The sequence below is a fragment of the Bacillus luti genome, from assembly GCF_001884105.1.
In the GTDB taxonomy this organism is placed as follows: domain Bacteria; phylum Bacillota; class Bacilli; order Bacillales; family Bacillaceae_G; genus Bacillus_A; species Bacillus_A luti.
Genome location: NZ_MACI01000014.1, coordinates 1 through 57,671 on the forward strand (window position 1 = coordinate 1; position 57,671 = coordinate 57,671).

A 57,671-nucleotide genomic window follows, 5' to 3' on the forward strand; every position below is an offset into this window, starting at 1 on the left:
TTTGTCTTGTTTGTCTTGTTTGTCTTGTTTGTCTTGTTTGTCTTGTTTGTCTTGTTTGTCTTGTTTGTCTTGCTTGTCTTGTTTGTCCTGTTTGTCTTGTTTGTCTTGTTTGTCTTGCTTGTCCTGTGTGTCTAGTTCATGCGAGTCTGCATTTAATTCAGAATCCTCTTCCTGTTTATAACTTTTATTTTGAAACTGTATTCTATAAATCTTCATTCTATTCTTTTTTCTATGCTTTGGCATGGGAATCCCCTTTCAAAATACTTTATTTTATTCTATTCTATGTAATTTAATAGAGTTTGACTGGACAATAGTTAGACGAGTATCTTGAATAGGTATTTGTTTTTGATTTGATTCGAAATATTATATTTTTCGTTATTATATTTTCATGTTTTAAAAAAAAATAGTGTTTTTTTGTTTTAAATACAACTAGACAACTAAACACTAATCTATTTTCATACAGTTATGTGTTAAAAGCGTGTTGTTTTATAACACACTGTGTGTTTTTCGAGGGACACACTAATTGAAAGCGTTAACACACAAAGAAAAAGCTCAAAAAAGTGTTGATTTTAGCGGTTTTGAAAAGTTGGCACGCTACTTGCATTAATAAATAGCGTAAAGAAAAATAAATAACATAAATTTTTTATACTACACAAGGGGGATTTTCAAATGAATATTTTATTATGTTGCTCAGCAGGGATGTCTACAAGTTTACTAGTTACAAAAATGGAAGCGGCTGCAAAAGCTCGCGGTCTAGAAGGAAAGATTTGGGCTGTATCTGGGGATGCAGTAAAAAACAATATCGATCAAGCAGATGTATTATTACTAGGACCACAAGTTCGTTACATGCTTTCTTCAATGAAAACGCTTGCTGATGAGAAAAACATTGGAATCGATGTTATTAATCCAATGCACTACGGCATGATGAATGGAGAAGCAGTTTTAGATCACGCATTAACACTTAAAAAATAATTAGGGGGGAAGCGAAATGCAAAAGTTTATTGCATTTATGGAGAAGTATTTAGTTCCAGTCGCAGGTAGAATTGGGTCGCAGCGTCACTTAGTTGCGATCCGTGATGGATTTATCGCAGTTATGCCTCTTATCTTAGTTGGATCATTTGCAATACTTGTTAATAACTTACCAGTGGATGCATTCCAAAAACTTATGAAAGGTGCATTCGGGGACGTTTGGAAAGATATCGGCGGTGGTATGTGGGCAGGTTCCTTCGCTATACTGGCCCTCATAGTTGCAGTAGGGATAAGTTATAATTTAGCGAAATCTTACGGCGTTGACGCGTTGTCAGCAGCAATTATTACATTCGGTGCCTTAATTATTATTTCTCCGACAACGCCAAAAGAAGGCGGTATTGATTTAGCATGGACAGGATCACAAGGTTTATTCGTTTCTATCATTGTAGCTCTTCTTGTAACAGAGGTATTTAGGTTCTTTGTTCAAAGGGATATTACAATTAAAATGCCAGATGGTGTTCCACCAGCAGTAATGAAATCATTCGCAGCGTTAGTTCCAGCATTCGTTATTTTAATCGTAACAGCAAGTATTCAATTAGCAGTGAAATTAGCAGGAACAAGTATTCATAAAATCGTATTTGAAACAATTCAAGTACCATTACAAGGTTTAGCAGGTACATTACCAAGTGCAATTATTGTAGCGTTACTTATTCACGTATTATGGTTCTTCGGATTACATGGTCCTAATATCGTTGGTGGTATTATTGACCCGATTTATTTACCAGCATTAGAAAAAAATATTAAATTATTTAACGATGGTATGTCTGCATATGACGTACCGCATATTTTCACAAAACCTTTCTTTGATGTATATGTATATATCGGTGGATCAGGTGCAACATTAGCATTCCTAGTAGCGGTAATGCTTGTTGCAAAAAGTGCACAGCTTCGTGGTGTAGGCCGTGTATCTATCGGTCCTGGTTTCTTTAACATTAACGAACCAGTTATTTTCGGTACACCAATTGTATTAAACCCAGCGTTAATCATTCCATTCGTACTTACACCAGTTGTATTAGTAATTACTTCTTATACAGCAATTTCTTTAGGATGGGTGCCAAAAACAGTTGCTTTAGTTCCATGGACAATGCCACCAATCTTTAGTGGGTATCTTGTAGCAGGCGGAAGCATCGCTGGTGCAGCATTACAAGTAGTAAACTTTGCGATTGCAGTAGTAATTTACTATCCATTCGTATTAATGTGTGACCGTACGTATGTACAAGCTGCAAAAGCTGAAACAAAAGGAAGCGACAATTCAGTATCACTTTAAAAAGTATTATTCTGACGAGTTTTTATAGCTCGTCAGAACAATTACCTTTATATCATGTTCAAAAAGATGAAATACATCTATAAGAACACCAAACTATCATTAATAAATTAATACTTTAATAGAGATGTTCAAACTGAAGGGGTATTTAAATCGGTTGAACCATAATAGAGAGGGCGGTAATTATGATGACTACAGCAGAACAAATTCCATTCCAATTGATTTTAAATAGTGGTAATGCACGAAGCTTTGCAATGGAGGCACTTCAATTTGCCAAACAGGGGAAAATGGCAGAGGCTGATGAAGCGATGGTAAAGGCGAAAGAAGCGATTAATGAAGCGCATCATTTCCAAACAGAGCTCATACAATCAGAAGCAAGAGGAGAAAAAACAGAGATTAGTGTTCTTTTAATTCACGCACAAGATCATTTAATGAATGCGATTACAGTAAAAGAATTAGCAGCAGAATTTATTGACCTTTATAAAAAGTTAGAAGCGAAAGGGGAATAAAGCATGACTGGAATTAAAATTGCTACAATCGGCGGTGGATCTAGTTATACACCAGAGTTAATTGAAGGATTTATTAAACGTTATGATGAGCTTCCTGTTCGTGAAATTTGGTTAGTAGATATTGAGGCAGGAAAAGAAAAGTTAGAAATCGTTGGTAACTTAGCGAAACGTATGGTGAAAAAATCAGGTTTACCAATTGAGGTACATTTAACGCTTGATCGCCGAGAGGCATTGAAGGATGCTGACTTCGTAACAACGCAGCTTCGCGTTGGTTTATTAGAAGCACGTGCAAAAGATGAAGCAATTCCGTTAAAATATGATGTAATCGGTCAGGAAACGAATGGTCCTGGTGGTTTATTCAAAGCACTGAGAACGATTCCTGTTATTTTAGATATTTGTAAGGATATGGAGGAGCTTTGTCCGAATGCATGGTTAATTAACTTTGCGAACCCAGCAGGTATGGTAACAGAAGCGGTTCTTCGTTATACAAATATTCAAAGAGTAGTTGGTCTATGTAACGTTCCAATTGGAATTCGCATGGGTCTTGCAAGATTACTGGAAGTAGATGCAAGTCGTGTCCACGTTGATTTTGCAGGTTTAAATCACATGGTATACGGATTAGACGTATATTTAGATGGCGTAAGTGTAATGGATCGTGTGTTAGAGCTTGTAACAGATCCGGAAAAGCAAATTACGATGGAAAATATTGCAGCGCTTAACTGGGAGCCAGACTTTATTCGCGGCCTTCGTGCAATTCCATGCCCATACCACCGTTACTACTACAAAACACGTGAAATGTTAGAAGAAGAGAAAGAAGCTTCGGTTGAAAAAGGTACACGTGCAGAAGTAGTAAAACAATTAGAAGATGATTTATTCGAGTTATATAAAGACCCGAACTTAGATATTAAACCACCACAATTAGAAAAACGTGGAGGCGCTTATTATAGTGATGCAGCATGTAGCTTAATTACATCTATTTACAATAATAAAGGTGATATCCAGCCTGTTAATACACGAAACAACGGAACAATTGCAAGCTTACCACATGATTCTGCTGTTGAAGTGAACTGTATTATTACGAAAGAAGGTCCAAAACCAATTGCGGTCGGAGATCTTCCAGTACCAGTTCGCGGTTTAGTACAACAAATTAAATCATTTGAGCGCACAACAATTGAAGCTGCTGTTACAGGTGATTATCATAAGGCGCTGCTTGCTATGACAATTAATCCACTTGTACCATCAGATAAAGTTGCAAAACAAATTTTAGATGAAATGTTGGAAGCACATAAAGAATATCTTCCACAATTCTTCAAAAAGGTAGAGAAGTAAAAAGCGGCGCTATTTAGCCCGCTTTTTTTCTTATATTAGTAGGAGGGATTTAAGTGATTCAATTAATCGTAAATGCAGATGATTTCGGGCTTACAGAAGGTACAAATTACGGCATTATTGATGGACATATAAATGGACTTGTAAATTCAACGACGATGATGATGAATATGCCAGGGACAGAGCATGCGGTACACTTAGCGAAAGAGTATAAAACGCTGGGAGTAGGCGTACACCTCGTATTAACGGCAGGAGAACCACTTTTAAAGAATGTACCATCACTTGTAGGGGCAGATGGAGCGTTTCATAAACAAAGTGTCGTAAGGGAAGGGAATATAAATCCAGAAGAAGTTGAAAGAGAATGGACTGCCCAAATTGAGAAGTTTTTATCTTACGGATTAATACCGACTCATTTAGATAGTCATCATCATGTGCATGGTTTACCAATCTTACACGATGTTCTTGAGAGATTAGCGGCTAAATATAATGTTCCGATTCGTCGTTGTGAGGAAGAGAGAGCGGTGCACCCATTTTCTGATGTGTTTTACAGTGATTTTTATGCGGATGGTGTGACGGAAGACTATTTTGAGAAGTTAGGAGCACGCGTACAAGACGGGCAATCGGTAGAAATTATGGTTCATCCAGCTTATATTGATCCAGAGCTTGTGAAACGTTCTTCTTACGTAATGGATCGAGTGAAGGAATTACGTATTTTAACAGAGAGTAAGTTACCTGAAGGAATAGAGCTTGTGAAGTTTTAATAGAAAACGACGGCTACATAATGCCGTCGTTTTTTTGTGCTTACACAATGGATAAAATATATCCGCCGAAGGCCCCGATTATAACGATAACCCAAGGTGGTGTTTTCCAAAAAGCTAGTAAGCAAAATAGAAGAGAAGCAAAGACAAAATCTACAGAATTCATAATTGTACTCGTCCAAATCGGATCGTAAAATGCTGCTAGTAAAATACCGACAACGGCTGCATTGACTCCAAGTAGTGCGCCTTGTATGTAAGATATTTTTCTCACACTGTCCCAAAATGGTAAAACACCGATAACAAGCAAGAAGGCAGGAAGAAAGATAGCGATTGTTGCGAGTATGGCCCCGGGTGTCCCGTTTAACACTGCCCCTATATAAGAGGCGAATGTAAATAGTGGTCCTGGTACTGCTTGTGTTAATCCGTATCCAGCTAGGAACTGCTCTTTCGTCATCATTCCATTTTGTACAAACTCACCTTCAAGAAGGGGTAGCACGACGTGTCCGCCTCCAAATACAAGTGCGCCAGAGCGATAGAAACTATCAAATAAAGCGATGTAATACGAGAACGGTCTTAACATTGGTAGCAGTAGTAATAGTCCGAAGAATAAGACGAGACAAGAAACTGCTATCTTTTTTGAAATAGGTACTTTTATATGTTGAGATTGGCTAATTGGTTGGTTGCGGTATAAAAACCAGCCGATAAAGCCAGATACTATAATGAGAATGACTTGTGTCCAGCTATTTGGCCATAGTAAGGCGATTGCGGCAGTAATAATAGCAATCGTCGCACGATTTCGGTCTGGCGTTAATTTTTGCGCCATTCCCCATATTGCATGAGCGACAATAGCGACTGCTACAAGTTTTAGTCCATGAATCCAGCCAGCACTTCCAAGATCGAACTGATTAAGGAATGAGGCGAAGAAAACTAAAACAAGCACAGACGGTAAAGTGAATCCAATCCATGAAATAATAGCTCCTAATAACCCACCTCTTAATAAACCAACTCCCATGCCGACTTGGCTACTGGCAGGTCCAGGAAGGAATTGACATAGTGCGACTAAATCACCATAGCTCTTTTCATCCATCCATTTTCGTTTTTGTACGTATTCGTGATGGAAATAACCAAGATGGGCGACAGGACCACCAAATGAAGTAAGTCCTAATTGAAATGAGACGAGAAAAATCTCTAATAATGTGTGAAAAGTGTATTTGTTGTTTTTCAAAGGAACCCCCTATAATGTTTTTCTATGTGCATTATACAAGAGGTAGTAAAGTAAAAGAAACGATTTCAATGTAAAGATTGTGTGAATCTTTACATTGAAATTAAAATTGAAAAAGTCATAAATGATTATGTATAAACCATAAAGTAGTAGAAGTAGTGCTGGGAAATTTATATAAGGAGAATGCCTTATGACAACACACTTTTTTGCGAGGTTAACAGGGAAGAGGGAAGTGCCTCCTGTAAATACAGAAGCTTTTGGGGTAGCAGAGTTTATTTTTAGTGATGATTTAACGAAATTGCATTACAGAGTCATACTAAAAAATATAGAGAAGGTCACATCGTGTCAAATTCATTTAGGAAAGTCCGCTCAAATAGGTCCTATTGTTTTATATTTGTACGGTCCGCTAGAACAGGGGATTAGTTTGAATGAGGGGAGTATTACCGGTGTAATAAATGCGGAGGATTTCGAAGGGCCTTTACAGGGGAAATCATTTGTTCACTTTCTTCAAGAAATCATTCAAGCAAATGTATATGTAAATGTTCATACGAAATCACATAAAAGAGGAGAAATAAGAGGACGGATTAGAAAAGTAAAGAAGTAAATGAAAAGGCTGTTCCAAATAGGAACAGCCTTTTCGAATTAGATAGGATGATGCTTATTGACGGTAAATTCATATATTTTGAAAATCACCTAGTTTAACTTTTCACAGGCTGATTTTTTATGAAGAAGTCCATGATATAAAATACTTCGTCATCGGGTATTTGTATTTCAAATGTATTTTCTATTGGTTGTAGTGCTTTTTTCACTTTCATATACATCCAGTACTCATCTTGTCGTCGTTTTTCTTTGTCAGGATGAGGGAGGAGACTTTCCCCTTTTTGAAGACGGTCAACCATACAGCTCATATGAAGAATTACACCCATTAAGCTATCTGGGGTTAGCTGTAAGGAAATTAATTCTTGAATTGTATTTAATGCGTAACGAATTGTTTTAATGAGTAATGCCCCGTCGTTACGTTGCATTTGTTGTTCAAGAATGTCAGCCATTTTTGCATATGTTTCTTCATACGTAATCAATTCTTGAATTGGCTGAATGGCTGTGTAGTTTACAATGTCTTGGAAATGATATGTTAAGCACGGTACTTGCACATCGAAATTCGTGACAATACAAATGATATTACGCTCTTTTTTTATGTTCTCAATCATTTTCGTTAAATCTTTTTCATGGACGATACTAATCGGAATAACTTCAATCAAGTCTTTATCAAATCGTAAATAGTTCTCTAACATTTTTTGAATTGCTAAAGCACTTCCTTCCCCAGTTAAACAAGCTGTTAAAATAACAGATTTCATTGGAGAGAGTGGCTTTTTCTTTTCTTCTTGTACGTTTAAGTAAAACGGTGTTAAATTTTTTACTGTTTCGTATAGTGCATCTAATGAATACCCGAGCTGAGCTTTCCGTGCCGCTTCTAATACGTGTGGTGTGCTTGTCATAGAAAGAATACGTACAGGAATTTTGAACTCAGTTTCTAATATGTCACCGATATAAGCGAGTGATCCCATATCTACGAGTAGGAGCAGCCCGTTTACATTTTGCAGTGTTTTCATATACACTTTGACACGCTCTAAGAAATCTTTCGGTGATTCATGTAACGGCATATCGATACCGGTTACGTCCTCAATACCGAGAAGTTCGTTTGCAACGTTTGCCATTTCTGTTGCGATGCCATTACCGTGTGCCAATATTAATACTTTTACTTCTGTTTGTGAGGCAGGAATTGGATCAACAACGAAGAACATTGTTAAGAAACCTGCTTCATCAATAGGCATTGTTATTTGTAATTCTTCCTCCAGTAGTTGGATACATTGCATAGCTACGGAAAAAGCTTCTTTATACTTCGTACGAATTTGATTTAATTGTGGGTGATGAATTTGTTTCCCGCCTTGTAAACGTTGTAGAGTTGTCTGTACATGTAAGCTTAAAGCGAGAAATACTTTTTCATCAAACGTCTTAGATAAATGTTTTTCAGCAAGTTCCGCGATTTTTTCACATACGGAAACGATATTACGATCCACAATTTTAAAAACATTTTCATGACTGGTTTTTTTGGACATTTGGTTAAAATATTGTACGAAAAAGCTTTGGATATCATTTTCTATTAGTAGTTCTAATTCTTCCTCTTCAATACCACGTGCTTGAAGTTCTTCATATTTATAATCAATATAATCGTAAATCGAAGAACGTTTTTCATCTTCTGTTTTATGGTTACTCCAGCCTTCATCACTTGTAAACACAAATGTTTCATTCGGTATTTGGTACAGATGGCGGCTCTTTCTTTCAATAAACAGTCCTTCTTTCATATACCAAGGTAAATCTGTACTTGAAACATAGACAGAGTCACGTTTCTTTGTTACGAAATCAGAATAGGCTTTCGCACAGGCAATTTGCACATCCGTTTTTAATTGACCGATGTTATTGGGACAATTGTAAAAGACGAAAGCACGCATTGCATTTGGACTAACATGAATTTCTTTTCTCAGGCGAATTGCTTCATTTGTGAAAAATAGTTGTAGCAAAGCAAAGCGCTCTTTGTGTGTACGCTCACGAAGTGGTGGAAGCGTGACAGTCATCGGTATACGTCTTGTAAATGTTTTTAATAAAAATGAATTTGGTTCTTCTGTCGTTGCTGTAATAATTAATACTTGTGCTTTCCGCTCGTTTTCTGTTTCTCCAAGGCGGCGGTATACCCCACGGTCAATAAAGGTGAAAAGCATTTCTTGTCCCTCTGGAGGGAGCCGATGTACTTCATCTAAGAAAAGAATCCCTTCATGTGCTTTTTCAATTAATCCTTTTTGATCACTTGCGCCCGTGTAAGCCCCTTTTTTAATCCCAAATAACTGTCCAAGTAGTAACTGTGGATTGTTCGCATAATCAGCACAGTTAAAGACGATAAAGGGTGCATTTTTTGGAAGCTGTTCAACTTCAATTGCATATTCGTGCATTAAAGAAGCGAACATAGATTTTCCGACCCCTGTTTCTCCTAGCAGTAAAGTATGCATCCCGTTTGGAGGATAGAGAATAGAAGCTTTCGCTTTTTCAATTGCGATTTTAAGGCTTGTATTTTCAATTGCAAATGTATCTAATGAAGTGATATCTTTTGAATGCGTTTCCAACGAAGTATTCGTTTCTATATAAAAACGAACAGGGCGCGTATTTGTTTTTAATAAACGTGTATCTTTTACAAGTTTGTTTAAGTCGCTACTTACATTGGCACGATCTAGTTGCAACAGGGTAGCGAGTTCTGATGCGGTTACACCTTCTGTATAATTTCCTTCTTGTATTGCGTTAAAAATGAGATCTATTCGTTTCATTTCTATTCACCTCGAAACTTCATCACTATTTAAAATTTTACACAAAAATGGGAAGGGTGGGAAGAGAAAAATAAAACAGCTTTAGCACATAAGCACTAAAGCTGTTACAATCTTGTGTCTTTCCAGAAATTTACTTCGAGATGAGAAGATGGATTATAGGGAAGAAGTTTGTATCCTTGTGACTGTAAATAATCAATTACTTTTGGAAGTATTTGTACAGTAACACTCGAATCGTGCATTAAAATAACTTCAACTTGTTCATCGCTCTGATTACGTACTCTTTCTAGTATGGCAGAAGGATTGTCATAGCTTTTCCAGTCATATGTATCAATAGTCCAATCCCACATTTTATACTCGGCTGATACAAGTGCGTCACGGTAATTCTTTTTTAAGTACGGCATACTACCGTAGGGGACACGAACGAGATGTGTATTTAACTTTGTAATTTGCTGGACAATGTTTTGTGTTTGCTCCATTTCTGTAATTAAAGTAGAGGGATCGCCAGTATAAAGGCGTTTTACATCGTGTGACATGCTATGAAGTCCGATATAATGTCCGTCTTTAATTAATCGCTGCATTGTCTTTTTGTAATGCGGTACCTTTCCTCCAATAACAAAGAAAGTTGCTTTTCCGTTCTTTTCTTTTAAAATGTTTAAAATTTGCGTAGTATATTTGTTTGGTCCGTCATCAAATGTTAAGTACGCGATTTTTTGTGTAGGAGAGGTAGTTTCAGTATTTGGATGAAGTTCAGCAGGAATAACCATAGTTGCTTCTGCATGAGATGACGCGTACATAGTAACCGTAAAAAATAAAATGATGCATAGAAATACTCGCTTGATCATAACATTCACCCTCAGTTTGACAATCAAGATGTAAAAAAGAAAATGTAATCCATTTCTTATTATGTATATCTTTCTCCAATAGAGGCACTCTCAAACAAACTATATTTTGGAAATATAAAATGAGGGATAAAAAAATAAAAAATAGCATCCTCTTCAAAGAAAGAGGATGCTATTTGAATATTTCATAATTGTAAAGGTTATACTACAATTAGTCTTCGCGTTTTTTCACTTTTTTATAGAAGGAAATAATTGGTTTGTAACGTTCGTGCACAAGACCGATTACTTCAGCAATAATTTCTGTAAAGAAGATTAAAACGAAAAGAAGAATAATGGATAACCATAATGTCGCACTACTGAAAATAATGGCATTTACACTAAAGAAAATACCGAATGCGTATATAATTAGTACCGTTTTACGATGAGAGAATCCCATTGCAAGCAAACGGTGATGTAAATGCGACTTATCTGGTGCTGAAATAGGCTTTTTATTTACGATACGGCGAATGATTGCAAATGTCGTATCAAATACAGGTACACCTAAAATGATAACTGGAACGATAAAACTGAATAACGTTACGCTTTTGTATAATCCAAGTAACGATATAACAGAAATACAGTATCCTAAAAATAATGCTCCTGTATCTCCCATGAAAATCTTTGCTGGATGGAAGTTGTAGAATAAAAATCCAATTGTACTTGCTAATGTAATTAGTGCTAGAGGCAAGATAATAGCTGTTCCAGTACCCCATGGGCTAGTGAAGGCCATATATGCTAGCGTTGCCAGTACGATAGATGAAATACCAGCAGATAATCCATCTAAGCCGTCAATTAAGTTGATTGCATTTGTAATACCTACAATCCAAAATACTGTAATTGGATAAGCAAGCCATCCAAGTTCAGTATCCCCGAGAATTGGAATATATAATACTTGCACTAATAATCCACTTTTTACAATCATAATGGCAACTAATAGTTGTCCACCGAATTTTACTTTTGCAGATAACTCGTACATATCATCTAAAATACCAATGATTACAATGATGATTGCACCTAACGTTATCGATAACATTCTTTGTTCATATAAGCCACCGACCACAAATCCTACAGCTACACCGATAAATATTGCTAACCCGCCAAGACGAGGCATAATTTTTTGGTGTACTTTACGTGCGTTTGGCTTATCTGTTGCTCCTATTTTAAAAGCTAATTTAATAACTAAAGGAGTAACGACGAGTACAGTGATGAAAGATGCCAAAATGGCATAAATCACTTGTGAGTCCATTAATACCCCACCCTTTTATAGTCTAACGTAATTTTTTTAATGTATTTATCTGAAAATTATGATGTTTATTTACAGGCTCATAACATATGGTATCACAAAAAGATTAGAATTCAATCTTTTTTTCTTTTTACGATAAATGGAAGCAGATAGAATATATGACAATTGTATACAGAATGTTGGATCATTTGGGAAGGTTGCTCGTATCAGGCTTCGGAATATGACATTTCCTATTTTTCTTAGGTGGTGAATACTTTTATTTCAGTATTATAAGTGTTGCACGTAGAAATGAGTAAGTTCCGTGTTAAAATGTGGGAATTTATCCCGCTATTTGTGTGCTACCTGTAAAAGCCTGATTGGTAGGAGTTATTAATTAATGGAGGATGGACAAAACTCCCACTAATTAAAGTTTCACTTTATATTGCTTCATTTAATTTTACAAAAACTTAAAAAAGAATGCAGAAAGTAGTTCATATAATAAAGGAGTAAAAGAGTTTTCTCATTTTTAATGTGAGAGGGGGAAGCGCAGGGAGCACTCTATGTATTCGTATATTTTCTACTGTATATTCCTGTGCGAAAGGGAAATGAAAATTACGATAATAGGTACCGGATATGTTGGATTGATTACAGGTGTAGGATTGGCAATGTTGGGACATTCAGTTACATGTTTTGATATAAATGATGAAAAAATTGAACAGATAAAACGAGGGAACCTACCTATTTATGAAGCTGGCTTACAAAAATTAATACATGACGCATGTGAGAAGGGACGCTTAACTTTTACAACAAATAAAGTAAAGGCGTTTCACGATGCAGCGTTTATATTTATTGCAGTTGGAACGCCATCTTTATTAGATGGGACAGCAGATTTAACATATATTCAAAGTGCTTGTGATGATATTGGAACACATGTGACGAACGACATTATTGTTGTTACGAAAAGTACGGTTCCTGTAGGGACGAATGATGCTATGAAAGGATGGATTGAGGAGAAGTTAAGGGGGCGGCATGAATTACATATCGTATCGAATCCAGAATTTCTACGGGAAGGTTCAGGTGTTTACGATTTTTTTCAGGGGGATCGTATTGTAATTGGCGCAGATAATGAGGAAGTAGCGCAAAGAGTGGAGAGTTTGTATAGTGAACTACACTTACAAACGTATGTTACTGATATTAAAAGTGCAGAGATGATTAAATATGCGTCGAACGCTTTCTTAGCTACGAAGATTAGTTTTATTAATGAAATTTCAAATATATGTGAGAGGGTAGGCGCAAATGTATTAGATGTTGCAAAAGGAATGGGGATGGATAAGAGGATTGGTGAATCCTTTTTACATGCTGGCATCGGCTACGGAGGATCGTGTTTTCCGAAAGATACGAAAGCGCTTGTGCAACTTGCAGGTAATGTGGAACATGATTTTCGCTTGTTAAAAGCAGTTATTGAAGTGAATAATAAACAACAGTTGTTATTGATCGAAAAGGCGAAGAAAGTCATAAATATGAACAAGAAGCGGATTGCGGTTCTGGGAGCTTCATTTAAGCCGAATACGGATGATATTAGAGAAGCGTCATCTCTTATTATAATAGAAGAATTAATTAATGTAGGTGCGGATGTAGTTTTGTATGATCCGAAGGCGACTCGAAATGTAAAAAATATATTTGGGGAAACTATACAATATAGTGAATGTATAGATGAATCGATTAGAGGAGCAAGTGCGGCCTTCATCGTAACAGAATGGGAAGCCATTCGAACTTATCCGTTAGAAAAGTACGCACGACTCATGAGAAAGCCTATTTTATTTGATGGAAGAAATTGTTATACTGATGAGGATGCCAAGAAGCAATCAATTGATTATTACTCGATTGGCAGAAAGAGTATTTGTAATAGAAATGTTTCTGTTATTCGTTAAAAAGGCATGTATCCATGTATATTCTTATATGTCATAATAGAAGTTGTAACTAGCGAAAGAAAAGAGGCAATAAAATGACTGAACGTTTAAAAGTAATGACAATTTTCGGGACACGTCCAGAAGCAATTAAAATGGCACCTCTTGTATTAGAGTTGCAAAAACACCCAGAAAAAATTGAATCGATTGTGACTGTAACAGCACAACATCGTCAAATGTTAGATCAAGTATTAAATATCTTTGGAATTACGCCAGATTTCGATTTAAATATTATGAAAGATCGTCAAACTTTAATTGATATTACAACGCGCGGTTTAGAAGGTTTGGATAAAGTGATGAAAGAAGCGAAGCCGGATATTGTACTTGTACATGGTGATACAACGACAACATTTATTGCAAGCTTAGCTGCTTTTTATAATCAAATTCCAGTAGGTCATGTGGAAGCAGGACTTCGTACATGGGATAAATATTCTCCATATCCAGAAGAGATGAATCGTCAATTAACAGGTGTAATGGCGGATCTTCATTTCTCACCGACAGCAAAATCAGCAACGAACTTACAGAAAGAAAATAAAGATGAGTCACGCATTTTCATAACAGGAAATACAGCAATTGATGCATTAAAAACGACTGTAAAAGAAACATATAGTCATTCTGTACTAGAGAAGCTTGGAAATGATCGTCTTGTACTTATGACAGCTCACCGTCGTGAAAACTTAGGTGAGCCAATGCGTAATATGTTCCGTGCAATTAAGCGTCTTGTTGATAAGCATGAAGATGTACAAGTTGTGTATCCTGTTCATATGAACCCTGTTGTTCGTGAAACAGCGAATGATATTTTAGGCGAACATAACCGCATTCATTTAATTGAGCCGTTAGACGTAATTGATTTCCATAACGTTGCAGCTCGTTCATACTTAATGTTAACTGATTCTGGCGGTGTACAAGAAGAAGCACCATCACTTGGTGTACCAGTTCTTGTTCTTCGTGATACAACGGAGCGTCCAGAAGGAATTGAAGCGGGTACATTGAAATTAGCAGGAACAGACGAAGAGACAATCTTTAACCTTGCTGATGAGTTGTTATCAAATAAAGAAGCTCATGATAAGATGACGAAAGCGTCTAACCCTTACGGTGACGGCCGTGCATCAGAACGTATTGTAGAAGCGATTTTACAACACTTCAATAAGTAAATAAAAAAGAGCCAAATCTTATGTGATTTGGCTCTTTTTGTTATGGCTGATTTCTCATAATCCACTCTGCATGAGCATTTGTAGAAGGCGGTGGCTCAACTGGTGTTTTGTTCTCACTCGAGTCTTTCTTTGGTTTTTCATTAGAGTTAGCATTCGAGTCAGAGTTTGAGCCAGTTTTTGTAGTTGGATTTGTTGAAGTAGCTGCTTTTTCTCCGAGTTCTTTTTCAATTTCCTTGCGTGTTGTCTCTACACTGATTGGATCTGGAAGGAAGTAATAAATACCGCCTATTTTTTTGTCTTCTCCTTCAAGCTTTAGCGTTTGTATGGTAGAAGGATCGAACCCAGAAAGTTTATTGTAAAGAGCAAGGCCATCTGAAATAGGAATGTCAGTTTTTATATATTTTCCAACGACAGTCGTTAAATCTTTAATTTTAAATACAGTAGAGGCCGAATTTAGCTTTTGAGCAACAGCGGCTAGTAACTGTCTTTGTCTAGTTGCACGGCCATAATCGCCGTTTGGATCTTGCTTTCGCATACGAACGTAAGCGAGTGCTTCTTCACCATTTAATTCTTGTTGTCCTTGCTTAAATTGGATTTTTTTGTAGTAATCCACGTCTGAACGCTCCCAAAAATCGAAGGGGACATCAACAGTAACACCGCCAACAGCATCAACAATACCTTTAAAGCCTTGGAAATCAATTTTAAGATAATGGTCTACAGGCACTTTTAGAAAACCTTCGACAGTTTTGATTGCCATTTTTTCTCCGCCGTAAGCATGCGCAGCGTTAATTTTGTCCTCTTTATCTTTCCCGACAATGGGAACACGAGTGTCACGCGGGATACTCATAAGCGAAATCTTTTGCGTTTTCGGATTGACTGTCGCAAACATTAATGAATCTGTACGACCGTTTTGACCGTCTGTTGCATAATCTTCTATACCCATAATAAGGAGTGTAAAAGGTTCCTTTGTAATTTCTACATCTTCGGTTCTCAAATCCGATTTTTCACGAGTAAAACCACTGTACATCCCCATGAGAGAAGAGTAGGAATTTAATATATAAAGACCTACACTGCCAAATAAAAATGCGAAAATAAGGAAGTAGAAAAACTTCCTTCTACGTTTCTTTTTTATTCTGCTATTTTGGAGATGATAATAACGTTCTTCCATATATAATCTCCTTAGTTCATTTGTAGAGAAGTAATTCACTACGTTAATCTTTGAAGGGGATAAGCTAGCTATACTTAGATAACATCTTGTTCTAAGTACAACATATCTCCTTCTGTAATTGTACATTTCCCATTTGTTAATTCAATCATCCAATCCGTGAATAATTGTTTTCCGTCTTCTTCTACATACGTATCAAATGTGACATTTTCTAGATAATGTATATCTTTAATGGCATATTTCGAATTACGTAATTCGTTTTCTAGCTTGCCAAGTAATGTGTAATCAATTGCGGTCTGCATAACACGCATGAGTTTTCGCTCGACAATACCGACATAATTAATACCTTCGCTTGTACATTTTCCGTATGCACGGATTAATCCACCTGCACCAAGTTTAATGCCGCCAAAATAGCGTGTAACGACAACGACGGTATCTTTTAGACCGCGTTTTTTTAGTACCTCTAACATAGGTACGCCAGCAGTACCGCTAGGTTCGCCATCATCATTTGCTTTTTGGATTTGATCTTGTTCGCCAATTAAATACGCAGAACAATTATGTGTTGCATTCCAGTTTTGTTTTTTTATTTTTTGTATGAATTCTTGCGCTTCTTCTTCGGTTGTAGCTCGGCTAATGTAACAGATAAATCTTGATTTTTGAATGACAATTTCATGTTCGCCGTAGTCTTTGATTGTTAAATATTGTAATAGCACTCGTATACGCCCCTATCTATCAAAATGACTAGTACTTTACATTTTAAAAGCGGGCGTTTTTATATTCAAACATTTTTTACAAATATGTTGAAATTTTTGATGAGTATTTCACCTTTTTGTTGTAATTTGTCGGGATAGGGAGTATAACTTCCAATCAGCATTTTCATGTATGGATGCACCATTTTTAGTTTTCGTGTAAACTTAGGGAATAAAAACTTTTTTATAAGGCAGGTACGAAAATGAAAACAGCTATTGTTACTGATAGTACAGCATATATACCGAAGCATATTCGTGAAGAACTCAATATATATATGATTCCATTGAACGTTGTATTTGGAACGGAATCTTATCAAGAAGAAGCTGGAATTTCAGTAGATGATTTCTATGTGAAAGTACGTGAGCAAGAAGAGCTTCCGAAAACTTCTCAGCCAGCAATCGGAAAATTTGTTGAGCTATATGAAGAATTATCTAAGGATTATGATGCAGTTATTAGCATTCACCTTTCAAGTGGGATTAGTGGTACATACCAAACTGCAACGACAGCTGGGCAGATGGTAGAGGGTATTGATGTATATACGTATGACTCTGAAATTAGTTGTGAAGTACAAGGATTCTATGTACGTGAAGGAGCAAAACTAGCAAGTGAAGGAAAGGATCCAAAAGAGATCATCGCCCGTTTTGATGAAATGAAGCAAACGATGGACGCCTATTTTGTGGTCGATGATTTACATCATTTACAGCGTGGCGGACGATTAAATAGTGCGCAAGCTTTCATTGGTAGTTTGTTACAAGTGAAGCCAGTTTTATATTTCAGAGATAAAATCATTATTCCGTTTGAAAAGATTCGTACGCGTAAAAAAGCATTAAAACGAATTGTTGAGATTTTTGATGAGCAAGCAAGTAAAGGTGTACCTATGGAAGCAGTTATCATTCATGCGCAACGTGAAGAGGAAGCGAATGAATGGAAGGCTGAATTAGAAGCAAAATATCCTCATGTTACCATCCGTACAGGTTATTTTGGTGCTGTAATTGGTACGCATTTAGGTGAAGGTGCACTAGGTCTTGGATGGTATACGAAGTAATAAGATATAAAAAGCTCTCTTTTTGAAGAGGGTTTTTTTACGGATATTTTGCGTACAGTTGACAAGTTAATATTTGGAAATGGTAAAATGTACGTAAAATAAAATAATGAGGAAAGTTTTATAACTTACTTTTTACAAGAAACTATATTATAATAGAGGAGAGGTGAAACATATGGAGCATAATTCTTGCTTATGTCCAAAGTTTGAGTCTGCTTTTACTTTGCTTAGTAAAAAATGGACTGGCTTAATTATTAAATCTTTGCTCGAAGAATCGAAACGCTTTAGAGAAATCGCAGATATTATACCAAATATGAGCGATCGTATGTTGTCAGAGCGTTTAAAGGAATTGGAAAGCGAAGGCATTGTCGTTCGTAATGTTTATCCAGAAGTACCGGTTCGAATTGAGTATGGCTTAACTGACAAAGGAAAAGCGTTAGAAAGTGTTATGGATGAAGTCCAAAATTGGGCTGAAAAATGGATGAAATAGCTTTTCAATTTTATTTGTAGATGCAATAAAACGTAAGGGAGTCCTTGCGTTTTTTTCTTTTTTTATAAAGTTTCACCAATTAGTATTTACGGGCCATTATCTCACGCCTAAATTTCTTACAATTGCCGAATTTTTAGGGGGGAGTCCTGCACACGAATCGCGGGATAATAAGAGGTGTAAATCTTTTAAAATTCTACATATACATACAAATTTATACGTATTTTGCAATAGAGAGGTAATATAATATTACATTTGTTTTACAAAAGCGTAACATTGGTAAAAAAAATCCCGAATTATGGTATAAAATTTATAGGTTATATACGGAAAATGAAAAAAGAAAGCGGTGTAAAAAATAAAATGAAAAAGCTAAAAATGGCATCTTGCGCATTAGTTGCAGGGTTAATGTTTTCAGGACTAACACCAAATGCATTTGCAGAAGATAATATTTCAGATGTGAAATCACAAATTAATACACAAAATGACACTTTACATAAACAACAACAAGAGCGTGATGAATTACAAAAACAAATGAATGACTTAAACAAAACAATTCAAGGTTTAGATAAGTCTGTTCAAGAGAATGCTACAAAACTTGATGAAACAACGAAAAAAGTTTCTGATACTGAGCAATTAATCGAGAAGAAAAATAAAGATATTGCAGAATTACAAACAAAGATTGCAAAACGTGAAGAGTTATTAAGAAAGCGTTTAGTTGCACTTCAAGAACAACCAAATACGAACGTTGTAACAGAAGTTCTTGTAAACTCTAAAAACATTGCAGATTTAGTTGATCGTTTAAATTCTGTTTCTAAAATTCTTGAGTCTGACGAAGATATCATGAAAACACAACAAGAAGATCAAGCGAACGTGAAAAAAGATGTTGAAACAGTAAAAGAAAAACAAAAAGAATTAAAAGAAGCACAAGCTCAAATTGAAACTGCTAAGAAAGAACTTGACGCTGAAAAAGCGAAAAAAGAAACTGCAGTAAATGATTTAAGCGGTAAAATGGAAACAGTTGTAACTACGATGACAAGTACGGAAAGTCAATTAAAAGAGCTTGAACAACAAGCGTTAAAATTACAACAAATTGCTGAAAAAGAAGCACAAGAAAAAGCTGCACAAGAAGCTGCTGCTCAAAAGCAGGCAGAGCAAGCTGCTCAACAAGCACAAGCTCCAGCACAACCGGCGCAGGCTCCAGCACAACCACAAGCTGCTCCAGCAAGCAATGATGGACAAGCTAAAAAAGATGAGCCTAAGAAAAAAGAAGAGAAAAAAGCAACACCAGCTCCAGAAGTACCAGCTGACACTGGTGGCGGAAGACAAGATGTTGTCTCAAAAGCTAAAGGTTTAGTAGGTCTAAAATACGTATGGGGTAGTGCGTCAATTTCAAATGGTGGATTTGACTGTAGTGGATTAATCTCTTATGTTTACGGTTTAGGTCGTCAAGATACTAGAGGTTTATGGAGTTCTGTACAAAAGATTAGCCCATCTGAAGCGAAACCAGGAGATCTTATCTTCTTACAAGGTACTTACAGAGCAGGCGTATCTCACGTTGGTATTTACATTGGTGGCGGTCAAATGATTCATGCTGCTGATGAGTCAACAGGCGTTACTTACGGTAGTGTAAATAGTTCATACAACCAAAAACATTTCTTAGGTTACGGTAGATTATAGGATTATAATTGAATAAAAAATGTGTATAAAGTCGATAGCTTACTATTTTATAAGTAGGTTATCGGCTTTTTTGAGTTTTTACGAGAGCATGAGGAAGGTTTATAGTAGAGCTGGAGGTGGTTGCTGATGCAAGCTGGGAAACAGTTATTACTAGAGGAACTTTCTTCAGATGTGCGGGATAATTTAGATGGTTTGAAAAAGAAGAGGGAGGTTACATGTGTACAAGGTATAAAAAAGAGAGATTCTAAATATATGTGTCAGCGCTGCGGGAATATAGAGCAGCGACTATTTGCGTCATTTCTATGCAAAAGGTGCAATAGCGTTTGTGTGTATTGCCGAAAGTGTATAACGATGGGGAGGGTAAGTGAATGTACTGTACTTGTTCGCGGGACTGCTGAAAGGAAAGGAGAAAATGATATGAATCCATTACAGTGGAAAGGCACTTTGTCTACTGGACAGGAGTTAGCGGCAAAAGGTGCCCTGGATGCTGTTAAGCAGAAAGAATCGTTTTTTATTTGGGCTGTGTGCGGTGCTGGAAAGACAGAGATGTTATTTTATGGTATTGCAGAGGCGCTTCAAAAAGGAGAAAGGGTTTGTATCGCAACGCCAAGGACGGATGTTGTACTTGAATTAGCACCAAGGATACGAGAGGTGTTCCCGAATATACATGTAGCTGCTTTATATGGAGGTAGTGTAGAAAGGGAAAAAGATGCAGCGTTAGTCGTGGCGACTACTCATCAACTGCTACGTTACTATAGAGCGTTCCATGTCATGATTGTAGATGAAATAGATGCTTTTCCGTATTATGCAGACAAAATGCTACATTATGCAGTAAAACAAGCGATGAAAGAGAATGCAGCAAGTATTTATTTAACGGCGACTCCAGATGAAAAGTGGAAGCGCAATTTCAGAAAGGGTAAACAAAAGGGTATCATTGTCTCCGGACGATACCACCGTCATCCGTTGCCAGTGCCCCTATTTCGCTGGTGCGGAAATTGGAAGAAAAGCCTCAACCGTGAAAGAATTCCTCGAGTTTTACTACAATGGTTAAACATATACTTAAACAAAAAATATCCCGTTTTTTTATTCGTTCCCCATGTACGATATATAGAAGAAATAAGCTCGTTATTGAAATCATTGCATAATAAAGTTGAGGGTGTACATGCGGAAGATCCGATGAGAAAAGAGAAAGTCGCGGCGTTCAGAAAGGGAGAAATTCCGTTATTAGTTACAACGACAATTTTGGAGAGAGGAGTAACAGTGAAGAACTTACAAGTTGCGGTTTTGGGTGCGGAAGAAGAAATATTTTCAGAAAGTGCGCTCGTACAAATTGCAGGCCGTGTAGGTCGAAGTTTTGAGGAACCGTATGGCGAGGTCGTTTATTTTCATTACGGTAAGACAGAGGCGATGGTACGTGCGAAAAAACATATTCAAAGTATGAACAAAAATGCGAAAGAACAAGGGTTGATCGATTAATGCATTGTCTACTTTGTGATGAGTGTATTGTAGAAACAGTTAGTTGGTACACCTTTTTTGTAAAGGTTCATAGAAAATATATATGTGATAGATGTGAGAAAAAACTGTCTTATATAATAGGAGAAATTTGCGTGGATTGTGGTCGTCCTTTAGATGACTTGCCTACCCGATATAAAGGAAATGACATTTGCATGGATTGTGTAAGATGGAGGAATGAGGAGGGATATCGTCCTTTTAAAAATCGTTCGTTGTACGTGTACAATGATGAGATGAAAGGTATACTAGCGCAGTTTAAGTTTCGTGGTGATGCTGAGTTAGTTCATATATTTTATCAACCTTTTCGTAGTCTGTTTCAAAAGTGCTTTACACATGTTTCAGTTATTATGGTTGTTCCGCTTAGTAGGGAACGGGAATACGAGCGAGGTTTTAATCAAGCGGAGTTATTGGCAGCTTGTTTACCTGTTAGCGTGTCTACTACATCGTTAAGCAGAAGAGAAACAGAAAAGCAAAGTAAAAAGACGCGTAAAGAAAGGGTGTCGGGAAGTAATCCTTTTTATTTTCAAGGAGAAGAGATGTTTCATGGGCAACATATTTTACTCGTTGATGATGTATATACGACAGGAATTACAGTTAGGCAAATTGGAAGTCTTTTATACGATAGAGGAGCGAGGGAAGTTTCTAGTTTGACGCTTTGTAGAAGTTAATCTGTAACTGTCGAAAGGGGCAATAAAAAGACGATAAGTCTTCTTTGACTTCATATGTTGTCATTCGTTATAGTCAAAATATGGGGTGAATGCCCTGATTTTTAGAGTGAAGGGAATGGAATGAACATGCAAGGAAGAGTGAAATGGTTCAATGCAGAAAAGGGATTTGGGTTTATTGAGCGTGAAGATGGTGACGATGTGTTTGTTCATTTTTCTGCTATTCAACAAGATGGATATAAGTCGTTAGAAGAAGGACAAAAAGTAGAGTTTGACATTGTTGATGGAGCGCGTGGACCACAAGCAGCTAATGTTGTAAAACTGTAGGGATATTGTTTTTGGGAGAGAAAGCTGCGTTTGTGGCAACGTTATATATAGTAGAACCTCTTGTTTTTTTACAAGGGGTTTTTGTTATGAAAAGAGTTGTCAAAAAGTTGTTTCTTTTCTGTAACGAATTGTCCACAGTTATATTCGTTATTCACGATGTTAATAGGATAAAATAAAGATAGAAACGATGCATCTTTTCATTTCAACAAAAAACGATAAAAAAATCGCAATTCCACTAATTTTTTTAAAAAAATTAGAAGGAGTTTTTAAGCCAGTGTCGAAATTATAGTACATAGGCTTGAAAGGAGGAATTCATCTATGAAATTCAACATTCGTGGTGAAAATATTGAAGTAACTCCAGCATTAAAGGAATATGTAGAGAAAAAACTAAGTAAGTTAGAGCGTTATTTTGATACATTCCCAGAGGTTAAAGTTAATTTAAAAGTATACTCTGACAAGCAACGTGTCGAGGTAACAATTCCGTTTACTGATTTATTACTTCGTGCAGAAGAAACTAATAGCGATATGTACGCTGCTATCGATTTAGTAGTTGATAAACTTGAGCGACAAATTCGTAAACATAAAACAAAAGTAAATCGTAAGTTACGTGAGAAAGGTTCTGTGAAAACGAACTTTATCCTTCCAGAAGCAGTAGCTGTTCTGGATGAGGTAGAAGAGGATGAACTAGAACTTGTACGTACAAAACGATTCGATTTAAAACCGATGGACGTCGAAGAAGCGATCCTACAAATGGATATGCTAGGACATAATTTCTTCGTCTTCACAAATGCTGATACAAATGAAACTAATGTTGTATATGGCCGTAAAGATGGGAAATACGGTTTAATCGAAACTAAATAATAATTCGAAAGCGCAGCCGAAATGGCTGCGCTTTTTTTGCTGCAAATAGATTTTTAAAAAACTTTTCCTAATTTAGAACTCGACATCCCGCCGATTGTTGTCATAGTTATAAGACAAGTGTTACAATTATCATTAGGTATATACATTTTAGTTTTTTTAATTAGGAGAAAAATTGGCATAACATATATTTGATTTTTATAACGACTGATTGTATATAGAGAAAAAGAAAAACAATCGGAAGTTTTATTTTAATAAAAGAGGAGCGTATTTCCTATGATCGGTATTTTAAAAAAGGTATTTGATGTAAATCAACGCCAAATTAAACGTATGCAGAAGACAGTTGAGCAAATTGATGCATTAGAATCATCTATTAAGCCTTTAACTGATGAGCAATTAAAAGGAAAGACGCTTGAATTTAAAGAACGTCTAACAAAAGGTGAGACAGTAGATGATCTACTTCCTGAAGCTTTTGCAGTTGTTCGCGAAGCAGCGACTCGTGTTCTTGGAATGCGTCCGTATGGCGTACAGTTAATGGGTGGTATTGCCTTACATGAAGGGAATATCTCTGAGATGAAAACGGGTGAAGGTAAAACGTTAACATCGACATTACCTGTATATTTAAATGCTTTAACAGGAAAAGGTGTTCACGTTGTTACAGTCAATGAGTACTTAGCACAACGTGATGCAACCGAAATGGGACAACTTCATGAGTTCCTAGGCTTAACAGTAGGAATTAACTTAAATAGTATGTCACGTGAAGAGAAACAAGAAGCTTATGCTGCAGATATTACGTACAGCACAAATAATGAGCTTGGATTCGATTACTTACGTGATAACATGGTTTTATATAAAGAGCAGTGTGTGCAACGCCCACTTCACTTTGCTATTATCGATGAAGTCGATTCTATTTTAGTCGATGAAGCACGTACGCCACTTATTATTTCTGGCCAAGCTCAAAAATCAGCAGAGCTATACATGTTTGCAAATGCATTCGTACGTACGTTAGAAAATGAAAAAGATTATTCATTTGATGTGAAAACAAAAAATGTAATGTTAACAGAAGACGGTATTACGAAAGCAGAGAAAGCTTTCCATATTGAAAACTTATTCGATTTAAAACATGTAGCACTTCTTCACCATATTAATCAGGCACTTCGTGCGCACGTTGTTATGCATCGTGATACAGATTATGTTGTACAAGAAGGTGAAATCGTAATTGTAGACCAATTTACAGGTCGTCTTATGAAGGGTCGTCGTTATAGCGAAGGATTACACCAAGCTATCGAGGCGAAAGAAGGCGTAGAGATTCAAAATGAAAGTATGACGCTTGCGACAATTACATTCCAGAACTACTTCCGTATGTATGAAAAGTTATCTGGTATGACTGGTACAGCAAAAACGGAAGAAGAAGAGTTCCGTAACATTTACAATATGAATGTTATCGTAATTCCAACGAACAAAGATATTATTCGCGATGACCGTGCTGATTTAATCTTCAAGTCAATGGAAGGTAAATTCAATGCAGTTGTTGAGGATATTGTAAACCGTCATAAGCAAGGACAACCGATTCTTGTAGGTACAGTTGCAATTGAAACGTCAGAGCTTATTTCAAAAATGTTAACACGTAAAGGTGTACGCCATAACATTTTAAATGCGAAAAACCATGCGCGTGAAGCAGATATCATTGCTGAAGCTGGTATTAAAGGTGCCGTAACGATTGCGACGAATATGGCTGGTCGAGGTACAGATATTAAGCTTGGGGACGATATTAAAAACATTGGTCTAGCAGTTATCGGTACAGAACGTCACGAAAGTCGTCGTATTGATAATCAGTTACGTGGTCGTGCTGGTCGTCAAGGGGACCCTGGTGTTACGCAGTTCTACTTATCAATGGAAGATGAACTAATGCGCCGATTTGGTGCTGATAATATGAAATCAATGATGGATCGTCTTGGTATGGATGACTCACAGCCGATTGAAAGTAAAATAGTTTCTCGCGCGGTAGAATCTGCGCAAAAACGAGTAGAAGGAAATAACTATGATGCACGTAAGCAGTTACTACAATACGATGATGTGCTTCGTCAGCAACGTGAAGTAATTTACAAACAGCGCCAAGAAGTAATGGAGTCTGCAAACTTACGTGACATTATTGAAGGTATGATGAAATCTACAGTAGAACGTGCTGTTGCACTTCATACACAAGAGGAAATTGAAGAAGATTGGAACATTAAAGGTCTTGTTGACTACTTAAATACAACCCTTCTGCAAGAAGGAGATGTAAAAGAAGAAGAATTACGTCGCCTTGCTCCAGAAGAAATGAGCGAGCCAATTATCGCGAAATTAATAGAGCGTTACAATGAAAAAGAAAAGCTTATGCCAGAAGAGCAAATGCGTGAGTTCGAAAAAGTTGTTGTATTCCGTGTTGTAGATACGAAATGGACAGAGCATATTGATGCGATGGATCACCTTCGTGAAGGTATTCATTTACGTGCTTACGGTCAAATCGATCCACTTCGTGAGTATCAAATGGAAGGGTTCGCAATGTTCGAGTCAATGATTGCTTCTATTGAAGAAGAAATTTCTCGTTACATTATGAAAGCTGAAATTGAACAAAACTTAGAACGTCAAGAAGTTGCTCAAGGTGAAGCTATTCATCCATCTAGCGATGGCGAAGAAGCGAAGAAAAAGCCAGTTGTAAAAGGTGACCAAGTGGGCCGCAACGATTTATGTAAGTGTGGTAGTGGTAAAAAGTATAAAAACTGTTGCGGTATTGGGAAGTAATACAGGTCGGTAGCCTAGACTGTTTTGCAAAATTTTACATTAAAAATGTATAATTAAGAAGGACTGGACTCTCTCCGTAATAAGTGGAGAGAGTTTCCCTTGTTTTCATACGAAAGTAACAGCAATTACATAGAGGTGAAGGAAATGGAATTAGTAGAAATTAGACAGGAATTAGAGAAAATGGCTAAGAGATTAGCGGCTTTTAGGGGGTCTCTTTGACCTCCCTACTAAGGAGAAACAAATTGCAGAATTAGAAGAAAAAATGATGGCCGCAGGATTTTGGGATGACCAACAAGGCGCACAAGTTGTAATTAACGAAGCAAATGCACTGAAAGAGATGGTTGGAAAGTTCCGTCAGTTAGATGAGACATTCGAAAATTTAGAAATAACGCATGAGCTTTTAAAAGAAGAGTATGATGAGGATTTACATGAGGAGTTAGAAGCAGAAGTAAAAGGCTTAATTCAAGAAATGAATGAGTATGAGCTTCAGTTACTATTAAGTGATCCTTATGATAAAAATAATGCGATTTTAGAATTACACCCAGGTGCAGGTGGAACAGAGTCACAAGACTGGGGTTCTATGTTATTACGTATGTACACACGTTGGGCTGAGAAACGCGGATTTAAAGTAGAAACTGTTGACTACTTACCAGGTGATGAAGCTGGTATTAAGAGCGTTACTTTATTAATTAAAGGTCATAACGCTTACGGTTACTTGAAAGCAGAGAAAGGTGTACATCGTCTAGTGCGTATTTCACCATTCGATTCTTCAGGCCGTCGTCATACATCGTTCGTATCTTGTGAGGTTGTACCTGAATTCAATGATGAAGTTGAAATCGAAATACGTTCAGAAGACTTAAAAATTGATACGTACCGTGCAAGTGGAGCTGGTGGACAGCACATTAATACGACGGATTCAGCAGTTCGTATTACGCATACACCGACAAATACGGTTGTAACATGTCAATCAGAGCGTTCTCAAATTAAAAACCGTGAGCATGCGATGAAAATGTTAAAAGCGAAATTATATCAAAAGAAACTAGAAGAGCAACAAGCGGAGTTAGATGAAATTCGCGGTGAACAAAAAGAAATTGGATGGGGTAGCCAAATCCGTTCTTACGTATTCCACCCGTATTCTCTTGTAAAAGACCATCGTACAAATACAGAGGTTGGTAACGTGCAAGCTGTTATGGATGGAGAAATTGATCCGTTTATTGATGCATATTTACGTTCTCGTATTTAATGCGAAAAAAAGCCAACGAAATTGTTGGCTCATGCTGAGGAAATAGAGGATATACAGCGTTTTGTTTTATTTATATGGATGAAGTGCCGAGGAAGAGAAGTTGGAAACGACAACTTCTCTTTTTGATGGGAGTATATGTAGAATACAATGCTGTATATTGTTTTGTAAAAAGTAGAGAATAGTAAAACAGAGCAGTAATAGAGTAGGACTGTATACTGAGTTTTTCTAGTTTGATTTTTGGAAAAGGGTACTTTGTTGAAGTTTCTACGATGTTCACATAATTGAAACAACTTAGGAAAGCTTTGGTCTATTAGGGTTCTCACTGCATTTTTGAAGAATATGAAGTATACCTTAGTTTTTCTATATAAAGATAATGCTTATAATGAAAATGAGTGTGTTAGAAATGAAAAGAATATCAACAATGGGGAGCGATAGAAGTGAAAAAGAAATTGTTGGCTATTGCGTTAGGGACATCAGTCGTTTTTGCTTTAGGGGCATGCGGAAATAAAGAAGAGAGTAAACCTTCGAAACAATCTGCAAGCACAGATAGCGCAGAGCAAATTTATCAAAAAAGTTGTATCGGTTGTCATGCTAAAGATTTATCAGGAGCAACTGGACCGGATTTACGAAAAGTAGGACAGAAATATGACGCAGCAGATATTGAAAAAATCATTGAAAAAGGTCGCGGTTCAATGTCACCAGGAATTATTCAGGGTGAAGATGCGAAAAAAGTAGCTGAGTGGTTAGCTGAACATAAATAAAAAGAGTAAAACGGACGAGTTGATTATAAAATCAACTCGTTTCCTTATTTTGGTATGTAACATAACTGTAACAAAAATGTATCCGAATTGGAAACCGTTTGATGTTACAATGGGGTTTGTAGAATTTTGCTGAAATATATTACATAGAGTAGTTTATGCAAAGAGTGTAAGTAAACTACCTTCAACAAGAATGGTCAAGCGGGAATAAGAGGCTAGCTTTTATTTTCAAATGGACAGAAAAGTATTTCGAAAAAAAAATCATTAAGTATTGGGTGATAAATAATGATAAAGATGACGAATGTTTATAAGGAGTACCCGAATGGTATGAAAGCCATTTCTGGTCTTACAGTTAACATTAAACAAGGTGAATTCGTATATGTAGTTGGACCGAGTGGAGCCGGAAAATCTACATTTATTAAAATGATGTATCGTGAAGAGAAACCATCTACAGGATCTATTAACGTAAATGGACTTGTAATTGAAACATTGGCAGAAAAAGATGTTCCGTATTTCCGCCGTCAATTAGGCGTAATTTTCCAAGATTTTAAATTGCTACCTAAATTAACGGTATATGAGAATGTTGCGTTTGCCTTAGAAGTAATTGAAGAAGAGCCAGAAGCAATTCGTGAGCGTGTGACAGAAGTATTAGGACTAGTAGGTCTAGAAGATCGTGCAGATGCACTTCCAAGTGAACTTTCAGGTGGGGAGCAGCAACGTGTTGCAATTGCAAGAGCAATTGTTAATAGACCAAAGGTTGTAATTGCCGATGAGCCAACAGGTAACTTAGACATTGAAACAGCTCTTGATATTATGAAGATTTTCACACGTATTAATGAGCGTGGTACAACGATTGTTATGGCGACGCATAATGCAGATATCGTAAATACAATTCGTCACCGTGTAATTGCGATTGAAGACGGAAAAATTGCTCGAGACGAGATTGAGGGAGGATACGGATATGAAGGCTAAGACCCTTAGTCGACATTTGCGAGAAGGTGTAAAAAATCTATCACGTAACGGATGGATGACATTTGCTTCTGTTAGTGCAGTAACAGTTACATTATTACTTGTAGGTGTCTTTTTAACAGCGATTATGAATATGAACCATTTTGCGACGAAAGTAGAGCAAGATGTAGAGATTCGTGTACACATTGATCCAGCAGCAAAAGAAGCTGATCAAAAGAAATTAGAAGAAGATATGAGTAAAATCGCGAAAGTAGATTCTATTAAATATTCTTCTAAAGAAGAAGAGTTAAAACGTTTAATTAAGAGTTTAGGCGATAGTGGAAAAACGTTCGAGTTATTTGAGCAAGATAATCCACTGAAAAACGTATTTGTTGTAAAGGCGAAAGAGCCAACAGATACAGCAACTATTGCGAAAAAGATTGAATCAATGCAGTTTGTAAGTAATGTTCAATACGGTAAAGGCCAAGTTGAAAAATTATTTGATACTGTAAAAACAGGACGTAATATCGGGATTGCGTTAATTGCAGGTCTTTTATTCACGGCGATGTTCTTAATCTCTAATACAATTAAAATTACAATTTATGCTCGTAGTACTGAGATTGAAATTATGAAACTTGTAGGTGCAACAAACTGGTTTATTCGTTGGCCGTTCTTGCTAGAGGGATTATTCCTAGGAGTATTAGGATCAATTATTCCAATTGGTCTAATTTTAGTGACGTATAATTCGCTGCAAGGTGTGTTTAATGAAAAACTTGGCGGAACAATTTTCGAGCTTCTACCATACAGCCCATTCGTATTCCAATTAGCTGGTTTATTAGTGTTAATCGGTGCATTAATCGGTATGTGGGGAAGTGTAATGTCAATTCGTCGCTTCTTAAAAGTATAAAAAGTTGCAAACATAATTCGTACAAGCTTATCATATAGTAGAAATAGGTAAAGGCATCACACACTGTGTGATGCCTTTTGCTACACCACCTGTGTGTTTTGGAAAGGGGAATTCCGCATTGAAACGTAGAGTTGCGATTATTGGAATGGTTGTTGCATTTTTAATTGGTGCTGGCGGAATGTTTGCAGGAATGTCTGTATTTGGGGTTAGCCCAGCAGAAGTAACGCAAACAATTTCGAATGGAAATGCTAGCACAACGCAAGGGAATTTGGCAAAAATTAATGAGGCGTATGCACTAATTGATTCACGTTATGTGGAAGACGTGAAAGATGACAAGTTAGTCGAAGGTGCAATACAAGGTATGTTGTCTACGCTGAAGGACCCTTATTCCACGTATATGGATAAAGAAACAGCCAAACAGTTTAGTGAATCGCTTGATCCAGAGTTAGAGGGGATTGGGGCTGAGGTGAATAAGACGGACGGTAAGCTTATTATCGTATCTCCAATTAAAGGTTCACCAGCAGAAAAGATAGGAATTAAACCGAATGACCAAATTTTATCTGTGGATGGAAACAGTGTGAAAGACTTATCACGTGAAGAAGCAGTACTAAAAATTCGTGGTAAAAAAGGAACGACTGTCGCGATTGAAATTAAACGTGCAGGAGTAGCTGATCCGATTGTATTTAAAATTAAGCGTGAAAAAATTCCGATCTTCACGGTGTTTAGTTCTGTGAAGCAAGAGAGTGGAAAAGGTATCGGCTATATGCAAATTACTTCGTTTGCTGAAAATACAGCGAAAGAATTTAAGGATCAGTTAAAAGAGTTAGAGAAGAAAAACATACAAGGTTTAGTTATTGACGTGCGTGGTAATCCTGGTGGCTATTTGAATAGTGTAGAAGATATACTAGGAGAAATTATGACGAATAAAAAGCCAATGCTACAAGTAGAGCAGCGAAATGGAGAGAAAAAGAAATTCTCCACAGAACTGAAAGAGAGAAAGTCATATCCAATTTCAGTGTTAATAGATAAAGGAAGTGCCTCTGCTTCAGAAATTTTAGCTGGTGCGCTGAAAGAAGGAGAAGGTTACGATTTAATTGGTGAAACAACGTTTGGTAAAGGGACTGTTCAACAAGCTGTTCCATTTAAAGATGGCAGCAACATTAAATTAACGATGTTTAAATGGTTAACTCCAGATGGAAATTGGATTCATAAAAAAGGAATCAAGCCAACTGTAGAAGTGAAACAACCAGATTACTACCATGCGACGCCAATTCAAATTGAAAAGACACTTTCATACAACTCAAATGATGTCCAAGTAAAGCATGCACAAGAAATGCTAAAAAGCTTAGGATATGTACCGGGTCGTGAAGATGGATACTTTAGTAAAGAGACAGAATCAGCGCTAAAAGCATTCCAAAATGCAAATGAGATGGAAGCGACAGGACAGCTTGATAAAAAGACAGCTGAAGCAATTCAAACGAAAATCATTGAAAAAATCCGTTCTGGAGAAAATGATTTGCAATTACAATCAGCATTAAAATTAATGGCAAAATAAGAAGAAATACAGGCATTTTATTGCCTGTATTTTTTTGTGTTAAACACACGTTTCTCCAGTTATGATAAGATAAAAAGAAAGAATGATATAAATGGTGGTGAGTGAGTTCGTGGAAGCATGGATTTTTGAAATAATGCGGGCAGTTGGACGTTTTTTCTTACACCCTGCTGTCTATGTATTTTTAATAAGTAGTATCTTCGTTGGATACTTACGCATATTACGAGAGAGAAAAGATTTTTCTTTTAAAGTTTATGATATTTGGTTTGAGCTGCGAACATCTCTATTTGCAGGGATTGGATACGGATTAATCGTATCTCTTATTACGATTGGGCTTGGACTTGTTGTTTCTAAAGCGAGTTTATGGGTAATCTTACTTTGGACTTTGCTATTCGGATTAACGGCTATGTATCGATATTTATCGGCGGCTTATACGTTTAGTATTGCGATTGTATGTGTTTTACTATCTTCTAAGCTACCAGTTTCCTTCTTACAGCTTAGAGAAGGAGAAGAGGGTACGATTGTATCTCTTGCTATTTTACTAGGCGTCATGCTTCTTGTAGAAGGCTTATTGATTTCTAAAAATGCGGTGGGATATTCTACACCAAACATTAGGAAGGGAAAGCGTGGGCTTAAGATCGGTTTACACGAATCGAAGCGTTTATGGATTATTCCTATTTTTATTCTTGTACCGGGTGATGCGGTAACGCAGTTCATTTCATGGTGGCCTGTCGTTTCGATAGGTTCAAATACATATTCTTTATTCCTCGTTCCATTTTTAATTGGATTTATGAGAAAGATTAGAAGTTATGAGCCGACAGAAGCTTTATTATTTACAGGAAGACGTGTTTATGGATTAGCAGGACTTGTGCTTGTTCTAGGAGTCGCAAGTTACTGGTGGCATGTACTTGCAATTATCGCGATGGGGGTCGCAATGCTTGGACGTTTCACAATCTCGATGCAAGAAAAAATTGTGGATGAGACAAGACCAGCCTATTTCGCTGCACGTAATGACGGACTTGTTGTGTTAGATACAATTCCAAATACAATTGGAGCGGAGCTGAATTTACTGCCTGGAGAAATTATTACGAAAGTAAATGGAGTCGTTCCAAGAAGTGCCGAGGAATTTTATGATGCACTTCAAACGAAGACGACAGGAGCTTTTTGTAAATTAGAAGTATTAGATACAAACGGTGAGCTTCGTCTTGCTCAAACGGCGTTGTATGCTGGGGGACACCACGAATTAGGTGTTGTGTTTGTTCAGCAGGATCATGAGTGGGATTCGGAAGCGATGTAAATAGAAGTGAGGGTGTTACCTTTAGGTAACACCTTTTTGTTTGATTGGGAGCAGCAGTACATGAAAATATATCGGCGATCATCAGAATATATCAGCGCAACTGAAAATATATCGGCGATTATTCGAATATATCGACTTTCCGGCAGAAAACGACAACTATCGCAAACCTTATTGTAGTTTCCTAGTCGAATCACTTGAATAATTATTTGATAATGGTTATCATTTAGGGAGTCTTTTGAATTTTGGAAAATGGAGGGAAGATATGCTACGTAAATTTTTTTCTTACTATAGACCGTATAAAGGTTTATTTATACTCGACTTTTCTTGTGCAGTTATCGCAGGATTACTGGAACTTGGCTTCCCACTTATCGTAAACCAATTTATTGATAAGTTATTGCCAGGGCAAAACTGGACGCTGATTTTATGGGCGTGTTTCGGTTTATTTGCAGTGTATATGTTAAATGCAGGCCTGCAATATGTTGTTACATATTGGGGACATATGCTTGGGGTTAACATTGAAACAGATATGAGGCAGAAATTATTTGATCACATTCAAAAGCTATCATTCAGATTTTTTGACAATAATAAAACAGGTCATTTAATTTCACGTCTTACAAACGATTTAATGGAAATCGGAGAAATTGCTCACCACGGGCCAGAAGATTTATTTATCGCTGTTATGACTTTAGTTGGGGCGTTCTCATTCATGATGATGATCAACTGGAAGTTAGCGCTATTAACGTTCTTCGTCATTCCATTCCTACTATGGTTGGCACTTTACTTCAACAAAAAAATGACAGGTACGTTTAGACGTTTATTCTCAGATGTTGCTGATTTCAATGCATGTATTGAGAACAACGTTGGTGGTATTCGCGTTGTACAAGCATTCGGAAATGAAAAGTTTGAGAAAGAGCAATTTGCTGTGAACAACGCTCGTTTCCGTACAACGAAATTAATGGCTTATAAAATTATGGCGTTAAATTCGTCAATTAGTTATATGCTCATGCGTCTCGTAACGCTCTTCGTCTTAATATGCGGTACATGGTTTGTTCTGCAAGGTGAATTAACGTACGGTGGATTTATCGGATTCGTTCTATTAACGAATATCTTCTTCCGCCCGATTGAAAAAATTAATGCGGTAATTGAAAGCTATCCGAAAGGGATTGCTGGTTTTAAGAGATATGTAGAGCTTCTTGAAACAGAGCCAGATATTGTAGATTCTAAAGATGCGATGGAAGTTAAACATGTACACGGTGATATTCAATATAACAACATTACGTTCGGATATGAAAACAAAGAACCGATTTTAAACGATATTAGTTTGAAAATCCATGCAGGTGAAACAGTTGCGTTCGTTGGACCATCTGGGGCGGGGAAAACAACGTTATGTAGCCTATTACCACGTTTTTATGAGCAATCATCTGGTTCAATTCAAATTGATGGCATTGATACGAAAGAGATGACATTATCGTCACTTCGTAAGCAAATCGGAATTGTGCAACAAGATGTGTTCTTATTCTCGGGAACGATTCGTGAAAATATTGCTTACGGAAATTTAAAAGCGTCAGAAGCTGACATTTGGCAGGCAGTAAAGAGAGCGCAGTTAGAGGATTTAATTTACTCGCAGCCAGACGGTTTAGATACAGTTATCGGTGAGCGCGGCGTGAAACTTTCTGGTGGACAGAAGCAACGTCTAGCGATTGCCCGTATGTTCTTGAAAAACCCGCCAATTTTAATTTTAGATGAAGCGACTTCTGCACTAGATACAGAGACAGAACTAGCAATTCAAAAATCGCTTGCAGAATTAGCAGTTGGCCGTACAACATTAGTGATTGCACATAGACTTGCAACGATTAAAAATGCAGATCGTATCGTCGTTGTAAATAAAGACGGTATTGCAGAGCAAGGTTCACATGATGAATTAATTGAGCGTGGCGGAGGATATAGTAGGCTATACGAAGCACAGTTTAGTTCGTAAATATAATTTCTACTGAATTAGCACACCATATAAGTAGATGGAAATCTTATAAGGGAGGCTAAAGAGTATGATTATAACAACAACGTCTACAATTCAAGGAAAAGAAATTATTGAGTATGTCGATATCGTGAATGGGGAAGCGATTATGGGTGCGAATATCGTTCGTGACCTTTTCGCTTCTGTCCGTGACGTTGTCGGCGGTCGTTCAGGCGCTTACGAAAGTAAATTAAAAGAAGCGCGCGACATCGCAATGGAAGAGATGAAGACTCTCGCAAGACAAAAAAATGCGAACGCAATTGTTGGTATTGACGTGGACTACGAAGTCGTTCGCGAAGGGATGCTAATGGTTGCGGTGAGCGGGACTGCTGTCCGTATCTAAAGTAAAAAGCCGTGCTGATGCACGGCTTTTTACTGTTATTGATGCTATGCTATGTCGAAGCCTCGATATTTCTTGGGAAATGTGGAAGGTCCCGTCGATATATAGGGAAGACCTTAGAGCGCTTCTTTACATTTCCGTATTTGAACTAATAATGTTTCGTATTCTTGGTTGAGAGATGCGATGTCATCGTGATGATTGGGTATAGAAATCCGGCTGATGACTTCAGTTAATTTTGTTTGTAACCGTAATAATTCTTGTTCAGTAACGTTTACAGAATTCCCGGTTGTTCTTTTTGTGTATTGCTCGTAATTACCGTGGAATACTCTTGGTTCACTCTCGTCTACTTGTAGAATATGATCTGCAACAGAACGAATGAAGGCACGGTCATGGCTAATGAAAAGTATAGTGCCAGGATATTCTTGTAACATGCTTTCTAATTCTTCTTGTGTCGCTAAGTCTAAATAGTTTGTCGGTTCATCGAGCAGAAGCATATTATAATTTCCTAAAAATACTTTTGCGAGTGCAACCTTCATTCGCTCACCCCCGCTTAGAACGTGCACAGGTTTATGAACATCTTCACGGCGGAATAGAAGCCGTGCAAGTATTGTGCGAACGAACGACTCTGTATAGTTTGTTTCTTCTAGAACATTTTCTAAAATGGTTTTATCTGTTTTTAAAATGGATAGAGTTTGCTCGAAGTATCCGATTTTACAACTTTTCGAAAGCTGAATGCCACGCTCGTTTGCGAGAAGCATGTTGAACAAAGTGGTTTTTCCGCTTCCATTTGCGCCTAAAATAGCAAGTTTTGCACCAGGGGCAATAGTTCCATTCATATTTTTAAATAGTGTACGGTCACCTATTTTCTTTGTTGCTTTATTGAACTGTACTGCCACCTTACTATGAATGGGTGTATGGTATTGCACGTCAAACTGAGCTTGAGAAAGATCCTTTGGCTTTTCTTTCTTTTCTAATTTTTCGAGACGTGTCTCTAATGCTTTTGCTGCTTTACTAACCTGTTCTTGGCCATGAGCCCCACTTAATTTATAAAGTTTAGATTCAGATGAACTGAACCGTGTTGGGATTTTTGTCATGCTAGAAGCACGTTGCTTTTTTTGTAAAATGGACTGCTCTAAACGATTTTTTTCTTGTACATATTGCTCATATTCTGCTTGTTTTTGTATTCGCTCACGTTCTTTTTGCTTTCGATAGTTGGAATAATTACCTTTATACTCTTGAATAGTACCGTCTTCGATTTCGATGATTTTTGTACATATCGCATCTAAAAAGTCACGATCATGTGATATTAAAACAAGTGCCCCTTTATAAGATAAAAGTGCCTTTTCTAATTGCTCTGTACCAACCATATCTAAGTGGCTTGTTGGTTCATCAGCGAATAAAATGCCTGCATTCTGTTCAAGAGCGTGGGCAATTTTTAGGCGCATTCGTTCACCGCCGCTCATTGAATTTGTAACGTTTGAAATGCTCCATTTTCCTTTTGCGAGAGAAGAAGCGGTTTCTGGTAGTTCTTCGCTAAGCTGAGGAATGATGGAGATAGAACTATGATGAGTTACTGTACCTTCGTCAGCTTCTATTTCTTTACTTAATATTTGTAGTAACGTAGATTTTCCAGCTCCGTTGACTCCGACAATTCCTATACGATCCTGCGCTTGAATTTCTAGTGATGGTAACGTAAATAGTGTACGATCACCAAAACTTTTTTCAATATTACGTGCGAATAAAATAGTCATAAAAAAACCTCCCTAGTTTCACTAGAGAGGATAAATGTCGCCCATGCATGTGAAAATCGTACATAAATAAACGATTTTTTCACATGATCGTTTCGAAAGAAAGTATCGACAAATGGACAGACTAATCCCCTGCTAGTTTTCATCATTTTTGTTCACTATTTGTGATGGATGAAATAAATAAGAGAATTAGAACTTCATTGGTCAAAGTACCTTCCTTTCATAATATTACTTTTATTGTATGCGCATACAAATGAGATTGTCAAACTTATTTCTGTTTGTGATTTTTGAATTCGTTATTATAAATTTGTGCTTTTGCTAGTGCTTCGGCATCATTTTTGATTTCATCTAATCCATTCGCATCCCCAATAATATATCCTTCAAATGATGAACCAACAAAATCAAAGATATATTGGAACTGAGCAATAAGCGGCAATGCTTTCAGTTTTGGGTTATCTCCGCCAACGATGACAACGTACATTTTTTTGTTTTTCATTTTCTCTTTGAAATGAATAGATGTATCACGCAAACTTTGTGACCAGCGATCGACGAAGTTTTTCATATGACCGCTCATTCCGTACCAGTATAGCGGTGTAGCGAAGATAATTGTGTCGTGCGCTAGCATGCGTTTCGTTAACTGCTCGTAGTCATCGTTTACAGGCTGGAATCCTTCTGCATCGTGACGTTGATCTGTAATAGGATGGACTGTATGGTCTCGCAAGTAAATTTGTTCTGTTTTAATTCCATCAATCATCATATGTGTTAGAGCTTCCGTATTCCCGTTTTGTCTTGAACTGCCATGTATAACAAACATGTAATCATCCCTTTTCTTTTGCTTGTTTTAGGAGTGAAACGTGTTTTTGCAAATTCGTTTGAATGCTAGAAAGTAATGAGATTTGCTTTGTTACTTCATTGAGTTTATCTTCGTAAAGTGTAAGGATACTGCTGCATGGGTTTTCGTATAGATGCGGCTCGATTTCGAGGCAGCGCAGCATCCTTGCCGTCTCTTCTAAATTTAAGCCAATTTGTAAGTACATTTGAATAAGTTCTACTTTTTCAATAGCACTTTCATCAAAATCACGGTAGCCATTTGTGAGCCGCTTAGAAGGGAGTAATCCCTTTTCTTCGTAATGTCTTAGTGATCTTTCGCTAACTCCAGTTTCTTTTGATAACTCCCCGATTCGCAATGCGTTTCACTCCTTTTAAACATATTGTAAACCTTCACACTAATGTGAAGGTCAACTCTGTTTTTTCGCAAAAGAATCCACATGATTTAAAAACACTTGAATGGCTTTAGACGGAATAAAATATTTGCCGCGCACGATGGAGAATGGGCGGATTAGCTGTTCATTTGGAACTTCGACGTGGAATAGCTCTTTTGCCAGTAGCTCTTTCCGTACAGTCCAATCAGAAAGTATAGCGATGCCAAGCCCAGCAGCGACGGCTTCCTTCACGCTTTGTATACTGCTAAATGTAAAGAATCGCTTCATTTTTAAATGGTGTTGATGGATAAAGCGGTCACTATAAGCACGTGTACCGGAACCACTTTCTCTTAATACCCATACTTGGTCTTGGAGTGTGCTTTCATTTATTTCCTTTGTGCGGAGCAGTGGATGATTTGGCGGAACGACGAGCTTCATTTCATCTTGCATAAATGTTTCGACGTTAACATCAGCGTATACGACTTGCCCTTCCACTAAGCCGATATCAATTTGATTAGAGCGAAGACTTTGCAAAACTTCTTCTGTATTTGAGATAAAGGTATGCACTTCGACGCGTGGATTTTCATTGGCATAGTTAGCGAGTATTTTTGGAAGTAAGTATTCGCCAATTGTAAAACTAGCACCGATGCGAAGTGTTCCCGTTACAACATTATGTAGTTCATTAATTTCTTGCTTAGCATCTTCGTAAAGAGAGAGCATTTGCTTTGCATGAATATATAGAATATTTCCAGCTTCCGTGACTTGGACATGTTTCGGAGATCGCTGAATGAGTGTAGTTCCAAATTCGTTTTCTAAGTTGCGAATGTGCATACTTACGCCAGGCTGTGAAAGATTTAATAATTCTGCTGCACGAGAGAAGTGTTTTTGTTCAACAACCGTAACAAAAATCTTTAAAATGTCTACGTTCATTTGCAAAGCTCCTTTCGTTTTTCTTTCATCTTATCATAAGTATTTCTGATGATAGAGATTTGGTATTGGTATTAAACTTATTATAAAAACTCTCTTATAATGTAACTAGAAAGAACATGCATGTTCCAATACGATTATTGGGGTGGTTCAAAGTGGAACAAACACTTGTTATACAAAAGAAGAAGGGCTTTGGATTTTCGCAAGGAATTGGGATTACGTTATTAATCGCCATTGTCGCGAAATATTTAGCAGAGCTTCCATTTTTAAATATTATGGGACAATTAGTAATTGCTATTCTAATTGGGATGGTTTGGCGAGCAGCTGTTGGAGTTCCGCAAGAAGCGATAGCTGGAACGAACTTCGCGAGTAAGAAGTTGCTTCGCTTTGGGATTATCTTACTTGGAATGCGATTAAATCTTGTTGATATTGCGAAGGCGGGACCAAAAGTATTGGTCATCGCAGCGGTTGTTATTACATTTACTATTTTCGTTGTATACGGATTAACGAAAGTATTTAAAGTGGACAAGAAACTTGGGATTTTAACGGCGTGCGGGACGGCAATTTGTGGCGCGGCAGCGGTCGTGGCAATTGCACCACAAGTGAAAGCGAAGGATGAGGAAACGGCAGTCGGGGCAGCGATTATTGCAATTTTAGGTACAATATTTACACTTATTTATACGTTATTATACCCAGTGCTTGGCTTTTCTCCGTACGGTTACGGCGTATTTTCGGGTGCAACGCTACACGAAATTGCTCATGTTATCGCAGCTGCTGCGCCAGGCGGTAGCACGGCTGTAGACATTGCGGTTATCGTAAAATTAACGCGCGTTGCGATGCTTGTGCCAGTAGCGATTTTAATCGGATTGTGGTTTGGTAAGAGTGAAGGTAGCGAGGAAAAAAGATCATGGCGCGATCTTCCAATTCCGTGGTTCATCTTCGGATTTTTAGCGATGAGTGCAGTGCATTCACTTGGGATTATTCCAGAAGTTGTTGCGGGATACATTGTTGTCATTGCTTACATGCTTATCGCAATGGCGATGGCGGGGCTTGGTTTAAATGTAGAGTTTAAAACGTTCCGTAAATTAGGAAGCAAGGCATTCGTGGCAGGGCTGATTGGCTCGGTTTGCTTATCGGTTCTTGGATATGTTCTCGTATGGGGATTAGGATTTATGTAGTAGGAAGAAGCTGTTCCAAAAGGTATTTTGGGACAGCTTTTTCTTATGCTTATTGTGCTACAGATGTCAGTAAGTCGATATATTTGGGAAATCGCCGATATAAATGAAGTTGCGCTAATATAAATTGAATTACTCTTGTACTTTGTTAGAGAAGATATGCAGTGAAACGTTTTTCTAAAATTTGTAAAGATATCTTTACTTTCGAAGGTGGAACCTATGGGTGTGAAAAATAAGATCAAGGAATTAAGAAAACAACATCATATAACACAAGTAGAAATGGCAAAGGCGATGCAGGTGACGCGGCAGACGATTGTGGCGATTGAAAATCATCATTACAATCCGAGCTTAGAGTTATCCCTAAAAATCGCCAAATATTTTGGAGTGAAGGTGGAAGAAATATTTACGCTAGAGTAGGGGGAGAGAAATGGTAGGAAAACGAGCATAGCGATAGGAGGAATGGGAAATGCAAGACGAGTTTGAGAGATTTCAGTCAGATAAAGCGTTTAAATATGTAGGGTTGTTTTTCACGATTAGTTTAGCTATGTGGAGTTTGTACAATTTAATCATTTACGGAAGTGCGGGTATGCCGTTTGTGTTATTTGTACTAGGGCAGTTTGTTTATTTCTTTGTGAACTATTGGCCGAAATGGAGATATAGAAATAGTAAAGAAGCTGATCGTGTATGAGTAAGAGAGAGGTCACGAAATTCGTAGGGAGTTTGCTTTTAGCAGGGATTCTTTTAAATGTGAGTTTAATGATTTTAAGTATTTCGTGGGGAACTATTTTTATATCGAATGTAGCACTAGTCATTTTATATGGAATTTCCGAATATAGAGAACAGAAGCGTTTGAAAGAAGAGGGAGTACCGTCGATTGATGAGAGAGTTGTGAACAAGATGAAGTCGCATTTTACGATTTGTATTACGAGTTTTGTTTATGTATCTTTGTGTAAATAAGTATTTAGAAAGACAAGTAGTAAATGTAAATGAGTTATTATATATCGTTATTTTTGGTTTGTTAATTAGTATGGCATCGACGAGTATTTTAGCAACAAGGAGTAAATAGAAAAAGGGGAACTGGGATGGGATTACCGGTATTATGTGTCGCTACAGTCATATTTGCGCTTCTTTGGGGCATGCAAAATTTTTCTCGTAATCCAGTGCCAAGCATTTGTATTATGATTGGTACTGTAGGTTTATCGTATTATTTATTACTATTAGCTCATTATCATAAAACAGCAACGAGCGTTGTTGTGGGAGCACTTATTTTATTTTGTGGTCGTGCTGTACAAAAGGGGTTATTTCCGTAAAAGCTGTTTATACAAAGGGTATAAACAGCTTTTTGTATTTTTTTTACAGAACACTTGAAAGTTACGTAACGTCATCTTTTATAATGAAGGAGAAGAGGTGATAGTAGTGATTTCAATACAACAATTGACGAGAGAAACAGGGGTTACGGTACGTACATTACGTTATTATGATCAAATAGATTTATTAAAGCCAAGTGGGAAAACAGAGGGTGGACATCGGTTATATAGTGAAGCTGATGTCATTCGTTTGCAACAAATTTTATTTTTAAAAGAAATGGGATTTTCATTAAAAGAAACTGCGAATATGTTAGGAAAAGATGAGCTGGATTTAAAGGATTCTCTTGAAAAACAACTTCGGTTTGTACAAGAAGAACAAAAGAAATTCAATCGAATGGAGCGTATTTTACAAGCTGTTGTTTATTCAGTAGACGTCGAAGGAGATTTGGATTGGAAAGTTATGTTTGAACTTATTCAGCTTTCAAAACAGTCTCCTCGTATACGGGAAATGTTCCAAAATGAAGTATTTTCAGAGGAGGAACAAAAATTGCTTCATAATTTACCAAACATGAGTGAGGAAGATCCGAATGTGTTGGAGTGGGTAGATTTATTAAAGCAATTACGTAATTTTATGAAAGACGGTAAAGAAGCAGCGAGTGATGAGGTGCAAGAGGTAACGAAGAGATTAATGCAGAAGTGTTTGGAAATGGCTAATGGTGACGAAGCGTTTTTAGATAGGTTATGGGAAGTTAGAAAGTCAAAAGAAGATTCGCAAAGGATGGGTATGTATCCAATCGAAGAAGAACTTTTAGTATATATGGACGAAGCTTTTCGTATTTATGATGAAAGGGAGAGGGATAAATGAGTATACTCGCGGAATATCGTTGGTATTTTTTAATTGGGGCAGAGATTATATTTTGGTTATCGGCTATCGGTTTCTTTTTACTCCGTTACGGATTTCGTTTGAAGAAGGCAAGTTTTATTATGGGGATTGTACTCCTCGTAAATGAAGTGTTTATTTTAACTTTAGGGGTAGTGGACTACTATCAAACAGGAAAGTTCTCTAACTTTCAAATTATTACTGTAATTATTTTATTGTATGCAGTTTTTTACGGGAAAAAGGATTTGAAGAAGCTTGATATATTTGCGCAAAAGCTAGTTGCGAAATGGCGTAATGAACCGGTGCCTATTATTGAAGATCAGGTAGAATTAACAGGTATGGCCTATGCAAAGCAGGAAATAAAAAATTGGGTAGTACATCTTGTTTTATTCGTTGGTGTGCACATATTCTTTTTCTTCGCGTATGGATTTATTCCATTTGAACAATGGGGTAATTGGTTAGAATCGGGAATCGTTTTAAATAAAGCTGCAAGTCGCGTGAGCCAAGTGTGGGCAATTATATTTTTAGTTGATACAGCGATTTCATTTTCATATGTGATTTTTCCGAAGAAGGAGAAAGGAAAAGAAAAGCTACTTTCATAGGGGAAAGTAGCTTTTTAGGTATACAAATAATTTTTATAGGAGAGGATGGCAATAGGAAAAGGAACTGGTTTTATATGTCTATTTCTCTTTAGTTTAGTAGCATGCTCACAACCTAACATTACAATTGATAAGAAGAAGGATGTCATTGTAAAGGGAACAGGAACTTCCAATCTAGATAAATTCGAACAGTTCGTTTTGAATGTTGAACAAGGGAAAGTTGATAAAATAAGAATTGTCCATTATACACATGAAGGCGATCCAATTTTTCAAACGTTAGAGCATAGTGAGGAAGCTATACTTTATGTGTCAGATAATAGACAAGATCAATTTGCTGGTGAGGCTAAAGGGTTATATAAAGATAGTTGTAAAAGTATTGTTAAAGACCAGCGCGAATCAAAAATTACTTATAGGCTAATAGATTGTACGAAAGAAGATGGGCGCAGCGGATATGACTTAGTATATGTACCTAAAAAATAGAGTTAGTAGAGGAAGGAAGTATGTACTCCTTCCTTTTTCTATGTATATATTGTCGAAAACTTTACCGAATATCTGTTCGTTTTTTTAGGTTTTTTATAGGCATTCGTGGTAAAATAATAATACAGATTTTTATGAGGAGGTCGGATTTTACTTGGAACATCAATTTGAAATTATATCAGCGTATTCCCCGCAAGGTGATCAGCCGGTAGCTATAGAGAAGCTTGTAGAGGGAATTAATAGTGGAAAGAAAAAGCAAGTGTTGCTTGGAGCGACAGGAACGGGTAAGACATTTACAATTTCAAATGTCATTAAAGAAGTGCAGAAGCCAACACTTGTGATGGCTCACAATAAAACGTTAGCAGGACAGTTATATAGTGAGTTGAAAGACTTTTTCCCGAATAATGCAGTTGAATATTTTGTTAGTTATTACGATTATTATCAGCCAGAAGCGTATGTACCACAAACAGATACGTTTATTGAAAAGGACGCGCAGATTAATGATGAAATTGATAAATTGCGTCACTCGGCAACGTCTGCATTATTTGAACGGGACGATGTAATTATCGTTGCGAGTGTATCGTGTATATATGGTTTAGGTTCTCCTGAAGAATACCGCGAGTTAGTTGTGTCACTTCGAGTTGGTATGGAGAAGGACCGCAATCAATTGCTTCGTGAACTTGTTGATGTACAGTATGGACGTAATGATATTGATTTCAAGCGTGGTACATTCCGTGTACGCGGAGATGTAGTTGAAATCTTCCCGGCATCACTTGATGAGCATTGTATCCGAATTGAGTTTTTCGGTGATGAAATCGATCGTATTCGTGAAGTAAATGCGTTAACAGGTGAAGTATTAGCAGAACGTGATCATGTAGCGATCTTCCCAGCATCTCACTTCGTTACACGTGAAGAAAAAATGAAGGTCGCTATTGAAAATATCGAAAAAGAATTAGAAGAGCGTTTAAAGGAATTAAATGATAATGGTAAGTTGTTAGAAGCGCAACGTATAGAACAGCGTACACGTTATGATTTAGAAATGATGCGCGAGATGGGCTTTTGTTCAGGTATTGAAAACTATTCCCGTCATTTAACACTTCGTCCAGCGGGTGCAACGCCGTATACGTTATTAGACTATTTCCCTGAAGATTTCCTAATTGTTATGGATGAGTCACACGTATCGGTACCGCAAGTAAGAGCGATGTATAACGGGGACCAAGCACGTAAGCAAGTGCTTGTGGATCATGGATTCCGTCTGCCATCAGCTTTAGATAATAGACCGCTCACGTTTGATGAGTTTGAAGAGAAAACGAATCAAGTTATTTACGTTTCAGCAACGCCAGGACCGTACGAATTAGAGCAGTCACCAGAAGTAATAGAACAAATTATTCGTCCAACAGGGCTTTTAGATCCACCGATTGATATACGACCAATTGAAGGTCAAATTGACGATTTATTAGGAGAGATTCAAGATCGTATTGCAAAAAATGAACGTGTATTAATTACGACTTTAACGAAAAAAATGTCAGAGGATTTAACGGATTATTTAAAAGATGTAGGAATTAAAGTGAACTATCTTCACTCTGAAATTAAAACGTTAGAACGTATTGAAATTATTCGCGATCTTCGCCTTGGTAAATTTGATGTACTTGTCGGTATTAACTTATTACGAGAAGGATTAGATATTCCGGAAGTATCACTTGTAGCTATTTTAGATGCGGATAAGGAAGGGTTCTTGCGTTCAGAGCGTTCATTAATTCAAACAATTGGTCGTGCAGCACGTAATGAAAACGGCCGCGTTATTATGTACGCAGATCGCATAACGAGATCGATGGGCATTGCAATTGAAGAAACGCAGCGTCGTCGTACGATACAGGAAGCTTACAATGAAGAGCATGGTATTACGCCGAAAACAATTCAAAAAGGTGTGCGTGATGTAATCCGTGCAACGACAGCTGCTGAAGAGCCGGAAACATATGAAGCAACGCCAACTAAGAAGATGACGAAAAAAGAGCGTGAAAAGACAATTGCGAAGATAGAAGCAGAAATGAAGGAAGCAGCAAAAGCGTTAGACTTCGAGCGTGCAGCTGAATTAAGAGATTTACTATTAGAATTAAAGGCGGAAGGGTGAAAAGAGTGAGCATGAGCAAGGATTTTATTGTTGTAAAGGGTGCTAGAGCACATAACTTAAAAAATATTGATGTAACCATTCCGAGAAATCAGCTTGTTGTTGTAACGGGATTGTCTGGTTCAGGGAAATCATCATTAGCATTTGATACGATTTATGCAGAAGGGCAGCGCAGATACGTAGAATCGTTATCTGCGTATGCACGCCAGTTTTTAGGGCAAATGGATAAACCGGATGTAGATACGATTGAAGGATTGTCACCAGCGATTTCAATCGATCAAAAAACGACGAGTCGTAATCCGCGTTCAACTGTCGGAACGGTAACGGAGATTTATGATTATTTACGCTTATTATTTGCGCGAATTGGTACGCCAATTTGTCCGAATCATGGCATTGAAATTACATCACAAACAGTAGAGCAGATGGTAGACCGTGTTCTCGAATATCCTGAACGTACGAAATTGCAAGTACTAGCGCCTATCGTGTCAGGACGTAAAGGTGCACATGTAAAAGTACTTGAAGATATTAAGAAGCAAGGTTATGTTCGTGTACGTGTTGATGGGGAAATGCTGGATGTATCTGAAGAGATTACGCTAGATAAAAATAAGAAGCATTCCATAGAAGTTGTAATTGACCGTATTGTTGTGAAAGAAGGAATTGCAAGCCGTCTTGCTGATTCACTCGAAAGTGCATTAAAGCTTGGCGGGGGAAGAGTGTTAATTGATGTTATGGGAGAAGAGGAACTTCTGTTTAGTGAACATCATGCTTGTCCGCATTGTGGCTTTTCAATTGGAGAATTAGAACCGCGTATGTTCTCGTTCAATAGTCCGTTCGGTGCATGTCCTTCTTGTGATGGACTTGGCTCAAAGCTAGAGGTAGATTTAGAGCTTGTTATTCCGAATTGGGATTTATCGTTAAATGAACATGCAATTGCTCCTTGGGAACCGACAAGTTCACAATATTACCCACAACTTTTACAATCTGTATGTAATCATTACGGCGTTGATATGGATATGCCTGTGAAAGATATACCGAAAGATTTATTCGATAAAGTGTTGTACGGAAGCGGAGAAGAGAAGGTTTATTTCCGCTATGTAAATGAATTTGGTCAAGTGAAGGAAAATGAGATTTTATTTGAAGGTGTTATTCCGAATATAGAGCGTCGTTATCGTGAGACGAGTTCTGATTATGTTCGTGAGCAAATGGAGAAATATATGGCAGAGCAAGCTTGTCCGAAGTGTAAAGGTGGACGCTTAAAGCCAGAGAGTTTAGCTGTTTTCGTTGGTGATAAAACGATTGCTGACGTAACGAAGTATTCAGTTCAAGAAGTACAGGAGTTCTTCTCAAATGTGGAACTAACGGAGAAACAACAAAAAATTGCTCATTTAATTTTAAGAGAAATTCAGGAGCGCGTTGGATTCTTAGTGAACGTCGGTTTAGATTATTTAACGCTAAGTCGTGCGGCTGGTACGTTATCAGGTGGTGAGGCGCAGCGTATTCGTTTAGCGACGCAAATTGGTTCTCGTCTAACTGGCGTACTTTATATTCTTGATGAGCCTTCTATCGGTTTACATCAGCGCGATAACGATCGTCTTATTCGCACATTGCAAGAAATGCGCGATTTAGGAAATACGTTAATTGTCGTTGAGCATGATGAAGATACGATGATGGCTGCTGATTATTTACTTGATATCGGACCTGGTGCAGGTATTCACGGTGGGCAAGTCGTCTCAGCGGGGACGCCAGCTGAAGTGATGCAAGATGAGAATTCATTAACAGGGAAATATTTAAGCGGTAAAGAGTTTATTCCAGTTCCACTTGAAAGACGTAAAGGTGACGGAAGAAAAGTGGAAATTGTCGGTGCAAAAGAGAATAACTTAAAGAATGCGAAAATGTCATTCCCGCTTGGTACGTTTGTAGCAATAACGGGTGTATCAGGTTCTGGTAAAAGTACGATGATTAATGAAGTACTATATAAATCGTTAGCTCAAAAGCTATATAAAGCGAAAGCGAAGCCAGGGACTCATAAAGAAATTAAAGGTCTTGAGCACTTAGATAAAGTTATTGATATTGATCAATCACCAATCGGTCGTACACCACGTTCCAACCCAGCAACGTATACAGGTGTATTCGATGATATTCGTGATGTGTTTGCACAAACGAACGAAGCGAAAGTGCGCGGGTATCAAAAAGGCCGTTTCAGCTTTAACGTAAAAGGTGGCCGTTGTGAAGCGTGCCGTGGTGACGGGATTATTAAAATCGAAATGCATTTCTTACCAGATGTGTACGTTCCGTGTGAAGTTTGCCATGGCAAACGTTACAACCGTGAAACGTTAGAAGTGAAGTATAAAGATAAGAACATTTCTGAAGTGTTAGGGATGACAATTGAAGATGGAGTAGAGTTCTTTGCTAATATCCCTAAAATTAAGCGTAAACTTCAAACACTTGTAGATGTTGGGCTTGGTTATATGAAATTAGGACAGCCAGCTACGACGTTATCTGGTGGGGAAGCACAGCGCGTGAAATTAGCTTCTGAATTACACCGTCGTTCTACAGGGCGTACGTTATATATTTTAGATGAGCCAACGACTGGTTTACATGCACATGATATTGCGCGTCTTCTAGAAGTATTGCAGCGTCTTGTTGAAAGTGGAGAGACAGTTCTTGTAATTGAGCACAATTTAGATGTTATTAAAACAGCTGATTATATTGTTGATCTTGGACCAGAAGGCGGAGACAAAGGTGGACAAATTGTTGCTTCTGGAACGCCAGAGCAAGTAGTGAAAGAAGAGCGCTCGTATACAGGTAAGTATTTAAAAGAGATTTTAGTTCGTGATAAAGCAAGAATGAAAGAGAAGATAAAAGAAGTAGAGTTATCGCAATAAGTTTATTGATGAAGACCGAGTGGAAATGCCGCTCGGTTTTTATTTTACGAGGAAAAACTGGTAAGTGTGTTAGTAGGTATACAAGCATAAAGGATAGAATAAGTTGATATAAGCGCTCGTATGATACTTGCGTTTATTATCTATTAGCGTATGATGAAAGATATATGTTTAAAGGATGTGTAACGAAATGAGATGGATTGTATCACTTCTTGTAAATAGCGTTGTGTTAATCGCTGTATCGGGACTTTTAAAAGGGATTGCACCAGACGCGTTTTATGTAGCAAATATACAAACTGCAATTATTGCGAGTATTATATTAGCGATTTTAAATGTGTTCGTAAAGCCGTTTTTAATTTTAATTACGTTACCAATTACTGTTGTAACTTTCGGTTTCTTCTTAATTGTTATTAATGCGATTACGTTAAAAATAACAGATTCATTATTAGGAGATGCTTTCAATATAACGGGGTTTGGTGTAGCTATTGTTGCGGCAATTTGTATTTCAATTTTCAATATGATCATTGAAAAAGCAATTGTTGAACCGTTATATGAAAAAAAGAGAAAGTGACAAAAGGAAAAACATTTCATCATTCGTATGAAATGTTTTTTTCTATTTATTAGAAACCGTATTTCTTGTTTCCAGAAAAAAATGGTACAATATCCGGTAGAATGGAATTTTACATCAAATGAGACTGAACCCGCAGCGGAGTGGAGGTTTATACATATGCCGAAAGTAAGGACAAAAGATTTAATTGAACAATTTCAATTGGAGTTAATAAGTGGTGAAGAAGGAATTCATCGTCCGATTGATACAAGTGATTTATCACGACCTGGAATTGAAATGGCAGGATTTTTTACATATTATCCAGCTGATCGCGTGCAGCTTCTTGGAAAGACGGAGCTTACGTTCTTTGACACGTTAACGTCAGAGCAAAAACAAGAGAGAATGAAAGCGCTTTGTACTGAGGAGACGCCATGTATTATTGTAACTCGTAATCAAGATGTACCAGATGAGTTATTACAAGCATCACGTGAATCAGGCATGCCTTTATTACGTTCTTCTCAAACGACAACGAGATTATCAAGTCGTTTAACAAATTATTTAGAGGGTAAGTTAGCACCAACAACAGCTGTTCATGGTGTGTTAGTAGATATTTACGGCGTTGGTGTTTTAATTACAGGTCAAAGTGGTGTTGGTAAAAGTGAGACGGCTCTTGAGCTTGTAAAGCGTGGTCACCGTCTTGTTGCGGATGATAGCGTAGAAATTCGCCAAGAAGATGAGGACATGTTAGTCGGAAGCTCACCAGATTTAATTGAGCATTTATTAGAAATTCGTGGCTTAGGTATTATTAATGTTATGACGTTATTCGGTGCAGGGGCAGTGCGAAATTATAAGCGTATTACACTTGTTATTAATCTTGAAATTTGGGATCAAAAGAAAAATTATGATCGCTTAGGTCTGGATGAAGAGAAGATGAAGATTATTGATACAGAACTTACGAAGATTACACTTCCAGTTCGTCCTGGTCGAAACTTAGCTGTTATTATTGAAGTGGCAGCGATGAACTTCCGTTTGAAACGTATGGGAGTCAATGCAGCACAGCAGTTCTCTGAACGATTAATGAGTGCGATTGAGTTAGGAAATCAGGAGTAAACATTGGAGAGGGAGGTCATACATATGCTGTTAGGTTCTGTACCGCAGCTTGACCGTGTAGCTGTTCAACTTGGACCGTTCCCTGTATATTGGTACGGGGTTATTATCGGTACAGGTGTGCTATTAGGTCTTTGGCTAGCAACTCGCGAGGGAGAGCGGCTAGGTATTCCAAAAGATACATTTGTTGACCTTGTATTAATTGCAGTACCAATCGCTATTCTATTTGCGAGAATGTACTATGTTATTTTTGAATGGGAATATTACGCGCAAAACCCGAGTCAAATTATTAATATTCGTCAAGGTGGTTTGGCGATTCATGGTGGTTTAATCGGGGCTGTTATTACAGGGATTCTTTTTGCAAAACGTCGTGGACTTTCATTCTGGAAGTTGGCGGATATTGCTGCACCAAGTATTTTACTAGGACAAGCAATTGGCCGATGGGGAAACTTTATGAACCAAGAGGCGCATGGTGATGAAGTAACGAGACAGTTTTTAGAAGGTCTTCATTTACCAGATTTCATTATTAATCAAATGTACATTGAGGGTGTGTATTATCACCCGACGTTTTTATATGAATCATTATGGAATTTTGCAGGTGTAATTTTATTACTTGCATTACGAAAAGTGAATTTACGCCGCGGGGAATTGTTCTTCACATATTTAATTTGGTATTCAGTAGGACGCTTCTTCGTAGAAGGGTTACGTACAGATAGTTTAATGCTAGGACCACTTCGTATTGCACAAGTAATGTCAATTGGACTTGTTGTTATTTCTATTATTTTCATTATTGTGAGACGAAAAATGGGGCAAGCTGATAAAAGATATTCGGAAAATTAGAGAAAAGTAGCATCTTATTATAAGGTGCTGCTTCTTTCATATTCAGGAAAGCGAAAGGACTAGGGCAATGAGAATAAATACAGTGTTATTTGATTTAGATGGAACTTTAATTAATACAAACGAACTTATTATCTCTTCTTTTTTACATGTGTTACATACATATTATCCAAATCAGTATAAGCGTGAAGATGTATTGCCATTTATCGGTCCATCTTTGCATGATACTTTCAGCAAGATTGATGAAAGTAAGGTTGAAGAGATGATTGCATGTTATCGTCAATTTAACCATGATCATCATGATGAATTAGTAGAAGAATATGAAACTGTATATGAAACAGTTCAAGATTTGAAGAAACAAGGTTATAAAGTTGGTATTGTTACAACGAAAGCGAGACAAACGGTTGAGATGGGATTAAAGCTATCAAAGCTTGATGAGTTTTTTGATGTTGTCGTGACAATTGATGATGTAGAGCATGTGAAACCACATCCAGAGCCACTTCAAAAAGCACTTGAGTTGTTAGATGCGAAACCGGAAGAAGCGTTGATGGTTGGAGATAACCATCATGATATTGTCGGCGGACAAAATGCGGGTACGAAAACAGCTGCGGTTTCATGGACATTGAAAGGTAGAGCATATTTAGAAGCTTATAAACCAGATTTTATGTTAGATAAAATGAGTGACTTACTACCGATTTTGTCCGATATGAATCGTTCATAAAGGTTCGAGTAAGTTAGTAGGGATGCGTATCCCTACTAACTCAAAGTTTTACTTTTTTAGTGGAGGAGCGAGCTAAGTGCGACGGACAACGCGCTATCCTGTTTCAGGAGAGAATTCATTATGGAATGTGTATAAAACAGTTTCTTTTTGGAAGGTAATGAAGAATTTTATTATTATCCAAATTGCACGTTACACGCCATTTTTATCTGTGAAGAATTGGTTGTATCGTACGTTTTTACGTATGAAGGTAGGAGAGAAAACATCATTTGCACTTATGGTAATGCCAGATATTATGTTTCCAGAAAAGATAGCTGTGGGAGAAAATTCGATTATTGGCTATAACACAACGCTTTTAGCACATGAATATTTAATTCGTGAATATCGTCTTGGAGAAATCGTCATTGGAGATGAAGTGATGATTGGAGCAAATACAACGATATTACCAGGTGTGAAAATTGGAGATGGCGCGATTGTCTCAGCGGGCACACTTGTTCATAGAGATGTACCGAGCGGTGCTTTCGTAGGCGGCAATCCAATGCGTATTATTTATACGAAAGAGCAAATGGCGGCTAGAGAAGTCTCATACTAAAAATGTAACATTTCTCCTCTTTTTTTATGAATAAAAAGGAAATAATTGAGTATAATATACTGTTTTGTTTTTTACGGAATCGTTTATACTTATAGATAGAAGAATGTGTGAGCGAAGAAAACAAAAAACTGGAGGATATATGGGGAAAAATCAAAGGATATATAAGGAGAACGGACAAGTTATCTCTTTTAATCAATTAGCGGACTTCTTTTATAAAAAAGGGATGAGAGCTTACAAAGGGCAGAAATTGCAAGATGCAATTAAATACTTTCGAAGAGCGGCACAAAGTGAGAAGGAGCCGTTTATTTTATGCCAATTAGCAATAACATTGTCTGAGGCTGGGGAATATCAAGAGTCAAATCAAACCTTCTTAAAGCTAATAAAATCTAATCCAGAAATTGAACAGTGCTATTATTTTATTGCAAATAATTATGCATATATGGGGCTATTTCAACAGGCGAAGAAGTATGCGGAGCGCTATTTAGATGTTGCAGAAGAGAAGGAATTTGTAGAAGATACATTAGAATTGCTTGAAATTATGGAAGAAGAAGCGATGGGTGCGGAAGAGATTGAAGATGAAGATGATTTAATTGTTATGCAGGAAGAAGCGAATCGTTATATTCGTAACGGACAATTAGAAGAAGCAATTGCTACGTTAGAAATTGTTACGAAAGATTATCCGGAATTTTGGTCAGGTCATAATAATTTAGCCATCGCACATTTCCAATCTGGTAATGTAGATAAGGCGCTGAAGTTAACAGAAATGATTTTAGAGAAAAATCCTGGTAATATACATGCTCTTTGTAATACGCTTATTTTTCTATATTCAATTGGAGAGCATAAACAAGTAGAAGCATTAGCGGGGCAACTCGTTTCAGTATATCCAATTTCATTTGAACATCGTTTGAAACTCGGAACGACACTTGCAACAATTGGTCATTTCGAACCTGCATATAAATGGTTCAAAGTATTAAAGCGTCAAGGATACGAAGGAGACGTTAGTTTTTATTATTGGTTTGCATATTCTGCTTATATGGTGAAAGATCAGCAAGTGGCTGAAAAAATGTGGCAACATGTTGTAGAATTGCATCCTGATAAAAAAGGAAAAGAACCGTGGAATGCACTGAATTTAGCAGATGAAGGGCAAAATGTATTATTTGAAGAATTACGAAAATCATTTCAGCAAAGTGCGACGCTAGAGGAGCAAATGCTAGCTTTATATTTAATGAATGAATTGTCAACGCCAGAGAAGGTTGGATTCTTCTTTGATGTAACGCAAGCGAAGAACGGTGTTCCAATTGTATCGCAACTTGCAAAATACTTCTTTTTACTGAATAGCCATAAGAGTATTCCAGCTGATTTACAGCAATTTGAACAGTGCGTGCGAATTGCGGATGCGTTATACAATTATACGAAAAAAGATGATGAATTAATCGAAGAGTGTTTACAATTTTGGTTTTGTACATTCATACGTTTATATACATCTGGAGCGGTTTTTACAAACGTGTACGGATGGTCAGCGGCGGTTGAATACATTGTGCGCGGTGAACAAGGAAATAAGATGACACAGTCGGAGCTTGGAGATGTATATAATGTTTCTGTAGCGACTGTTCGAAAGTATGTGCAGGCTGTGAAGCGTACGCACACATAAGATAAGCAAATCATTGGGAAAAAAATGATGCTAACAGTATAATGAGGGTAACTTAATTGTGTAGGAATGGATAGGAGTGAATAGTGTGTCAGAAGAAAAAATTTATGATGTCATTATTATTGGTGCAGGACCAGCTGGTATGACAGCTGCAGTATATACATCTCGTGCGAATTTAAGCACATTAATGCTTGAGCGTGGTATTCCAGGCGGACAAATGGCAAATACAGAAGATGTAGAAAACTACCCAGGTTATGAGTCTATTTTAGGACCAGACTTATCAAATAAAATGTTCGAGCATGCGAAGAAATTTGGTGCTGAATATGCATATGGTGATGTGAAAGCAATCATCGATGGTAAAGAGTACAAAACAATTATCGCTGGTAAAAAAGAATATAAAACACGTGCAATTATCGTTGCAAGTGGTGCAGAGTATAAAAAAATCGGTGTACCAGGTGAAACAGAACTTGGCGGCCGCGGTGTATCATACTGTGCGGTATGTGATGGCGCATTCTTTAAAGAGAAAGAACTTATTGTTATTGGGGGCGGAGACTCTGCTGTTGAAGAGGGTGTGTTCTTAACACGCTTCGCATCAAAAGTAACAATCGTTCACCGTCGTGACACGCTTCGTGCACAGAAAATTTTACAAGATCGTGCTTTCCAAAATGAGAAAGTAGATTTCATTTGGAACCACACGATAAAAGAAATTAACGAAGCAAATGGTAAAGTAGGAAGCGTAACACTTGTAGACGTAAACAGTGGAGAAGAGCAAGAAGTCAAAACTGACGGCGTTTTCGTATACATCGGTATGCTACCATTATCAAAACCGTTTGTTGAGTTAGGTATTACAAATGAAAATGGTTACGTTGAAACGAATGAGCGTATGGAAACGAAAGTTCCTGGTATTTTCGCAGCTGGTGATGTTCGCGAAAAAATGCTTCGTCAAATCGTAACTGCAACAGGTGACGGTAGTATTGCAGCACAAAGCGCACAACACTACGTAGAAGAGTTATTAGAAGAACTAAAAACTGTAACAGAAAAATAAGGGATACTATACCTTTTGAGAAGAAAGCTACCGATAGGGGCTTTCTTCTTTTTTGTGAAAATGTCGAAGTTTTGTCAAAAATAAGTAGGATTATAAGCTTTCTTATTGATATACTGGACTTTACGGAAAAATCACTATAAGAAATGAGGAATTTATTCAGTATGGAATGGCGTAATATATATCGTGGATTTTGTATGGGCGTTAGTGATTTAATTCCTGGTGTGAGCGGCGGTACAATCGCTGTTGTGTTAGGGATTTATGAACAATTGCTTGCGGCAATTAGTGGGTTCTTTAGTCGTGAATGGAAAAAGCATTTAGCATTTTTAATTCCCCTTGCTGCTGGTGTGGCGGCAGCGTTTTTAACGCTAAGTCATGTTATTAAATATTTACTTGCAAATCATTATGAACCGACTCAATTTTTCTTCCTCGGTTTAATAATTAGTATATTACCGATGTTAATGAGAGAAGCTGATGCAAAGGCGTCGTTTAAAGGTAAGCATATTGTTTTATTAATAGTTGCAGCAATTCTTGTTGCGATCACAGCTTTCTTTAAGCCGGATAAGGCAGCGGATCCAATTACAACGTTAACAATTTTAAATGCAATTGGTTTGTTTTTCGCAGGATGGATGGCTAGTATGGCTATGCTTCTTCCTGGAATTAGCGGATCGTTTATTTTATTAATCATTGGTGTGTATCCAACAGCAATTAACGCTTTAACTACACTCAATTTACCATTAATCGTGGTTATTGGTGCAGGTGTTATGGTCGGATTTGTTGTAAGTAGTAAAGGAATTAGTTTTTTACTGGATCGTTATAAAAGTATGACATTTGCGGCAATTATTGGACTTGTTATCGGTTCGATTGTAATTGTGTTCCCTGGTATTCCAACTGGTGGATTTTCAATTGTAAGTTCAATTATTACCTTTATTCTAGGGTTTGCGATTGTTACTTATTTCGGTAAGAAATAAGGGTTTTAGTCCCCTTAGCGATAAAAATCGTTAAGGGGACTTTTTATGCCGTTTATTGACAGTTCAAGCATTTACATTGCTTGTTCTAGAAAGCTTTTCTACAATTGTTGAGTAGCATATGCTTAACAAAAGAGGACTGGCTCCTTCGTTGTAGCAAACTGTTTTTGATAGTATAATGAAATGAGTATGCAGTGAGAAATTTCGCTGCAAGTAGCTGAGGTGAAGAAACATGCAAAGAGTGACAAACTGTGTGTTAATTAGAGATAATGAAGTACTCTTACTCCAAAAGCCTCGTCGAAATTGGTGGGTTGCACCAGGCGGGAAAATGGAGCGTGGTGAGACAGTAAGAGATTCCGTTGTTCGCGAGTATCGTGAAGAAACAGGTATTTATTTAAAGAACCCAGCGTTAAAGGGGGTCTTCACCTTTGTCATTCAAGAAGGTGATAAGGTAGTTTCTGAATGGATGATGTTCTCCTTTTTAGCGACAGATTTTGCAGGAGAAAACAAACTAGAGAGCGAAGAAGGCATCATTGGTTGGCATACATTTGATAAAATTGATGATTTAGCAATGGCGCCAGGAGATTATCACATTATTGATTATTTAATTAAAGGGAATGGCATAATCTACGGTACATTTGTATATACCCCAGATTTTGAGTTGCTTTCATATCGATTAGATCCGAGTTAAACCGTCAAGGAGAGGATACGATGACAGAGAATAATGATATAAAAATGGTAATTATTACAGGAATGTCTGGAGCTGGAAAAACAGTAGCTTTACAAAGTTTTGAAGATTTAGGATATTTTTGTGTAGATAATTTACCACCGATGTTATTGCCAAAGTTTATTGAGCTTATGGCGGATTCAAAAGGGAAAATGAATAAAGTAGCACTTGGCGTTGATTTACGTGGCCGAGAGTTTTTCGAACATTTATGGGGAGCGCTTGATGATTTATCAGAACGTACATGGATCATTCCTCATATTTTATTTTTAGATGCGAAAGATAGCACGCTTGTAACTCGTTATAAAGAAACGAGACGTTCGCATCCACTTGCGCCAACTGGCTTGCCGTTAAAGGGAATCGAGGCAGAGCGTAGCTTATTAATTGATATGAAGGCACGAGCGAATATTGTGCTTGATACATCAGAGTTAAAACCGAAAGAATTACGTGAAAAAATTGTTCATCTGTTTTCAACTGAAACTGAGCAAGCATTTCGTGTAAATGTTATGTCATTTGGATTTAAGTACGGTATTCCAATTGATGCCGATTTAGTATTTGATGTTCGTTTTTTACCAAATCCATATTACATTCCACATATGAAGCCATTAACAGGGCTAGATGAAGAAGTTTCATCGTATGTACTGAAATTTAATGAGACGCATAAGTTTTTAGAGAAACTAACGGATCTCATTACTTTCATGCTTCCTCATTATAAAAGAGAAGGCAAGAGCCAACTTGTAATTGCAATTGGATGTACAGGTGGACAACATCGTTCTGTTACGCTTACAGAATACCTTGGGAAACATTTGAAACCAGAGTATAGTGTTCATGTATCTCATCGTGATGTGGAGAAAAGAAAGGGCCATTAAGGGATGAAAAAAGAGAGAAAACCTAAAATTGTCATCATGGGAGGAGGGACTGGACTCTCTGTCTTATTAAGAGGATTAAAGCAATATCCTGTTGATATTACAGCAGTTGTTACAATCGCTGATGATGGTGGCAGTTCAGGTAGATTACGTGATGAGCTAGAAATTCCGCCCCCAGGTGATATTCGTAACGTACTTGTTGCGTTGTCGGATGTAGAGCCGCTGGTGGAAGCTTTATTTCAGCATCGTTTCACAATGGGAGACGGAC

General features: G+C 37.3%; 54 protein-coding genes and 2 pseudogenes (1 of these 56 running past the window's edge). 45 read left to right on the forward strand and 11 right to left on the reverse strand.

The features are described 5' to 3' along the window. Positions 1-243, reverse strand: a pseudogene (locus BAQ48_RS03910) (polyamine aminopropyltransferase); the annotation flags it as partial. A 426-nt stretch (positions 244-669) separates the two neighbouring features. Between BAQ48_RS03910 and BAQ48_RS03915 the strand changes: the two are divergent. The 5 genes from BAQ48_RS03915 (at position 670) to chbG (ending at position 4,889) form a co-directional block, all read left to right on the forward strand. After that, complete coding sequence (locus BAQ48_RS03915) at positions 670-972, forward strand: PTS sugar transporter subunit IIB (RefSeq protein WP_071710056.1); 303 nt, start codon at positions 670-672, stop codon at positions 970-972. Positions 973-988: 16 nt separating this feature from the next. Then, on the forward strand, positions 989-2,296 hold the full coding sequence (gene celB, locus BAQ48_RS03920) for a PTS cellobiose transporter subunit IIC (protein WP_071710057.1): 1,308 nt from the start codon (positions 989-991) through the stop codon (positions 2,294-2,296). 182 nt (positions 2,297-2,478) lie between these two features. Beyond that, positions 2,479-2,802, forward strand: a complete 324-nt coding sequence (locus tag BAQ48_RS03925; RefSeq protein WP_000989050.1) for a PTS lactose/cellobiose transporter subunit IIA — start codon at positions 2,479-2,481, stop codon at positions 2,800-2,802. Positions 2,803-2,805: 3 nt separating this feature from the next. Beyond that, a complete protein-coding gene (celF, locus tag BAQ48_RS03930) occupies positions 2,806-4,131 on the forward strand; it encodes a 6-phospho-beta-glucosidase (protein ID WP_000145757.1) in 1,326 nt (441 codons plus the stop codon). A gap of 53 nt (positions 4,132-4,184) precedes the next feature. After that, the gene (gene chbG, locus BAQ48_RS03935; RefSeq protein ID WP_071710058.1) at positions 4,185-4,889 is read left to right on the forward strand and encodes a chitin disaccharide deacetylase; all 705 of its coding nucleotides are present in this window, start codon (positions 4,185-4,187) and stop codon (positions 4,887-4,889) included. A gap of 40 nt (positions 4,890-4,929) precedes the next feature. Here the strand turns inward: chbG and BAQ48_RS03940 are convergent, their stop codons facing one another. Beyond that, positions 4,930-6,111, reverse strand: a complete 1,182-nt coding sequence (locus tag BAQ48_RS03940) for a chromate transporter (protein WP_071710059.1) — start codon at positions 6,109-6,111, stop codon at positions 4,930-4,932. A 187-nt stretch (positions 6,112-6,298) separates the two neighbouring features. Here BAQ48_RS03940 and exsM point away from each other — a divergent pair, with 187 nt between their 5' ends. Then, a complete protein-coding gene (gene exsM, locus BAQ48_RS03945; protein WP_071710060.1) occupies positions 6,299-6,712 on the forward strand; it encodes an exosporium regulatory protein ExsM in 414 nt (137 codons plus the stop codon). Positions 6,713-6,806: 94 nt separating this feature from the next. Here the strand turns inward: exsM and BAQ48_RS03950 are convergent, their stop codons facing one another. The 3 genes from BAQ48_RS03950 to BAQ48_RS03960 form a co-directional block, all read right to left on the reverse strand. Further along, positions 6,807-9,482, reverse strand: coding sequence for a sigma-54-dependent transcriptional regulator (locus BAQ48_RS03950; RefSeq protein WP_071710061.1), 2,676 nt, complete (start codon positions 9,480-9,482; stop codon positions 6,807-6,809). Positions 9,483-9,586: 104 nt separating this feature from the next. Further along, positions 9,587-10,324 (reverse strand): polysaccharide deacetylase family protein, encoded by a 738-nt coding sequence (locus BAQ48_RS03955; RefSeq protein ID WP_071710062.1) that lies wholly within the window; start codon positions 10,322-10,324, stop codon positions 9,587-9,589. A 208-nt stretch (positions 10,325-10,532) separates the two neighbouring features. Next, positions 10,533-11,606: a glycosyltransferase family 4 protein gene (locus BAQ48_RS03960; protein WP_071710063.1), complete on the reverse strand. Its 1,074-nt coding sequence runs from the start codon at positions 11,604-11,606 to the stop codon at positions 10,533-10,535. Positions 11,607-12,142: 536 nt separating this feature from the next. On the opposite strand from BAQ48_RS03960, the gene BAQ48_RS03965 reads away from it, so the two are divergent. Together BAQ48_RS03965 and wecB are read left to right on the forward strand one after the other, a co-directional pair. Further along, positions 12,143-13,513 carry a UDP-glucose dehydrogenase family protein gene (locus BAQ48_RS03965; RefSeq protein WP_116758464.1) on the forward strand — a complete coding sequence of 457 codons (1,371 nt, stop codon included), beginning with the start codon at positions 12,143-12,145 and terminating at the stop codon, positions 13,511-13,513. Positions 13,514-13,587: 74 nt separating this feature from the next. Further along, positions 13,588-14,703, forward strand: a complete 1,116-nt coding sequence (gene wecB / locus BAQ48_RS03970) for a non-hydrolyzing UDP-N-acetylglucosamine 2-epimerase (protein WP_000140118.1) — start codon at positions 13,588-13,590, stop codon at positions 14,701-14,703. Positions 14,704-14,743: 40 nt separating this feature from the next. Here the strand turns inward: wecB and BAQ48_RS03975 are convergent, their stop codons facing one another. Further along, on the reverse strand, positions 14,744-15,871 hold the full coding sequence (locus BAQ48_RS03975; RefSeq protein ID WP_071710064.1) for an LCP family protein: 1,128 nt from the start codon (positions 15,869-15,871) through the stop codon (positions 14,744-14,746). 74 nt (positions 15,872-15,945) lie between these two features. Further along, positions 15,946-16,581, reverse strand: a complete 636-nt coding sequence (locus BAQ48_RS03980) for a YigZ family protein (protein WP_071710065.1) — start codon at positions 16,579-16,581, stop codon at positions 15,946-15,948. Between the two features lie 239 nt (positions 16,582-16,820). Here BAQ48_RS03980 and BAQ48_RS03985 point away from each other — a divergent pair, with 239 nt between their 5' ends. The 16 genes from BAQ48_RS03985 (at position 16,821) to BAQ48_RS04060 (ending at position 35,032) form a co-directional block, all read left to right on the forward strand. Further along, complete coding sequence (locus BAQ48_RS03985; protein WP_071710066.1) at positions 16,821-17,663, forward strand: DegV family protein; 843 nt, start codon at positions 16,821-16,823, stop codon at positions 17,661-17,663. A gap of 172 nt (positions 17,664-17,835) precedes the next feature. After that, entirely contained in the window at positions 17,836-18,150 is a 315-nt protein-coding gene (locus BAQ48_RS03990) for a winged helix-turn-helix transcriptional regulator (protein ID WP_000400857.1), read from the forward strand. 252 nt (positions 18,151-18,402) lie between these two features. Beyond that, a complete protein-coding gene (locus BAQ48_RS03995) occupies positions 18,403-19,824 on the forward strand; it encodes a C40 family peptidase (RefSeq protein WP_071710067.1) in 1,422 nt (473 codons plus the stop codon). 126 nt (positions 19,825-19,950) lie between these two features. Further along, entirely contained in the window at positions 19,951-21,300 is a 1,350-nt protein-coding gene (gene comFA, locus BAQ48_RS04000; RefSeq protein WP_071710068.1) for an ATP-dependent helicase ComFA, read from the forward strand. Continuing rightward, positions 21,300-22,004 (forward strand): ComF family protein, encoded by a 705-nt coding sequence (locus BAQ48_RS04005; RefSeq protein ID WP_071710069.1) that lies wholly within the window; start codon positions 21,300-21,302, stop codon positions 22,002-22,004. Before comFA ends, BAQ48_RS04005 begins: the two co-directional genes overlap by 1 nt. Positions 22,005-22,130: 126 nt before the next feature. After that, positions 22,131-22,328 (forward strand): cold shock protein CspC, encoded by a 198-nt coding sequence (cspC, locus tag BAQ48_RS04010; RefSeq protein WP_001162040.1) that lies wholly within the window; start codon positions 22,131-22,133, stop codon positions 22,326-22,328. A 318-nt stretch (positions 22,329-22,646) separates the two neighbouring features. Then, complete coding sequence (hpf, locus tag BAQ48_RS04015; RefSeq protein WP_071710070.1) at positions 22,647-23,189, forward strand: ribosome hibernation-promoting factor, HPF/YfiA family; 543 nt, start codon at positions 22,647-22,649, stop codon at positions 23,187-23,189. 273 nt (positions 23,190-23,462) lie between these two features. After that, positions 23,463-25,970 (forward strand): preprotein translocase subunit SecA, encoded by a 2,508-nt coding sequence (gene secA / locus BAQ48_RS04020; RefSeq protein WP_071710071.1) that lies wholly within the window; start codon positions 23,463-23,465, stop codon positions 25,968-25,970. Positions 25,971-26,114: 144 nt separating this feature from the next. After that, positions 26,115-27,213, forward strand: a protein-coding gene (gene prfB / locus BAQ48_RS04025) for a peptide chain release factor 2 (RefSeq protein WP_116758466.1) whose coding sequence is annotated in 2 segments (ribosomal slippage) — positions 26,115-26,186 and positions 26,188-27,213 — 1,098 coding nt in all. Because the reading frame shifts where the segments join, the coding sequence is not laid out codon by codon here. Positions 27,214-27,650: 437 nt separating this feature from the next. Beyond that, entirely contained in the window at positions 27,651-27,974 is a 324-nt protein-coding gene (gene cccB / locus BAQ48_RS04030) for a cytochrome c551 (RefSeq protein ID WP_000727964.1), read from the forward strand. Between the two features lie 282 nt (positions 27,975-28,256). Then, positions 28,257-28,943, forward strand: coding sequence for a cell division ATP-binding protein FtsE (gene ftsE, locus BAQ48_RS04035; RefSeq protein WP_071710073.1), 687 nt, complete (start codon positions 28,257-28,259; stop codon positions 28,941-28,943). After that, entirely contained in the window at positions 28,933-29,826 is an 894-nt protein-coding gene (ftsX, locus tag BAQ48_RS04040) for a permease-like cell division protein FtsX (RefSeq protein ID WP_000645026.1), read from the forward strand. Before ftsE ends, ftsX begins: the two co-directional genes overlap by 11 nt. A 118-nt stretch (positions 29,827-29,944) precedes the next feature. Then, on the forward strand, positions 29,945-31,381 hold the full coding sequence (locus BAQ48_RS04045; RefSeq protein WP_084064391.1) for a S41 family peptidase: 1,437 nt from the start codon (positions 29,945-29,947) through the stop codon (positions 31,379-31,381). A 91-nt stretch (positions 31,382-31,472) separates the two neighbouring features. Next, a complete protein-coding gene (locus BAQ48_RS04050) occupies positions 31,473-32,675 on the forward strand; it encodes a PDZ domain-containing protein (RefSeq protein ID WP_071710075.1) in 1,203 nt (400 codons plus the stop codon). A gap of 262 nt (positions 32,676-32,937) precedes the next feature. Then, positions 32,938-34,653 (forward strand): ABC transporter ATP-binding protein, encoded by a 1,716-nt coding sequence (locus tag BAQ48_RS04055; RefSeq protein ID WP_071710076.1) that lies wholly within the window; start codon positions 32,938-32,940, stop codon positions 34,651-34,653. A 67-nt stretch (positions 34,654-34,720) separates the two neighbouring features. Further along, entirely contained in the window at positions 34,721-35,032 is a 312-nt protein-coding gene (locus tag BAQ48_RS04060) for a YbjQ family protein (RefSeq protein ID WP_000587632.1), read from the forward strand. 113 nt (positions 35,033-35,145) lie between these two features. On the opposite strand, the gene abc-f is transcribed toward BAQ48_RS04060, so the two are convergent. The 4 genes from abc-f to BAQ48_RS04080 form a co-directional block, all read right to left on the reverse strand. Beyond that, the gene (gene abc-f, locus BAQ48_RS04065) at positions 35,146-36,780 is read right to left on the reverse strand and encodes a ribosomal protection-like ABC-F family protein (protein WP_071710077.1); all 1,635 of its coding nucleotides are present in this window, start codon (positions 36,778-36,780) and stop codon (positions 35,146-35,148) included. Positions 36,781-37,045: 265 nt separating this feature from the next. After that, positions 37,046-37,591: a flavodoxin family protein gene (locus tag BAQ48_RS04070; protein WP_071710078.1), complete on the reverse strand. Its 546-nt coding sequence runs from the start codon at positions 37,589-37,591 to the stop codon at positions 37,046-37,048. Between the two features lie 4 nt (positions 37,592-37,595). Continuing rightward, entirely contained in the window at positions 37,596-37,964 is a 369-nt protein-coding gene (locus tag BAQ48_RS04075; protein WP_071710079.1) for a MerR family transcriptional regulator, read from the reverse strand. A 51-nt stretch (positions 37,965-38,015) separates the two neighbouring features. Continuing rightward, the gene (locus BAQ48_RS04080; RefSeq protein WP_001100007.1) at positions 38,016-38,909 is read right to left on the reverse strand and encodes a LysR family transcriptional regulator; all 894 of its coding nucleotides are present in this window, start codon (positions 38,907-38,909) and stop codon (positions 38,016-38,018) included. A gap of 152 nt (positions 38,910-39,061) precedes the next feature. Here BAQ48_RS04080 and BAQ48_RS04085 point away from each other — a divergent pair, with 152 nt between their 5' ends. The 21 genes and pseudogenes from BAQ48_RS04085 to BAQ48_RS04185 form a co-directional block, all read left to right on the forward strand. After that, the gene (locus tag BAQ48_RS04085) at positions 39,062-40,084 is read left to right on the forward strand and encodes a YeiH family protein (protein WP_071710080.1); all 1,023 of its coding nucleotides are present in this window, start codon (positions 39,062-39,064) and stop codon (positions 40,082-40,084) included. A 216-nt stretch (positions 40,085-40,300) separates the two neighbouring features. Continuing rightward, a complete protein-coding gene (locus tag BAQ48_RS04090; protein WP_000538359.1) occupies positions 40,301-40,498 on the forward strand; it encodes a helix-turn-helix transcriptional regulator in 198 nt (65 codons plus the stop codon). A gap of 49 nt (positions 40,499-40,547) precedes the next feature. Then, the gene (locus tag BAQ48_RS04095) at positions 40,548-40,769 is read left to right on the forward strand and encodes a hypothetical protein (RefSeq protein ID WP_071710081.1); all 222 of its coding nucleotides are present in this window, start codon (positions 40,548-40,550) and stop codon (positions 40,767-40,769) included. Further along, positions 40,766-41,147, forward strand: a pseudogene (locus BAQ48_RS04100) (ATPase). The gene BAQ48_RS04095 and the pseudogene BAQ48_RS04100 overlap by 4 nt, the downstream one beginning before the upstream one ends. Positions 41,148-41,163: 16 nt before the next feature. Beyond that, a complete protein-coding gene (locus BAQ48_RS04105) occupies positions 41,164-41,391 on the forward strand; it encodes a hypothetical protein (RefSeq protein WP_000524145.1) in 228 nt (75 codons plus the stop codon). 106 nt (positions 41,392-41,497) lie between these two features. Next, the gene (locus BAQ48_RS04110) at positions 41,498-42,253 is read left to right on the forward strand and encodes a MerR family transcriptional regulator (protein ID WP_116758467.1); all 756 of its coding nucleotides are present in this window, start codon (positions 41,498-41,500) and stop codon (positions 42,251-42,253) included. After that, the gene (locus BAQ48_RS04115) at positions 42,250-42,870 is read left to right on the forward strand and encodes a hypothetical protein (RefSeq protein ID WP_071710082.1); all 621 of its coding nucleotides are present in this window, start codon (positions 42,250-42,252) and stop codon (positions 42,868-42,870) included. Before BAQ48_RS04110 ends, BAQ48_RS04115 begins: the two co-directional genes overlap by 4 nt. 45 nt (positions 42,871-42,915) lie before the next feature. Further along, the gene (locus tag BAQ48_RS04120; RefSeq protein ID WP_071710083.1) at positions 42,916-43,347 is read left to right on the forward strand and encodes a DUF4362 domain-containing protein; all 432 of its coding nucleotides are present in this window, start codon (positions 42,916-42,918) and stop codon (positions 43,345-43,347) included. A 151-nt stretch (positions 43,348-43,498) separates the two neighbouring features. Next, entirely contained in the window at positions 43,499-45,475 is a 1,977-nt protein-coding gene (gene uvrB / locus BAQ48_RS04125) for an excinuclease ABC subunit B (protein ID WP_071710084.1), read from the forward strand. Positions 45,476-45,486: 11 nt separating this feature from the next. Then, positions 45,487-48,357, forward strand: a complete 2,871-nt coding sequence (uvrA, locus tag BAQ48_RS04130) for an excinuclease ABC subunit UvrA (RefSeq protein WP_071710085.1) — start codon at positions 45,487-45,489, stop codon at positions 48,355-48,357. Between the two features lie 187 nt (positions 48,358-48,544). Beyond that, positions 48,545-48,925 (forward strand): phage holin family protein, encoded by a 381-nt coding sequence (locus tag BAQ48_RS04135; RefSeq protein WP_001267306.1) that lies wholly within the window; start codon positions 48,545-48,547, stop codon positions 48,923-48,925. Between the two features lie 156 nt (positions 48,926-49,081). After that, positions 49,082-50,011, forward strand: coding sequence for an HPr(Ser) kinase/phosphatase (gene hprK / locus BAQ48_RS04140; protein ID WP_001127250.1), 930 nt, complete (start codon positions 49,082-49,084; stop codon positions 50,009-50,011). Between the two features lie 24 nt (positions 50,012-50,035). Then, entirely contained in the window at positions 50,036-50,848 is an 813-nt protein-coding gene (lgt, locus tag BAQ48_RS04145) for a prolipoprotein diacylglyceryl transferase (protein WP_071710086.1), read from the forward strand. A gap of 67 nt (positions 50,849-50,915) precedes the next feature. Further along, positions 50,916-51,566: a pyrophosphatase PpaX gene (ppaX, locus tag BAQ48_RS04150; RefSeq protein ID WP_071710087.1), complete on the forward strand. Its 651-nt coding sequence runs from the start codon at positions 50,916-50,918 to the stop codon at positions 51,564-51,566. Between the two features lie 76 nt (positions 51,567-51,642). Then, positions 51,643-52,155 (forward strand): acyltransferase, encoded by a 513-nt coding sequence (locus BAQ48_RS04155; RefSeq protein ID WP_001255058.1) that lies wholly within the window; start codon positions 51,643-51,645, stop codon positions 52,153-52,155. A 139-nt stretch (positions 52,156-52,294) separates the two neighbouring features. Beyond that, positions 52,295-53,806, forward strand: coding sequence for a tetratricopeptide repeat protein (locus tag BAQ48_RS04160; RefSeq protein ID WP_000517716.1), 1,512 nt, complete (start codon positions 52,295-52,297; stop codon positions 53,804-53,806). An 85-nt stretch (positions 53,807-53,891) separates the two neighbouring features. After that, complete coding sequence (gene trxB / locus BAQ48_RS04165) at positions 53,892-54,848, forward strand: thioredoxin-disulfide reductase (RefSeq protein WP_071710088.1); 957 nt, start codon at positions 53,892-53,894, stop codon at positions 54,846-54,848. A 161-nt stretch (positions 54,849-55,009) separates the two neighbouring features. Continuing rightward, positions 55,010-55,816 carry a DUF368 domain-containing protein gene (locus BAQ48_RS04170; RefSeq protein ID WP_071710089.1) on the forward strand — a complete coding sequence of 269 codons (807 nt, stop codon included), beginning with the start codon at positions 55,010-55,012 and terminating at the stop codon, positions 55,814-55,816. A 229-nt stretch (positions 55,817-56,045) separates the two neighbouring features. Then, entirely contained in the window at positions 56,046-56,504 is a 459-nt protein-coding gene (locus BAQ48_RS04175; RefSeq protein WP_001190080.1) for an NUDIX hydrolase, read from the forward strand. A gap of 20 nt (positions 56,505-56,524) precedes the next feature. Continuing rightward, positions 56,525-57,406 carry an RNase adapter RapZ gene (gene rapZ / locus BAQ48_RS04180; RefSeq protein WP_000138463.1) on the forward strand — a complete coding sequence of 294 codons (882 nt, stop codon included), beginning with the start codon at positions 56,525-56,527 and terminating at the stop codon, positions 57,404-57,406. A 3-nt stretch (positions 57,407-57,409) separates the two neighbouring features. Continuing rightward, positions 57,410-57,671, forward strand: partial view of a gluconeogenesis factor YvcK family protein gene (locus BAQ48_RS04185; RefSeq protein WP_071710090.1) — the 5' portion only. The gene runs 692 nt beyond the window's last position; 262 of the gene's 954 nt are visible here — the first part of the coding sequence; it begins with the start codon at positions 57,410-57,412; its stop codon lies off the right edge, out of view.

Excerpts from the sequence above, each read along its gene's own strand:
- BAQ48_RS03915 (WP_071710056.1), top strand. The coding sequence starts at position 670 with ATGAATATTTTATTATGTTGCTCAGCAGGGATGTCTACAAGTTTACTA.
- celB (WP_071710057.1), top strand. The coding sequence starts at position 989 with ATGCAAAAGTTTATTGCATTTATGGAGAAGTATTTAGTTCCAGTCGCA.
- BAQ48_RS03925 (WP_000989050.1), top strand. The coding sequence starts at position 2,479 with ATGATGACTACAGCAGAACAAATTCCATTCCAATTGATTTTAAATAGT.
- celF (WP_000145757.1), top strand. The coding sequence starts at position 2,806 with ATGACTGGAATTAAAATTGCTACAATCGGCGGTGGATCTAGTTATACA.
- exsM (WP_071710060.1), top strand. The coding sequence starts at position 6,299 with ATGACAACACACTTTTTTGCGAGGTTAACAGGGAAGAGGGAAGTGCCT.
- BAQ48_RS03950 (WP_071710061.1), bottom strand. The coding sequence starts at position 9,482 with ATGAAACGAATAGATCTCATTTTTAACGCAATACAAGAAGGAAATTAT.
- BAQ48_RS03955 (WP_071710062.1), bottom strand. The coding sequence starts at position 10,324 with ATGATCAAGCGAGTATTTCTATGCATCATTTTATTTTTTACGGTTACT.
- BAQ48_RS03960 (WP_071710063.1), bottom strand. The coding sequence starts at position 11,606 with ATGGACTCACAAGTGATTTATGCCATTTTGGCATCTTTCATCACTGTA.
- BAQ48_RS03965 (WP_116758464.1), top strand. The coding sequence starts at position 12,143 with ATGTATTCGTATATTTTCTACTGTATATTCCTGTGCGAAAGGGAAATG.
- wecB (WP_000140118.1), top strand. The coding sequence starts at position 13,588 with ATGACTGAACGTTTAAAAGTAATGACAATTTTCGGGACACGTCCAGAA.
- BAQ48_RS03975 (WP_071710064.1), bottom strand. The coding sequence starts at position 15,871 with ATGGAAGAACGTTATTATCATCTCCAAAATAGCAGAATAAAAAAGAAA.
- BAQ48_RS03985 (WP_071710066.1), top strand. The coding sequence starts at position 16,821 with ATGAAAACAGCTATTGTTACTGATAGTACAGCATATATACCGAAGCAT.
- BAQ48_RS03990 (WP_000400857.1), top strand. The coding sequence starts at position 17,836 with ATGGAGCATAATTCTTGCTTATGTCCAAAGTTTGAGTCTGCTTTTACT.
- comFA (WP_071710068.1), top strand. The coding sequence starts at position 19,951 with ATGCAAGCTGGGAAACAGTTATTACTAGAGGAACTTTCTTCAGATGTG.
- BAQ48_RS04005 (WP_071710069.1), top strand. The coding sequence starts at position 21,300 with ATGCATTGTCTACTTTGTGATGAGTGTATTGTAGAAACAGTTAGTTGG.
- cspC (WP_001162040.1), top strand. The coding sequence starts at position 22,131 with ATGCAAGGAAGAGTGAAATGGTTCAATGCAGAAAAGGGATTTGGGTTT.
- hpf (WP_071710070.1), top strand. The coding sequence starts at position 22,647 with ATGAAATTCAACATTCGTGGTGAAAATATTGAAGTAACTCCAGCATTA.
- secA (WP_071710071.1), top strand. The coding sequence starts at position 23,463 with ATGATCGGTATTTTAAAAAAGGTATTTGATGTAAATCAACGCCAAATT.
- ftsE (WP_071710073.1), top strand. The coding sequence starts at position 28,257 with ATGATAAAGATGACGAATGTTTATAAGGAGTACCCGAATGGTATGAAA.
- ftsX (WP_000645026.1), top strand. The coding sequence starts at position 28,933 with ATGAAGGCTAAGACCCTTAGTCGACATTTGCGAGAAGGTGTAAAAAAT.
- BAQ48_RS04050 (WP_071710075.1), top strand. The coding sequence starts at position 31,473 with ATGGTGGTGAGTGAGTTCGTGGAAGCATGGATTTTTGAAATAATGCGG.
- BAQ48_RS04055 (WP_071710076.1), top strand. The coding sequence starts at position 32,938 with ATGCTACGTAAATTTTTTTCTTACTATAGACCGTATAAAGGTTTATTT.
- BAQ48_RS04060 (WP_000587632.1), top strand. The coding sequence starts at position 34,721 with ATGATTATAACAACAACGTCTACAATTCAAGGAAAAGAAATTATTGAG.
- abc-f (WP_071710077.1), bottom strand. The coding sequence starts at position 36,780 with ATGACTATTTTATTCGCACGTAATATTGAAAAAAGTTTTGGTGATCGT.
- BAQ48_RS04070 (WP_071710078.1), bottom strand. The coding sequence starts at position 37,591 with ATGTTTGTTATACATGGCAGTTCAAGACAAAACGGGAATACGGAAGCT.
- BAQ48_RS04080 (WP_001100007.1), bottom strand. The coding sequence starts at position 38,909 with ATGAACGTAGACATTTTAAAGATTTTTGTTACGGTTGTTGAACAAAAA.
- BAQ48_RS04090 (WP_000538359.1), top strand. The coding sequence starts at position 40,301 with ATGGGTGTGAAAAATAAGATCAAGGAATTAAGAAAACAACATCATATA.
- BAQ48_RS04095 (WP_071710081.1), top strand. The coding sequence starts at position 40,548 with ATGCAAGACGAGTTTGAGAGATTTCAGTCAGATAAAGCGTTTAAATAT.
- BAQ48_RS04105 (WP_000524145.1), top strand. The coding sequence starts at position 41,164 with ATGGGATTACCGGTATTATGTGTCGCTACAGTCATATTTGCGCTTCTT.
- BAQ48_RS04115 (WP_071710082.1), top strand. The coding sequence starts at position 42,250 with ATGAGTATACTCGCGGAATATCGTTGGTATTTTTTAATTGGGGCAGAG.
- BAQ48_RS04120 (WP_071710083.1), top strand. The coding sequence starts at position 42,916 with ATGGCAATAGGAAAAGGAACTGGTTTTATATGTCTATTTCTCTTTAGT.
- uvrA (WP_071710085.1), top strand. The coding sequence starts at position 45,487 with ATGAGCAAGGATTTTATTGTTGTAAAGGGTGCTAGAGCACATAACTTA.
- BAQ48_RS04135 (WP_001267306.1), top strand. The coding sequence starts at position 48,545 with ATGAGATGGATTGTATCACTTCTTGTAAATAGCGTTGTGTTAATCGCT.
- hprK (WP_001127250.1), top strand. The coding sequence starts at position 49,082 with ATGCCGAAAGTAAGGACAAAAGATTTAATTGAACAATTTCAATTGGAG.
- lgt (WP_071710086.1), top strand. The coding sequence starts at position 50,036 with ATGCTGTTAGGTTCTGTACCGCAGCTTGACCGTGTAGCTGTTCAACTT.
- ppaX (WP_071710087.1), top strand. The coding sequence starts at position 50,916 with ATGAGAATAAATACAGTGTTATTTGATTTAGATGGAACTTTAATTAAT.
- BAQ48_RS04160 (WP_000517716.1), top strand. The coding sequence starts at position 52,295 with ATGGGGAAAAATCAAAGGATATATAAGGAGAACGGACAAGTTATCTCT.
- BAQ48_RS04170 (WP_071710089.1), top strand. The coding sequence starts at position 55,010 with ATGGAATGGCGTAATATATATCGTGGATTTTGTATGGGCGTTAGTGAT.
- BAQ48_RS04175 (WP_001190080.1), top strand. The coding sequence starts at position 56,046 with ATGCAAAGAGTGACAAACTGTGTGTTAATTAGAGATAATGAAGTACTC.
- rapZ (WP_000138463.1), top strand. The coding sequence starts at position 56,525 with ATGACAGAGAATAATGATATAAAAATGGTAATTATTACAGGAATGTCT.